Annotated in this window: 45 protein-coding genes and 11 pseudogenes (1 of these 56 cut by a window edge); 29 read left to right on the top strand and 27 right to left on the bottom strand. The window is 67.2% G+C overall.

Annotation, left to right across the window (positions count from 1 at the left end):
- Nucleotides 1-286: pseudogene (locus BMG07_RS10220) on the bottom strand (AAA family ATPase); it reaches 727 nt to the left of the window's first position.
- Between the two features lie 22 nt (nt 287-308).
- Nucleotides 309-1,315 (bottom strand): annotated as a pseudogene (locus BMG07_RS10215) (S1C family serine protease).
- A gap of 89 nt (nt 1,316-1,404) precedes the next feature.
- Between BMG07_RS10215 and BMG07_RS10210 the strand changes: the two are divergent.
- Nucleotides 1,405-2,264: pseudogene (locus tag BMG07_RS10210) on the top strand (TatD family hydrolase).
- Between the two features lie 128 nt (nt 2,265-2,392).
- On the opposite strand, the gene BMG07_RS10205 reads toward BMG07_RS10210, so the two are convergent.
- Both BMG07_RS10205 and BMG07_RS10200 read right to left on the bottom strand, forming a co-directional pair.
- On the bottom strand, nt 2,393-2,554 hold the full coding sequence (locus tag BMG07_RS10205) for a hypothetical protein (RefSeq protein ID WP_198084468.1): 162 nt from the start codon (nt 2,552-2,554) through the stop codon (nt 2,393-2,395).
- A gap of 6 nt (nt 2,555-2,560) precedes the next feature.
- A complete protein-coding gene (locus tag BMG07_RS10200; RefSeq protein WP_198084467.1) occupies nt 2,561-2,737 on the bottom strand; it encodes a hypothetical protein in 177 nt (58 codons plus the stop codon).
- A gap of 227 nt (nt 2,738-2,964) precedes the next feature.
- On the opposite strand from BMG07_RS10200, the gene BMG07_RS10195 reads away from it, so the two are divergent.
- From BMG07_RS10195 to BMG07_RS10170, 6 genes and pseudogenes are all read left to right on the top strand, one after another.
- The gene (locus BMG07_RS10195; RefSeq protein WP_198084466.1) at nt 2,965-3,780 is read left to right on the top strand and encodes a methyltransferase, TIGR04325 family; all 816 of its coding nucleotides are present in this window, start codon (nt 2,965-2,967) and stop codon (nt 3,778-3,780) included.
- A gap of 50 nt (nt 3,781-3,830) precedes the next feature.
- Nucleotides 3,831-4,364, top strand: a complete 534-nt coding sequence (locus tag BMG07_RS10190) for a DNA-deoxyinosine glycosylase (RefSeq protein ID WP_198084465.1) — start codon at nt 3,831-3,833, stop codon at nt 4,362-4,364.
- The gene (locus tag BMG07_RS10185) at nt 4,364-5,134 is read left to right on the top strand and encodes a spermidine synthase (protein ID WP_198084464.1); all 771 of its coding nucleotides are present in this window, start codon (nt 4,364-4,366) and stop codon (nt 5,132-5,134) included. Before BMG07_RS10190 ends, BMG07_RS10185 begins: the two co-directional genes overlap by 1 nt.
- An 8-nt stretch (nt 5,135-5,142) precedes the next feature.
- Nucleotides 5,143-6,939: a GspE/PulE family protein gene (locus BMG07_RS10180; RefSeq protein ID WP_198084463.1), complete on the top strand. Its 1,797-nt coding sequence runs from the start codon at nt 5,143-5,145 to the stop codon at nt 6,937-6,939.
- Nucleotides 6,940-7,063: 124 nt separating this feature from the next.
- Nucleotides 7,064-7,551: pseudogene (locus tag BMG07_RS10175) on the top strand (tripartite tricarboxylate transporter TctB family protein).
- Between the two features lie 19 nt (nt 7,552-7,570).
- On the top strand, nt 7,571-9,082 hold the full coding sequence (locus BMG07_RS10170) for a tripartite tricarboxylate transporter permease (RefSeq protein WP_198084462.1): 1,512 nt from the start codon (nt 7,571-7,573) through the stop codon (nt 9,080-9,082).
- Between the two features lie 57 nt (nt 9,083-9,139).
- Here the strand turns inward: BMG07_RS10170 and BMG07_RS10165 are convergent, their stop codons facing one another.
- Nucleotides 9,140-10,075, bottom strand: coding sequence for a LysR family transcriptional regulator (locus BMG07_RS10165; RefSeq protein ID WP_198084461.1), 936 nt, complete (start codon nt 10,073-10,075; stop codon nt 9,140-9,142).
- A 96-nt stretch (nt 10,076-10,171) separates the two neighbouring features.
- Between BMG07_RS10165 and BMG07_RS10160 the strand changes: the two genes are divergently transcribed.
- From BMG07_RS10160 to BMG07_RS10145, 4 genes are read left to right on the top strand one after another with little or no spacing between them, the layout of a single operon-like run.
- The gene (locus BMG07_RS10160) at nt 10,172-11,146 is read left to right on the top strand and encodes a tripartite tricarboxylate transporter substrate binding protein (protein WP_198084460.1); all 975 of its coding nucleotides are present in this window, start codon (nt 10,172-10,174) and stop codon (nt 11,144-11,146) included.
- A 16-nt stretch (nt 11,147-11,162) separates the two neighbouring features.
- A complete protein-coding gene (locus tag BMG07_RS10155) occupies nt 11,163-12,776 on the top strand; it encodes a gamma-glutamyltransferase family protein (protein WP_198084459.1) in 1,614 nt (537 codons plus the stop codon).
- Between the two features lie 38 nt (nt 12,777-12,814).
- The gene (locus BMG07_RS10150) at nt 12,815-13,774 is read left to right on the top strand and encodes a DMT family transporter (protein WP_198084458.1); all 960 of its coding nucleotides are present in this window, start codon (nt 12,815-12,817) and stop codon (nt 13,772-13,774) included.
- A 43-nt stretch (nt 13,775-13,817) separates the two neighbouring features.
- A complete protein-coding gene (locus BMG07_RS10145) occupies nt 13,818-14,609 on the top strand; it encodes an SDR family oxidoreductase (RefSeq protein WP_198084457.1) in 792 nt (263 codons plus the stop codon).
- A gap of 19 nt (nt 14,610-14,628) precedes the next feature.
- Here the strand turns inward: BMG07_RS10145 and BMG07_RS10140 are convergent, their stop codons facing one another.
- Complete coding sequence (locus BMG07_RS10140; protein ID WP_198084456.1) at nt 14,629-15,534, bottom strand: DMT family transporter; 906 nt, start codon at nt 15,532-15,534, stop codon at nt 14,629-14,631.
- Nucleotides 15,535-15,636: 102 nt separating this feature from the next.
- Between BMG07_RS10140 and BMG07_RS10135 the strand changes: the two genes are divergently transcribed.
- A complete protein-coding gene (locus tag BMG07_RS10135) occupies nt 15,637-16,623 on the top strand; it encodes a quinone oxidoreductase (RefSeq protein ID WP_198084455.1) in 987 nt (328 codons plus the stop codon).
- Nucleotides 16,624-16,733: 110 nt separating this feature from the next.
- A complete protein-coding gene (locus BMG07_RS10130) occupies nt 16,734-17,159 on the top strand; it encodes a response regulator (protein WP_198084454.1) in 426 nt (141 codons plus the stop codon).
- Here BMG07_RS10130 and BMG07_RS10125 read toward each other — a convergent pair.
- A complete protein-coding gene (locus BMG07_RS10125; protein ID WP_198084453.1) occupies nt 17,113-18,042 on the bottom strand; it encodes a LysR family transcriptional regulator in 930 nt (309 codons plus the stop codon). The two genes, BMG07_RS10130 and BMG07_RS10125, sit on opposite strands and share 47 nt — an antisense overlap.
- 70 nt (nt 18,043-18,112) lie before the next feature.
- Between BMG07_RS10125 and BMG07_RS10120 the strand changes: the two genes are divergently transcribed.
- Nucleotides 18,113-19,117, top strand: coding sequence for a bile acid:sodium symporter family protein (locus BMG07_RS10120; protein WP_198084452.1), 1,005 nt, complete (start codon nt 18,113-18,115; stop codon nt 19,115-19,117).
- 16 nt (nt 19,118-19,133) lie between these two features.
- Here the strand turns inward: BMG07_RS10120 and BMG07_RS10115 are convergent, their stop codons facing one another.
- From BMG07_RS10115 to BMG07_RS10070, 10 genes and pseudogenes are all read right to left on the bottom strand, one after another.
- Nucleotides 19,134-20,795, bottom strand: coding sequence for a Na/Pi cotransporter family protein (locus BMG07_RS10115; RefSeq protein WP_198084451.1), 1,662 nt, complete (start codon nt 20,793-20,795; stop codon nt 19,134-19,136).
- A 64-nt stretch (nt 20,796-20,859) separates the two neighbouring features.
- Nucleotides 20,860-21,720 (bottom strand): phosphodiesterase, encoded by an 861-nt coding sequence (locus BMG07_RS10110; RefSeq protein ID WP_198084450.1) that lies wholly within the window; start codon nt 21,718-21,720, stop codon nt 20,860-20,862.
- Nucleotides 21,717-22,778, bottom strand: coding sequence for an ABC transporter ATP-binding protein (locus BMG07_RS10105; RefSeq protein WP_198084449.1), 1,062 nt, complete (start codon nt 22,776-22,778; stop codon nt 21,717-21,719). The genes BMG07_RS10110 and BMG07_RS10105 overlap by 4 nt, the downstream gene beginning before the upstream one ends.
- The gene (locus BMG07_RS10100; RefSeq protein WP_198084448.1) at nt 22,768-23,568 is read right to left on the bottom strand and encodes an ABC transporter permease; all 801 of its coding nucleotides are present in this window, start codon (nt 23,566-23,568) and stop codon (nt 22,768-22,770) included. The genes BMG07_RS10105 and BMG07_RS10100 overlap by 11 nt, the downstream gene beginning before the upstream one ends.
- A 14-nt stretch (nt 23,569-23,582) precedes the next feature.
- Nucleotides 23,583-24,403: pseudogene (locus BMG07_RS10095) on the bottom strand (ABC transporter permease).
- A 314-nt stretch (nt 24,404-24,717) separates the two neighbouring features.
- Complete coding sequence (locus tag BMG07_RS10090) at nt 24,718-25,728, bottom strand: ABC transporter substrate-binding protein (RefSeq protein ID WP_198084447.1); 1,011 nt, start codon at nt 25,726-25,728, stop codon at nt 24,718-24,720.
- Nucleotides 25,729-25,759: 31 nt separating this feature from the next.
- Nucleotides 25,760-26,779 carry a LacI family DNA-binding transcriptional regulator gene (locus tag BMG07_RS10085; protein ID WP_198084446.1) on the bottom strand — a complete coding sequence of 340 codons (1,020 nt, stop codon included), beginning with the start codon at nt 26,777-26,779 and terminating at the stop codon, nt 25,760-25,762.
- Nucleotides 26,780-26,924: 145 nt separating this feature from the next.
- Complete coding sequence (gene lspA / locus BMG07_RS10080; protein WP_198084445.1) at nt 26,925-27,437, bottom strand: signal peptidase II; 513 nt, start codon at nt 27,435-27,437, stop codon at nt 26,925-26,927.
- A pseudogene (gene ileS / locus BMG07_RS10075) lies at nt 27,437-30,300 on the bottom strand (isoleucine--tRNA ligase). The gene lspA and the pseudogene ileS overlap by 1 nt, the downstream one beginning before the upstream one ends.
- Before the next feature lie 131 nt (nt 30,301-30,431).
- Nucleotides 30,432-31,469: a bifunctional riboflavin kinase/FAD synthetase gene (locus BMG07_RS10070; RefSeq protein ID WP_198084444.1), complete on the bottom strand. Its 1,038-nt coding sequence runs from the start codon at nt 31,467-31,469 to the stop codon at nt 30,432-30,434.
- Nucleotides 31,470-31,635: 166 nt separating this feature from the next.
- Here BMG07_RS10070 and BMG07_RS10065 point away from each other — a divergent pair, with 166 nt between their 5' ends.
- The gene (locus BMG07_RS10065; RefSeq protein ID WP_198084443.1) at nt 31,636-32,196 is read left to right on the top strand and encodes an HNH endonuclease; all 561 of its coding nucleotides are present in this window, start codon (nt 31,636-31,638) and stop codon (nt 32,194-32,196) included.
- A gap of 21 nt (nt 32,197-32,217) precedes the next feature.
- Here BMG07_RS10065 and BMG07_RS10060 read toward each other — a convergent pair whose 3' ends face one another.
- From BMG07_RS10060 to BMG07_RS10045, 4 genes and pseudogenes are all read right to left on the bottom strand, one after another.
- A complete protein-coding gene (locus BMG07_RS10060; RefSeq protein WP_198084442.1) occupies nt 32,218-33,006 on the bottom strand; it encodes an enoyl-CoA hydratase in 789 nt (262 codons plus the stop codon).
- Nucleotides 33,007-33,014: 8 nt separating this feature from the next.
- On the bottom strand, nt 33,015-34,382 hold the full coding sequence (locus BMG07_RS10055; protein ID WP_198084441.1) for an alpha/beta fold hydrolase: 1,368 nt from the start codon (nt 34,380-34,382) through the stop codon (nt 33,015-33,017).
- An 86-nt stretch (nt 34,383-34,468) separates the two neighbouring features.
- Nucleotides 34,469-35,583 (bottom strand): annotated as a pseudogene (locus BMG07_RS10050) (acyl-CoA dehydrogenase family protein).
- Between the two features lie 11 nt (nt 35,584-35,594).
- Nucleotides 35,595-36,775, bottom strand: a pseudogene (locus tag BMG07_RS10045) (acyl-CoA dehydrogenase family protein).
- Between the two features lie 134 nt (nt 36,776-36,909).
- On the opposite strand from BMG07_RS10045, the gene purN reads away from it, so the two are divergent.
- Both purN and BMG07_RS10035 read left to right on the top strand, forming a co-directional pair.
- On the top strand, nt 36,910-37,506 hold the full coding sequence (gene purN, locus BMG07_RS10040; protein WP_198084440.1) for a phosphoribosylglycinamide formyltransferase: 597 nt from the start codon (nt 36,910-36,912) through the stop codon (nt 37,504-37,506).
- 34 nt (nt 37,507-37,540) lie between these two features.
- Nucleotides 37,541-37,879: an I78 family peptidase inhibitor gene (locus BMG07_RS10035; RefSeq protein ID WP_198084439.1), complete on the top strand. Its 339-nt coding sequence runs from the start codon at nt 37,541-37,543 to the stop codon at nt 37,877-37,879.
- Between the two features lie 6 nt (nt 37,880-37,885).
- Here BMG07_RS10035 and BMG07_RS10030 read toward each other — a convergent pair whose 3' ends face one another.
- Nucleotides 37,886-38,158 carry a DUF1653 domain-containing protein gene (locus BMG07_RS10030; RefSeq protein WP_198084438.1) on the bottom strand — a complete coding sequence of 91 codons (273 nt, stop codon included), beginning with the start codon at nt 38,156-38,158 and terminating at the stop codon, nt 37,886-37,888.
- A 50-nt stretch (nt 38,159-38,208) separates the two neighbouring features.
- Between BMG07_RS10030 and BMG07_RS10025 the strand changes: the two genes are divergently transcribed.
- From BMG07_RS10025 to BMG07_RS10015, 3 genes are all read left to right on the top strand, one after another.
- Entirely contained in the window at nt 38,209-40,062 is a 1,854-nt protein-coding gene (locus BMG07_RS10025) for a M48 family metallopeptidase (RefSeq protein ID WP_198084437.1), read from the top strand.
- A 41-nt stretch (nt 40,063-40,103) separates the two neighbouring features.
- Nucleotides 40,104-41,375 (top strand): RsmB/NOP family class I SAM-dependent RNA methyltransferase, encoded by a 1,272-nt coding sequence (locus tag BMG07_RS10020; protein WP_198084436.1) that lies wholly within the window; start codon nt 40,104-40,106, stop codon nt 41,373-41,375.
- 132 nt (nt 41,376-41,507) lie between these two features.
- Nucleotides 41,508-42,722, top strand: a complete 1,215-nt coding sequence (locus BMG07_RS10015; protein WP_198084435.1) for a fatty acid desaturase — start codon at nt 41,508-41,510, stop codon at nt 42,720-42,722.
- 163 nt (nt 42,723-42,885) lie between these two features.
- Here BMG07_RS10015 and rpmG read toward each other — a convergent pair whose 3' ends face one another.
- The 3 genes from rpmG to trxB all read right to left on the bottom strand — a co-directional run bounded on the left by rpmG (nt 42,886) and on the right by trxB (nt 44,437).
- Nucleotides 42,886-43,059, bottom strand: a complete 174-nt coding sequence (gene rpmG, locus BMG07_RS10010) for a 50S ribosomal protein L33 (RefSeq protein ID WP_007830291.1) — start codon at nt 43,057-43,059, stop codon at nt 42,886-42,888.
- An 11-nt stretch (nt 43,060-43,070) separates the two neighbouring features.
- Nucleotides 43,071-43,304 (bottom strand): 50S ribosomal protein L28, encoded by a 234-nt coding sequence (gene rpmB, locus BMG07_RS10005; RefSeq protein ID WP_007830293.1) that lies wholly within the window; start codon nt 43,302-43,304, stop codon nt 43,071-43,073.
- A gap of 173 nt (nt 43,305-43,477) precedes the next feature.
- A complete protein-coding gene (gene trxB, locus BMG07_RS10000; protein ID WP_198084434.1) occupies nt 43,478-44,437 on the bottom strand; it encodes a thioredoxin-disulfide reductase in 960 nt (319 codons plus the stop codon).
- A gap of 180 nt (nt 44,438-44,617) precedes the next feature.
- On the opposite strand from trxB, the gene BMG07_RS09995 reads away from it, so the two are divergent.
- The 8 genes and pseudogenes from BMG07_RS09995 (at nt 44,618) to BMG07_RS09960 (ending at nt 53,905) form a co-directional block, all read left to right on the top strand.
- Entirely contained in the window at nt 44,618-45,292 is a 675-nt protein-coding gene (locus BMG07_RS09995) for a Crp/Fnr family transcriptional regulator (RefSeq protein WP_126023131.1), read from the top strand.
- Between the two features lie 97 nt (nt 45,293-45,389).
- Nucleotides 45,390-47,825, top strand: coding sequence for a DNA translocase FtsK (locus BMG07_RS09990; RefSeq protein WP_198084481.1), 2,436 nt, complete (start codon nt 45,390-45,392; stop codon nt 47,823-47,825).
- 166 nt (nt 47,826-47,991) lie between these two features.
- Nucleotides 47,992-48,623 (top strand): annotated as a pseudogene (gene lolA / locus BMG07_RS09985) (outer membrane lipoprotein chaperone LolA).
- 24 nt (nt 48,624-48,647) lie between these two features.
- The gene (locus BMG07_RS09980) at nt 48,648-49,940 is read left to right on the top strand and encodes a replication-associated recombination protein A (protein ID WP_198084433.1); all 1,293 of its coding nucleotides are present in this window, start codon (nt 48,648-48,650) and stop codon (nt 49,938-49,940) included.
- A 240-nt stretch (nt 49,941-50,180) separates the two neighbouring features.
- Nucleotides 50,181-51,109: pseudogene (locus BMG07_RS09975) on the top strand (branched-chain amino acid ABC transporter permease).
- Nucleotides 51,110-51,122: 13 nt separating this feature from the next.
- A pseudogene (locus BMG07_RS09970) lies at nt 51,123-52,329 on the top strand (branched-chain amino acid ABC transporter permease).
- Nucleotides 52,330-52,350: 21 nt separating this feature from the next.
- Nucleotides 52,351-53,127 (top strand): ABC transporter ATP-binding protein, encoded by a 777-nt coding sequence (locus tag BMG07_RS09965; RefSeq protein WP_198084432.1) that lies wholly within the window; start codon nt 52,351-52,353, stop codon nt 53,125-53,127.
- A gap of 16 nt (nt 53,128-53,143) precedes the next feature.
- Nucleotides 53,144-53,905, top strand: a complete 762-nt coding sequence (locus BMG07_RS09960) for an ABC transporter ATP-binding protein (RefSeq protein WP_198084431.1) — start codon at nt 53,144-53,146, stop codon at nt 53,903-53,905.
- On the opposite strand, the gene BMG07_RS09955 is transcribed toward BMG07_RS09960, so the two are convergent.
- A complete protein-coding gene (locus BMG07_RS09955; RefSeq protein ID WP_198084430.1) occupies nt 53,906-54,883 on the bottom strand; it encodes a tripartite tricarboxylate transporter substrate binding protein in 978 nt (325 codons plus the stop codon). It abuts the gene before it with no gap.
- Between the two features lie 17 nt (nt 54,884-54,900).
- A complete protein-coding gene (locus BMG07_RS09950) occupies nt 54,901-55,965 on the bottom strand; it encodes a CDP-6-deoxy-delta-3,4-glucoseen reductase (protein WP_198084429.1) in 1,065 nt (354 codons plus the stop codon).
- Between the two features lie 75 nt (nt 55,966-56,040).
- Here BMG07_RS09950 and BMG07_RS09945 point away from each other — a divergent pair.
- Nucleotides 56,041-56,251, top strand: a 211-nt coding sequence (locus BMG07_RS09945) for an NAD-binding protein (RefSeq protein WP_198084428.1), incomplete at its 3' end; no start/stop codon positions are given.

The following is a 56,251-nucleotide window of genomic DNA, read 5'->3' as shown; positions in this document are numbered from 1 at the left end:
TCTGGTTGTAGATGCGCGTGCCCACCAGGTCGGCCGGCACCAGGTCGGGCGTGAACTGGATGCGCTTGAACTGGCCGCGCACGGTGTCGGCCAGCGTCTTGATGGTGAGCGTCTTCGCCAGCCCCGGCACGCCTTCGACCAGCAGGTGCCCGCCCGCGAGCATGGCGACCATCACGCGCTCCAGGAAGCGGTCTTGCCCGACGACCACGCGCTTGACCTCGTAGAGGATCTGCTCCATCAGTTCGGCGGTGCCGGCGGGCGTGGGGACTGCGGTCTCTGTGCTCATGCGAAGGGCTTTCGAAGAAGGATCAGAACGGGGGCGAACCGGCGGCCGACGCGGCGTTCTCGATGGGCACCGCGAAGCCGATGCCGATGAAGGTGCGCTGCTGCGTCGGGTTGAGGATGGCGGTGACGATGCCCAGCACCTCGCCGTCCATGTTGATGAGCGGGCCGCCCGAGTTGCCGGGGTTGGCGGCGGCGTCGAACTGGATCAGGTTGCCCAGCTCCTGTTTGCCCTCGGGCGAGCGGAACGAGCGCTTCAGGCCCGACACCACGCCCGCCGACACCGACGGCCCGATGCCGAACGGAAAGCCCACGGCCGCCACCTGGTCGCCCGAGCGCAGGTCGGCGGTGGAGCGCATGGTGGCGGGAATCAGGTCATCGGGCACCTTCTGGGCCTGCAGCACGGCAAGGTCGTTCTCGGGCTGCACGCCGGTGACGGTGGCCACGGCCTCCAGGCCGTCGAAGAAGGTGACCTTGATCTTGTCGCGCCCGCGACCACGTGCAGGTTGGTGAGGATCACGCCCTTGTCGACGATCACCACGCCGGTGCCCACGCCGCGTTCGACCTCGCCGGCGGGGCCGCCGTCGTTCGGTGCTTCGGGCGGCTTGCCCTTGGCCATGTTGCGGCCGCGCTTCTGGGTCTTGGCCTCGGGGGTGTTCTTCTCTTCGCCGTAGCTCACCACGCGCACCACCGAGGGCCGGATGATGTCGGCCGCCTTGGCCGCGGGCGAGGGCAGGGTGTTGGTCTGCAGCGTGCGCAGCACGGCCGCGTCGATGTCTTTCTGGGTGAGGGCCTTGCCGCCCGGGCGGGGGGCCCACAGGGCGGTGCCGGTGACCAGCGCGGCGCACAGCACGACAAGGCTTGCGAAGCTGCCGCGACCGGGTTGCCAGCGGGCCTTGGCGGGAGGGGGCGTTGCGACGCGGCCTTCGCCGGCTGCTTCGGGCGATGCGGGCGCGTCCGCCTGATCGGCCGCATCGTCTGCGGCCGGTGGCAGCGTGCGGGGCGAATGGCTGTAGACACCTGGCCTGCGCATCGGAGCACCTCCGGCAAAGAATATCGCGTGAAGGAGTTCACAGTAGCACGCTTTCCGCGCCTGTGCATCCCTTCGGGCATCATCGTGCGATGGCTACCTTCGTCGATACCCACTGCCACCTGGACGCGTCCGAATTCGGCGCCGAAATGCCCGCCATCCGCGCCCGCGCGGCCGAACGCGGCGTGGCGATGTGCGTGATCCCGGCGGTGGCGGCCTTCAATTTCCAGGCCGTGCGCGAACTGGCCCATGCGCAAGGCGACGCGTACGCGCTGGGCATTCATCCGCTGTGCACCGGCCAGGCCACCGACGCGACCTGGCCACGCTCGACGCCGAACTGAGCGCGCGGCGCGACGACCCGCGGCTGGTGGCGGTCGGCGAGATCGGGCTCGACTACTTCGTCGAAGGGCTGGACGGCGAGAAGCAGGAGCGGTTTTTTCACACTCAGTTGCAACTGGCACGCAAGCACGGGTTACCCATCCTCATCCATGTGCGGCGCTCGGTCGACAAGGTGCTCAAGCATCTGCGGCAGACGGCGGGCGGCAAGCCGTGGCAAGGCATCGCGCATGCCTTCAACGGCAGCGAGCAGCAGGCGCATGCCTGCATCGACATCGGGCTGCGGCTGGGCTTCGGCGGCGCGGTGACCTTCGAGCGCGCCCTGCAACTGCGGCGGCTGGCAACGACGCTGCCGATCGACGCGATCGTGATGGAGACCGACGCGCCCGACATCCAGCCGCACTGGCTCTACCGCACGCAGGCCCAGCGCGACGCCGGCCAGGCGCAGGGCCGCAACGAGCCCGGCGAGCTGCCGCGCATCGCCGAAGTGGTGGCCGGGCTGCGGGGCATCGGCATCGACGAGCTGGCCGCGGCCACCACGCGCAACGCGCTCCAGACGCTGCCGCGGCTCCAAAGTCTGATGGCCTTGTCGGAACGCGCGCCGCACCCCGCGTAGGCCAAAGCCCCGACCTGCGTTCGTGTGTGCGGAGGTTGCAAATTTGCTGTCATCCTTGAGGTTCACAAGTTCGTTGCTAGACCAGTGGCAAGTCAGTCACTTCCAAAACTTCATCCAACAAGGAGTCTTTACATGACCACGTCTTTCATCCGCACCATGCCCGTCGTCCTCGCGCTGGCGCTCGCCTCCATCGGCGTGTCGGCCGTGGCGCAGACCCCGGCACCCGCACCCGCCGCAGCGCCGGCAGCCGCCGAGCCCAGCACCACCGAGAAGGTGAAGGAAGCCGGCAAGGACGCCTACGATGCCACCAAGCGCACGACCAAGAAGGCCGTGAACGCCACCGAAAAGGGCACCAAGAAGGCATGGAACGCCACCAAGCGCACCACCAAGAAGGCCACCACCGCCACCAAGAACGCCGCCGCCAAGACCGGCGAAGCCGTTGAAAACGCCGGCCACAAGACGGCCGACGGCATGCGCTCCACCGGCAAGGCATCGGCGAGAAGATTCCCGGCACCGCGAGAACGAAGCCGCCAAGAAGTAAGGCAGCAAGCCGGCCCGGACCTGTTCCGGCCTTCACGAAAGAACCCGCTTCGGCGGGTTTTTTCATGCCTGTTCGCCGGCCGGGCGATGGTGGGCTTGCAGTCAGGTGATCGCGCTATGTTGAGTGGGTCCGCTTCCAGTCGAAAGGATGGAAAAGGAAATGACCTACGCCAGCGCCTCGCAAGTCGTACGGCAAATTCTCGAGGGGCCGATCACCCGGCCGGCGTTGCTGCGATGGCGTCGCCAGCAGTTCTTTTCCGAGGCTGGTTTCGGCAGCTACTTCGGGTTGTTCGAAAGCTTCGCGCAGGCGCGGGAACAACTGCCAGCCAGCCCGGAGTTCGACCACGCGGCCCTGGCGGCCGAATACGTGGACGTCCGCACGAAGAAGGTCTTTGCCTACGACTACCCCGTGATGTGGTGGCTCGAGCGCGCGTTCGGGGACGGCTCCACCCGGGTGCTCGACATCGGCGGCTCGGTGGGCGTGCACTTCCATGCCTATCGCCGCTATTTCCAGATGCCCGCGGGCTTGTCCTGGCACGTTGTCGAGGTGCCGGCCATTGCCTCGATCGGGCGGGAGGTGGCCGCGCACGCCGAGGCCGTCGGACTGAGCTTTTCGGAAGACCTGGCGCAGGCACTGGGTGGCGGCGAAGACATCTGGATCGCCGCCGGCTCCCTGCATTACTTCGAGGATGCGCGACCCGGTGACCTGCTTCGCCACTGCGCGGTTCGTCCGCGGCATGTGCTGCTGAACAAGCTCCCGCTCCATGACGGCGAGGACTACATCACCGCGCAGAACATCGGTGCCGGCTGCTTCGCGCCGATGCACGTCTACAACCGCCGGCGCTTCATCGAGGAGATCGAGGCGCGCGGCTACGTCCTGCGCGACCAGTGGCAGGTGCTGGAGCGCTCGCTCTACCTGCCGGGCTTTCCCGAGCGCAGCGTGCCGGCGTTCAGCGGGCTCTACTTCTCGCGCTGATCGGCACGGGCGCGCGCGGGGTCATTCGGGGCGGTGGCACGATACCGCCCATGAAGACTCACGCCGCATCCGATGCCGCCCCCGGCGCCGTGCTCACGGGCCTGGCGCCCCTGGTCTCGCCGGCCACCGCCGTGCTCGTCCTCGGCAGCTTTCCCGGGGTCAAGTCGCTTGAGCGGCAGCAGTACTATGCACACCCCCAAAACCAGTTCTGGAAGATCCTGCAAGCCGTGTGGCCCGACATTCCCCTTCCCTCGGGCCCCGACAGCTATGGCCCGCGTTGCCAGTGGCTGCTCGCGCGCGGCCTGGGCGTGTGGGACGTGTACGGCGCCTGCGAGCGCGAGGGCAGCCTCGACTCGGCCATTCGCGCGCCCGTGGCGAACGACATCGCCGGCCTGCATCTGCCCAGGCTCGCGGCCATTGCCCACAACGGCGGCGAGAGCTTCAAGCACGCGCGCCACACGCGCACCCTGGGCGTGCCGGTCTATTCGCTGCCTTCCACCAGCCCCGCCAATGCGTCGTGGAGCTTCGAGCGCAAGCTCGCGGCCTGGCGCGAGGTTCTTGTCGCCCACCATTTAGTCTCCTGATGGCATCGAGCAAAACTCCCGTTCTTCTTCCCGAAGTCAATTTTTCCGACTGGGGCGATATCCGCTATCTGCACCTGGGCACCGAGTGGGTCCAGGGCTCGATGAAGATCGACGCGCCCTTCGAGATCGAGCTCGAATATGTGCAGCGCATGATGGCCTGGCTGCTGTTCGCCGACGGCAAGACCGTGGCCAGCCGGCACGCGATGCAACTGGGCCTGGGCGCGGCCACGCTCACCAAGTTCAGCCGCAAGATCCTGCGCATGCGCACCACCGCGATCGAGCTCAATCCGCAGGTGGTGTCGGCCTGCCGCGGCTGGTTCAAGCTGCCGCCCGACGACCCGAAGCTGCGCGTGGTCATCGCCGATGCCGCGGCCGAAATCCGCAAGCCCGAATGGCACGGCACCGTCGATGCGCTGCAGGTCGACCTGTACGACCACGAGGCCGCCGCGCCCGTGCTCGACAGCGAAGACTTCTATGCCGACTGCCGCGCGCTGCTCACTGATGACGGTTGCATGACCGTCAACCTTTTCGGCCGCTCGTCGAGCTACGAGCGCAGCCTCGAAAAAATCGCCGGCGCATTCGGCGCGAACGCGGTGTGGGCCTTCAAGCCGACGCGCGAAGGCAACACGGTGGTGCTCGCGCAGCGCACGCCGAGCCGTCCCAAGCGCGAGGCGCTTGCCGAGCGCGCGCAAACGATCCAGACTCGCTGGGGCCTGCCCGCGCCCAAGTGGCTGCGGGTGTTCAAACCTTTGACTACTTCTCTCACCTGAACCGGTTCATGAGCGCTGTTCCTGCTGCTTCCGCTCCCGCACTTTCGGCCACCCGCCACGAAGGCCCGCTCGACCTGCGGCGCCTGATCGAATGGCTGGCTGCCGACGGCGTGATCTCCCCGGTCGAGGCCAAGCGCACCATCGCGCGCTGCGCGCAGGCCGAGAGCCGCCAGGCACCGCTGGTGCGCCTGGCCAACGTCGCCATGACGCGCGAGAGCGACAACAAGCCGCTCGACCTGGAGATGCTCACGCAATGGCTCGCGGGCCGCGCCGGGCTCACGTACCTGCGCATCGATCCGCTCAAGGTCGACGTGGGCAAGGTCGCCGACACCATGAGCGCGGCCTACGCCGAGCGCCACAAGGTGCTGCCGGTGCAGGTGCTGCCCACCGAGGTGGTGGTGGCCACGGCCGAGCCTTTTCTTACCGACTGGATCTCCGAGGTCGAGCGCCAGTCGCGCCGCACGGTGCGCCGCGTGGTGGCCAACCCGGCCGACATCCAGCGCTACACGGCCGAGTTCTTCGCGCTCGCGAAGTCGGTGCGCGCCGCGCAGAAGGCCGGCGGCAACACCGGCGGCGCGAGCTTCGAGCAGCTGGTCGAGCTGGGCAAGAGCAACAAGCAGCTCGACGCCAACGACCAGAGCGTGGTGCAGGTGGTCGACTGGCTGTGGCAGTACGCTTTCGACCAGCGCGCGAGCGACATCCACCTGGAGCCGCGCCGCGAGCAGGGCGTGATCCGCTTTCGCATCGACGGCATCCTGCATCCGGCCTACCAGATGCCGATGGGCGTGATGAACGCGATGGTCGCGCGCATCAAGCTGCTCGGCCGCATGGACGTGGTCGAAAAGCGCCGTCCGCTCGACGGCCGCATCAAGACCCGCAACATGCGCGGCGACGAAGTCGAAATGCGCCTGTCGACCTTGCCGACCGCCTTCGGCGAGAAGATGGTCATGCGGATCTTCGACCCCGACACGGCGGTGAAAGACCTCGACGCGCTCGGCTTCGCTCAGCACGACGCGCAGCGCTGGGAGCAGCTGGTCACGCGGCCCAACGGCATCATCCTGGTGACCGGGCCCACGGGCTCGGGCAAGACCACCACGCTGTACTCCACGCTCAAGCGCGTGGCGACCGAAGAGGTCAACGTGAGCACGGTCGAGGACCCGATCGAAATGATCGAGTCCTCGTTCAACCAGACGCAGGTGCAGCCGCAGCTGGACTTCGGTTTCACCGAGGGCCTGCGCGCGCTGATGCGGCAGGACCCGGACATCATCATGGTGGGCGAAATCCGCGACCTCGCCACCGCCGAGATGGCGGTGCAGGCCGCGCTCACCGGCCACCTGGTGTTCAGCACGCTGCACACCAACGACGCACCCAGCGCCATCACGCGGCTGATGGAGCTGGGCGTGCCTTCGTACCTCATCAATGCGGTGATGCTGGGCGTGCTCGCGCAGCGGCTGGTGCGCACGCTGTGCCCGCACTGCAAGCAGCCCGACGACACCGTCACGCGCGAGAGCCTGGAGACCATCGTCAAGCCGTGGCAGATCACGGGCTCGGTGCGCGCCTACAAGCCGGTCGGTTGCGTCGATTGCCGCATGACCGGCTACATGGGGCGCATGGGTCTGTACGAGCTGCTCAGCATCAGCGAGCCGTTCAAGACGCAGGTCACGAAGGAGCCCAACCTCTCGGGCCTGCGCCGCCAGGCCGTGATCGACGGCATGCGGCCGCTGCGCCTGGCCGGCGCGCTGCGCGTGGCCGAGGGCGTGACCACCATCGAGGAAGTGCTGAGCGCCACGCCGCCGCTCGAATAGCCACGAAAAGGGCCATGTGGCCTTTCGGGTTATCCCTAGGCCTTTGGTTAGTGGAACCCACATCGGGCTGACCGGAAGCTGACTTCACAATCGCCTCCATCGAAAATGTTCGAGGAGACTGTTCGTGAAAATCAAAAGTCAGAAAGACTTTTTCTCGGGGTTGATGTTCACTGTCGTGGGCGTGGCGTTCGCATGGGGCGCCACCACCTACAGCGTGGGCAACGGCGCTCGCATGGGCCCGGGTTACTTCCCGTTGATGCTCGGCATCCTGATGGCCTTGATCGGCCTGGGGATCATGTTCAGCGCCTGACCGTTGAAACCAACGACGGCGAAAAGATCGGCCGATGGGCCTGGAAGCAGGTGGTGTTCATCCTGGGCGCCAACCTCGCGTTCGGCGTTCTGCTCGGCGGCCTGCCGAGCATGGGCGTGCCGGCCATGGGCATGATCATCGCGATCTACGCGCTGGTCATCATCTCGAGCCTCGCAGGCAGCGAGTTCGATCTCAAGAAGGTGCTGATTCTCTCGACCGTCCTGGCCGTGGGCAGCTACGTTGCATTCATCTGGGCGCTGAAGCTCCAGATCCAGGTCTGGCCGACCTTCATCACCGGTTGAGAAGAAAGCTGCTCACATCATGGAATTGTTTGAACACCTTTCAATGGGTTTTGGCGTTGCCTTTACCTTCACCAACCTGCTGTACTGCCTGGTCGGCTGCATTCTGGGCACGCTGATCGGCGTGCTCCCGGGCATCGGCCCGGTCGCGACCATCGCGATGCTGCTGCCCGCCACGTATGCACTGCCGCCCGTGTCGGCGCTGATCATGCTGGCCGGCATTTACTACGGCGCGCAGTACGGCGGCTCCACCACCGCGATTCTGGTGAACCTGCCGGGCGAGTCGTCCTCGGTGGTCACCGTGATCGACGGCTACCAGATGGCGCGCAAGGGCCGTGCAGGCCCGGCGCTCGCCGCCGCCGGCCTGGGCTCGTTCTTCGCGGGCTGCGTGGGCACGCTGATCCTGGCCGCGTTCGCGCCGCCGCTGACCGAGCTGGCCTTCAAGTTCGGCCCAGCCGAATACTTCTCGCTGATGATCCTGGGCCTGATCGGCGCCGTGGTTCTGGCTTCGGGCTCGCTGCTCAAGGCCATCGCGATGATCGTGCTGGGTCTCCTGCTCGGCCTGGTCGGCACCGACGTGAACTCGGGCGTGGCGCGCTACAGCTTCGACATTCCCGAGCTGACCGACGGCATCGGCTTCGTGGCCATCGCCATGGGCGTGTTCGGCTACGGCGAAATCATTGCCAACCTCTCGCGCCCCGACGACGAACGCGAAGTGTTCACCGCCAAGGTCTCGGGCCTGTTCCCGACCAAGGAAGACTTCAAGCGCATGATCCCCGCGGTGCTTCGCGGCACGGCGCTGGGTTCGGCCCTGGGCATCCTGCCCGGCGGCGGTGCGCTGCTGGCGGCTTTCGCGGCCTACACGATCGAGAAGAAGACCAAGCTGAAGCCGGGCGAAGTGCCCTTCGGCAAGGGCAACATCCGCGGCGTGGCGGCTCCCGAGTCGGCCAACAACGCCGGTGCGCAGACCTCCTTCATCCCGCTGCTGACGCTGGGCATTCCGCCCAACGCGGTGATGGCGCTGATGGTGGGTGCCATGACCATCCACAACATCCAGCCGGGCCCGCAGGTGATGACCAGCAACCCCGAGCTGTTCTGGGGCCTGATCGCCTCGATGTGGATCGGCAACGCGATGCTGATCATCCTGAACCTGCCGCTGATCGGCATGTGGATCAAGCTGCTGTCGGTGCCCTACAAGTACCTGTTCCCGGCGATCGTGCTGTTCTGCGCCATCGGCGTGTACTCGACCAACAACAACACCTTCGACATCTGGATGGTGGGCATCTTCGGTCTGGTGGGCTACACCTTCTTCAAGCTGGGTTGCGAGCCTGCGCCGTTGCTGCTGGGCTTCATCCTGGGGCCGATGATGGAAGAGAACCTGCGCCGTTCGCTGCTGCTGTCGCGTGGCGACTGGAGCGTGTTCGTGACGCGTCCCATCTCCGCCAGCCTGCTGGCCGCCGCGGCGCTGCTGCTGGTGATCGTGCTGCTGCCGGCGGTCAAGTCCAAGCGCGAAGAAGCCTTCGTGGAAGAGTGACCTGTGTGACCCGGTCCTTCCGGATCTCTTGAGAGCGGCGCCTTCGGGCGCCGTTTTTCATGGCGCGCCCGGTTTGCCGGCCCGGGGCGGCTTCATGTGCTGCCGGGCCATGGCCAGGAACGCCATCGCGGCCGGGCTCAGGGGATGCTTGGCCAGCCGGACGGCAACCACCGGGTATTCGAGCGTGGGCCGCGTCACGTTCACGGCGCGCAGGTTGCCCGGCATCAGCACTTCCACGTAGCGCGGCGCCAGCGCGACGCCCGCGCCCGCCTGGATCAGGCCGAAGGCGGTCGACAGCATCGACACGTGGTGCACCACGCGCGGGTACACGTTGGCCACGCTCGAGAGCTGGCGGCTCACCGCGCGCCACACGTTGGCGTCGGGGTTCACGTGGATGAAGGGCAGGTCGCCCAGGTGCCTGGCCTCGACCATCGTGTGCTGCGCCAGCGGATGGTCGTCGCGCACGAACAGCGCCATGCGCTCCGTGAACAGGGGCTCGGTCGCGAGTTCGGAATGCTTCTGGCCGATGTCGGAGCCGAAGCCCAGGTCGGCCTCCTGCGACAGGATGCGCGAGATCATCTGCTCGGCCGTGCTGTCGAGCAGCGTGGTCGCCAGCGTCGGGTGCTTCTGCGAGAAGCGGCCCAGCAGCGGCGGCAGCAGGGCGCCGGCCGTGAGGTGGCCCACCGCCAGCACGATGCGGCCTTCGCGCAGTTGCGACTGCGAGCGACAGGCGTCGACCGACTCATCGATCAGCCGCAGCGCGCGCACGGCGGTGTCGACCATCATCTGGCCCGCGCCGGTCATGCGGATGCGGCGCCCGCGCACCACCAGCGGCTGCGCCAGCTCTTCTTCCAGCCGCTTGATCAGGTGGCTGATGGCCGGCTGCGTGAGCTGCAGCGCCTCGGCCGCGAGGGTGAAGCTGCCGGTTTCGGCCACCGCCGTCAGCGCCCGCAACTGCTGCAGGGAAATTTCTTCCGCCGCGCCTCTTGTCATAAGCGTTACTCATAGTTGAATAAGCGAAATTATCTGGCTTGATGCGCCGCCGGTGCATAGCATCCTTTTTTCGTCCACAGGCACAGAAATCCGCACATGAAACGCCACCAGTTCCTCCAGGTGCTCGCCGTTGCCGCGCTCGGCATGGCCGCCTCGACCGCCAGCCTGGCGCAGGGCTACCCGAACAAGCCGATCCGCCTGATCGTGCCGTTCCCGGCGGCCGGCGCCACCGACCTGTTCGCGCGCACGCTGGGCCAGAAGATGAGCGAGAAGCTCGGCACCACGCTGGTGGTCGACAACAAGCCCGGCGCCGGCGGCGCCATCGGCTCCGACCAGGCCGCCAAGGCCGCGCCCGACGGCTACACCATCCTGCTGGCCACCACCAGCACGCACTCGATCGGCCCGGCCATCAGCAAGCTGCCCTACGACACGGTGCGCGACTTCACGCCCATCGCCCACGTGGGCGACGCGGCCAGCATCATGCTGGTGCCCGTGAACTCGCCCGCCAAGACCGTGCGCGAGTGGATCGACTATGCCAAGAAGAACCCCGGCAAGCTCAACTACGCATCGAGCGGCCCCGGCACCATCGTGCAGCTCACGGCCGAGCTGTTCAAGGCGCAGGCCGGCGTGTTCGTCACGCACATTCCCTACAAGGGCACGGCGCTGGCCATTCCCGACCTGATCAGCGGCAAGGTCGACGTGCTGTTCGACTCGCTGCCCACCGGCATGCCGCACGTGCGCGACGGCCGCCTGCGCGCGCTGGGCGTGACCTCGCTCAAGCGCAGCCCGCTGGCGCCCGAGCTGCCGGCCATTGCCGACACGCTGCCCGGCTATGAATCGAACACGTGGTTCGGCTTCTACGGTCCGAAGGGCCTGCCGGCGGACATCGTCGCCAAGGTCAACAAGGCCGCGAACGATTCGCTGGCCGACCCCGAGGTGAAGGAAAAGCTCGCGCGCCTGGGCATCGAGCCCGCGACGCCGGGCACGCCAGATCAATTCGCCAAGATGGTGGCGGTCGACGCCGCCAAATGGAAAAAGATTGTTGTCGACCGCAAGATCACCAACGAATAAAGAAGAGCCCATCGAAATGAACTTCGACTTCAACAACCCCTATCTCTCGACCCGCATCCCCATCTTCGCGCGCAACGTGGTGTCGACCTCGCACCCGCTGGCTTCGCAGGCCGGGCTGCGCATCCTGCAGCAGGGCGGCAACGCGGTCGACGCGGCCATTGCCACCGCGGCCGTCATGACGCTGGTCGAGCCCGTGAGCAACGGCCTGGGCAGCGACGCCTTCTGCATCCTGTGGGACGGCAAGGAACTGCACGGCCTGAACGCCTCGGGCCCGGCGCCCAAGGCCTGGACGCCCGAATACTTCAAGGCCAAGTACGGCGCCGACGCGGCCACGCCGCCGATGCGCGGCATCGACTCGGTCACGGTGCCGGGCGCGGTGCGCGGCTGGGTGGCCATGAGCGACCGCTTCGGCAAGCTGCCGTTCGCCGACCTGCTGGCGCCGGCCATCGACATCGCCGAGCGCGGCTATCTCGTGCCGCCGGTGGTGCAGGGCAAGTGGGCCGCGGCCACGCCGCTGCTGGGCTCGCAGCCGGGCTTCGCGCAGAACTTCCTGCCGTGGGGCCGCGCGCCCGAGGTGGGCGACCTGTTCCGCTTCACGGCGGCCGCGCGCGCGCTCAAGGCCATTGCACGCACCAAGGGCGAGGCCTACTACAACGGCGAGATCGCCGAGGCGCTGGCCAGGTTCTCGGCCGAGCACGGCGGCGCGCTCACGGTGGCCGACCTCGCGGCCTACCAGCCCGAGTGGGTCAAGCCCATCTCGCGCGACTACCGCGGCCACACGCTGCACGAGATCCCGCCGAACGGCCAGGGGATTGCCGCGCTCATCGCGCTGGGCATTCTCGAGAAGTTCGACATCGCCTCGCTGCCGGTCGACTCGGTGCAGTCGCAGCACTTGCAGATCGAGGCCATGAAGCTGGCCTTCGCCGACGTGTACCGCTACGTGTCCGAGCGCAAGACGATGGAAGTGACGACCGAGCAGATGCTCGACGACGCCTACCTCGCTTCGCGCGCGCGCCTCATCGACGTGAAGAAGGCGCAGGACTTCAAGGCCGGCAATCCCGTGAAGGGCGGCACCATCTACCTCACGGCGGCCGACGAGAGCGGCATGATGGTGAGCTTCATCCAGAGCAACTACATGGGATTCGGCTCGGGCTGCGTGGAGCCCGAATACGGCATCAGCCTGCAGAACCGCGGCCACGGCTTCAGCCTGAAGGCCGAGAGCCCGAACGTGGTGGCGCCGGGCAAGCGCCCGTTCCACACGATCATTCCGGCCTTCCTCACGAAGGACGGCCAGCCGGTCATGAGCTTCGGCGTGATGGGCGGCAACATGCAGCCGCAGGGCCACATGCAGACGCTGGTGCGCATGCTCGACTACAAGCAGAACCCGCAGGCCGCCTGCGACGCGCCGCGCTGGCGCTTCAACGCGGGCCTGGAGATCAACGTCGAGGCCGCGATGAACGCCAGCACCGTGCAGGGCCTGCGCGACCGGGGCCACCACCTGGAAGTGATCAACGACTCCTACCAGGACTTCGGCGCCGGCCAGTTCATCTGGCGCGCGGGCGAGCCCTCGGTCGAAGGCTACGTGGCCGCGAGCGATCCGCGCCGCGACGGCGTGGCCGCGGGGTACTGAGCAAGCAAAGGTTTTGCGCTTGCCGCGATGATCGGGGGATGAACAAGACAGCCGCGACGGCCGGCATCCCCCCGCAAGCTGCTTCGCACGACGCCGCGAAGAAGGGCATCGCCACCGGCCTCGTCCTTGCCACGCTGGGCGCCATCGCGTTCAGCGGCAAGGCCATCATCGTCAAGCTCGCGTACCGCCACGGCGTGGACGCGGTGACGCTCATCATGCTGCGCATGCTGTTCGCGCTGCCGCTGTTCGCGGTCATGGCGTGGTGGGCCGGGCGCGGCAAGCCGCGGCTCACGGCGCGCGACTGGCTCGGCATCGTCGGGCTCGGTTTCTCGGGCTACTACCTCGCGAGCTTTCTGGACTTCGCGGGGCTGGCGTACATCTCGGCCAGCTTCGAGCGGCTCATTCTTTATCTCAACCCGACGCTGGTGCTGTTCTTCGGCTGGCTGATGTACCGGCGCCACCCGACGCGCCCGCAGGTGCTGGGCATGGTCGTGAGCTACGCCGGCGTGCTGCTGGTGTTCGGCCACGAGCTGTGGACCGGCGGCGGCGGCAAGGGCGGCGGCGCGGCGGCGTGGGGCGCGTTCCTGGTGTTCCTGAGCGCGGTGAGCTATGCGGGCTACCTCGTCTACAGCGGTGAGTTCGTCAAGCGCCTGGGCTCGCTGCGGCTTGTGGGGCTGGCGACCACGGTGGCCTGCGTGCTGTGCATCCTGCAGTTCGTGCTGACGCGGCCGATGAGTGTGGCCATGCAGGTGGCGCCGGAAGTGATCTGGCTGTCGGTGCTCAACGCCACGCTGTGTACGGCCGTGCCCGTCCTCATGGTGATGATGGCCATCGAGCGCATCGGCCCCGCCATTGCCGCGCAAACCGGCATGATCGGGCCCCTGTCGACCATCCTCATGGGGGTGGTGATCCTCGGCGAACCGTTCACGCCATGGATCGCGGCCGGCACCGTGCTCGTCATCGCGGGCATTTTCGTTTTCACACGCAAGGGGCGCTGAAGAAGCCGCTTGCGACAGCTACAAGACTGACTGGAGAAACAACATGGATCTGGGTATTGCAGGCAAGACCGCGCTGGTGTGCGGCGCGAGCAAGGGGCTGGGCTACGGCTGCGCCGAGGCGCTGGTGCGCGAGGGCGTGAACGTGGTGATCGTGGCGCGCGGCGCCGAGGCGCTCGAAGCGGCCGCCAAGACGCTGACCGCCGCGGCCGGCAATGCCGGCCCGTTCGTCAAGCACGTGGCCGCCGACATCACCACCGAAGCCGGTCGCGCGGCCGTGTTCGCGCTGGGCCACGACTTCGACATCGTCGTCACCAACGCCGGCGGCCCGCCGCCCGGCGACTTCCGCAACTGGGACCGCGAGGCGTGGATCAAGGCGGTCGACGCGAACATGCTCACGCCCATCGAGCTGATCAAGGCCACGGTCGACGGCATGGCCAAGCGCGGCTTCGGCCGCATCGTGAACATCACGTCGAGCTCGGTGAAGTCGCCGATCGACATCCTGGGCCTGTCGAACGGCGCGCGCAGCGGCCTGACCGGCTTCGTGGCCGGCGTGGCGCGCACGCCCATCGCGGCGCAGGGCGTGACCATCAACAACCTGCTGCCGGGCTCGTTCGACACCGACCGCCTGAAGGGCACGATGGCCGGCGCGGCGCAGAAGACGGGGCAAGACTTCGACACCGTATGGGAAGCGCGCAAGAAGAACATTCCGGCCAGGCGCTTCGGCACGCCGGCGGAGTTCGGCGCGATCTGCGCTTTCCTGTGCAGCATGCAGGCCGGCTACATGACCGGGCAAAACGTCTTGGCCGACGGCGGCGCCTACCCCGGCACGTACTGACCGGCAGCGTGCGGCGCGCTCAGCGCCGTGACGACACCACGATCCCGCCGACGATCAGCAGGAACGCCGCGCCGTGGTACCAGTGCGGCGCCTCGCGCAGGAACGCGGCCGACAGCACGGCCGCGAACAGCGGCGTGAGGTTCATGAAGAGGCTCGCCGCCTGCGGGCCCGCGCGCTGCACGCCGGTGCCCCAGCAGCGGTAGGCCACCACCGCGGGGCCGATGCCGATGAACAGCAGGGCCGCGACCAGCGGCCAGCCGATGTCGAAGTGCGCGTCGGTCAGCGTCCATTCGCCGGCGGCCAGCGCGCCCGACCACGCAATGCCGAACACCAGCTGCGCCATCAGGAACGCGGCCCAGTCCTGCCGCACGCTTCGCGGCTCGTCGGTGCGCGCGAGCATCCAGCTGTAGAAGGCCCAGGCGATGGAGCCCAGCAGCATGTACAGGTCGCCCGGCACCAGCCGCAGCGCGAGCAGCAACTGCCAGTCGCCGCGGCTCAGGACCAGCAGCACGCCCACCATCGACAGCAGTGCGCCGCCGATCTCGCGCGGGGTGATGCGCGCGCCGAAGAAGAGGGCGCCCGTCGCCAGGATCCACAGCGGCACGCTCGAACCCACCAGCGTGACGTTGATCGGCGTGGAGGTCTGCAGCGCCAGGTACTGGAACGCGTTGTACAGCCCGATGCCGAACAGGCCCAGCAGCGCATAGCGCTTCCAGTGCGCCCACAGCGGGCTGCGCCGGCGCAGCACCGGCGCGGCCAGCGGCAGCAGCAGTGCGAACGCGATGAGCCAGCGCACGAAGTTCAGCGTGAGCGGCGACACCAGCTCGCGCACGAGGCGCCCGACCACGGCATTGCCGGCCCAGAGCAGCGGCGGCACGATGAGCAGGAAAACGGTAAGAGGCGTGAGGCGCGGCTGTGTCTGCATGGGCGCCGACTCTACCGGGCGGCAATGTCCCGTGCCGTCGCGGGAAACCCAAACATGGCAGGATGCGCATCTTCTTTTTCCTGCGCGTGGAGACAGCACATCATGAAGAGCAAAGCCGTTCGTATCGACCGCCCCGGCGGTCCCGAAGAACTGAAGATCGTCGAAGTCGAAGTCGGCGAACCCGGCCCCGGCGAGATCCGCATCCGCCACAAGGCGGTGGGCCTGAACTTCATCGACACCTACCAGCGCAGCGGGCTGTATCCGTTCCAGATGCCGCTGCAGCTGGGCATGGAAGCCTCGGGCATCGTCGAGGCGGTGGGCGAAGGCGTCACGCACCTGAAGGCCGGCGACCGCGCTGCCTATGCGAGCCCGCCGCCCGGCGCGTACTGCGAGTTGCGCGTGATGCCCGCCAAGTGCGTGTGCAAGCTGCCCGACGACATCTCGTTCGAGACCGGCGCGGCCATGATGCTCAAGGGCCTGACCACGCAGTACCTGCTGAAGAAGACGCTGCCGGCCGAAGGCCTGCAGGCCGGCGACTTCATCCTGTTCCACGCGGCCGCGGGCGGCGTGGGCCTCATCGCGTGCCAGTGGGCCAAGGCGCTCGGCCTGCAGCTCATCGGCACGGCCGGCAGCGACGCCAAGTGCAAGCTCGCGCTCGAACACGGCGCGGCGCACGCCATCAACTACAGCACCGAGAACTTCGCGGCGCGGGTGAAGGAAATCACCGGCGGCAAGGGCGTGAAGGTGGCGTACGACTCGGTGGGCAAGGACACCTACGAAGGCTCGATCGATTGCCTGCGCCCCTTCGGCCTGCTGGCGGTGTTCGGCAACGGCTCGGGCCCGGTGCCGCCGATCAGCCTGGGCACGCTCGCGTCCAAGGGCTCGCTGTACGTGACGCGGCCCACGCTCTTCACGCACATGGCCACGCGCGAGAGCACGCAGGCCATGGCCGACGACCTGTTCGCGGTGGTGCAAAGCGGCGCGGTGAAGATCCCGATCGACCAGCGCTACGCCCTGGACGACGTGCAGCAGGCGCACCGCGATCTCGAGGCGCGCAAGACCACGGGCTGCACGATCCTCACGCTCTGACGGGCCGCGCGGGCGGGCAGTCCTTGTCCTACCCGCGCTGGGGTGTCATGCCTTCGACTTGTGACAGGCGCACTTTGTAGCTTGGCTCAAAGCTCAGAGGCAAAGCCGTCATGCACACCGTTCGCACCTACATCGTCGAAGACAACCCCACCATCCGCGAGAACCTGGTGGGCACCCTGCGCGAAGTGGCGCGGGTCGACCCGATCGGGCAGGCCGAGTCGGAGGCCGAAGGCACGCGCTGGCTCACGCGCAACCTGTCGCAGTGGGACCTGGCCATCGTCGACCTGTTCCTGAAGGACGGCACCGGCTTTCGCGTGCTCGAGGCCTGCCGCGAGCGCGACCCGATGCAGAAGGTGGTGGTGCTCAGCAACTACGCCACGCCCGAGATGCGCCGCAAGTGCGCATTGCTGGGCGCCGACGCGGTGTTCGACAAGGCCACCGAGGTGGACGACCTGATCGACTTCTGCGTGCGCCAGCGGCAGGCGAAGTTCAGCCAGCCGTCTTCGTCGAACCGGGGGCTGCAACTGCCGCACTGAGCGCGGCGGTCTCGCGCACGATGCCCCACACGCGTTCGGCGAGCGGCGACAGCGCGCGGTTGCGCCGGCGGATCAGCATGATCGCGCGCTGAACGCGCGGCACCAACGGCCGCACCACCAGTTGCGGCAGCCCCTCCGGCGGCAACGAAAGCTCCGGCATCACGCTGATGCCGATGCCCGCTTCGACCATGCGGAACACCGTGGTCGGGTGGCCGAGCTGCTGCTTCACTTCGCAGTGCGCGCCGTGGCGCTCCAGCGCCTGGTCGATCAGCCGGCGGCTGCCCGAGGCGTGGTCGAGCAGCACCAGCGATTCGCCGTCGAGCGCGGTCCAGCGCACCGACGCCTTTTGCGCGAGCCGGTGCGCGGGCGGCATCACCAGCACGAACGGGTCGTCGAGGATCGCTTCGCAATGCAGGTCGTCGGCCTCCGACGGCTCGATCACCACGCCGAAATCGACCTCGCCGCTGCGCACGCTGTCCAGCACGTCCTGCTGGATGCGGTCGAGCAGCAGGAACTGGATGCCCGGCGCCTGCACCGCGCAGGCCGCGATGCAGCCGGGCATGAGGTTGGCCGACAGCGTGGGGCTGCTGGCCACCCGCACCTTGCCGCCGCGCGCGCTGGCCAGGCCGGCCACGTCCTGCAGGGTCTGGTCGAGGTCGTCGAGCACGCGGTCGAGCCGGGCTGCAAGCGACTGGCCCGCCTCGGTCAGCACCACCTCGCGCGTGGTGCGGTCGAGCAGCTTCAAGCCCAGTTGCGATTCAAGTTCCAGGATCGAGCGGCTCACGGCCGGCTGGCTCAGGCCGACCTGGTCACCGGCACGGCTGAAATTGCGGCCCTCGGCCACCGAGCGGAAGACGCGGAGCTGGCGCAGCGTGACATTCATGCATTGGAATCATATATCCATCCGATAAATCCATTTCTCTTTTGAATGGCATGCGGGTCCAATCCCGTCCATGGCCCGTTCACGCTTTCTCCCCGACAACTTCACGCTCGCGCTCGTCACGGTCGTGACCATCGCCAGCCTGCTGCCCGCCAGCGGGCGCACCGCCCACTTCTTCGAAGGCCTGACCACGGTCGCCATCGGACTGCTGTTCTTCCTGCACGGCGCCAAGCTGTCGCGCGAGGCGATCATGGCGGGCATCACGCACTGGCGGCTGCATTTGCTGGTGTTCGCGAGCACCTTCATCCTGTTCCCGGCGCTGGGGCTGGCGCTCAAGCCGGTGCTGTCGCCGCTGGTCACGCCCGAGCTGTACACGGGCGTGCTGTTCCTCTGCGTGCTGCCGGCCACCGTGCAGTCAGCCATCGCCTTCACCGCCATGGCCCGGGGCAACATGCCGGCGGCCATCTGCAGCGCCTCGGCGTCCACCTTGCTGGGCGTGTTCATCACGCCCGTGCTGGTGAACCTGGTGGTGCTGCCGCACAACGGCAACGCCACCTCGTCCTTCGATTCGATCGGCCGCATCCTGCTGCAGCTGATGGTGCCGTTCCTGGCCGGCCACCTGCTGCGCCCGATCATCGGCAAGTGGGTGCAAAAGCGCGCGGCCGTGCTCAAGTTCGTCGACCAGGGCTCGATCCTGCTGGTGGTCTACACCGCGTTCAGCGCGGCGGTGATCGAGGGGCTGTGGAAGCAGATTCCGATGAGCGCGCTGCTCGGCCTGCTGCTGGTGTGCGCCGTGCTGCTGGCGCTGGCCTTGACGCTCACGACCTTCACCGCGCGCAAGCTGGGCTTCGACACGGCCGATGAAATCACCATCGTCTTCTGCGGCTCCAAGAAGAGCCTGGCCAGCGGCATCCCGATGGCGAAGGTGCTGTTCGCCTCGCACGCGGTCGGCGCCATCGTGCTGCCGCTGATGCTGTTCCACCAGATGCAGCTGATGGTGTGCGCGGTGCTGGCGCAGCGCTATGCGCGGCGCGGGCAGGAAGCCGCGCCGGCCTTGAAGCCGGCCGCGCAGAAGTAACGCGCCGAGCCGGGGCTCAGCCCTCGGCCTGCCCCAGCCGCGATTCCTTCAACCGGCTCGGCGCCAGGGCCCCGGCCGATTCCAGGATCGGGTACGCGATCGAGCAGATGTGCGAGTTGATGCGCTTCAGGTCGCTGATCAGGTCGATGTGCAGCGAGCTGGTCTCGATGCTCAGCGTGGTGCGGTCCGACAGCCGGTCGAGGTGGGTGGTGGCATAGGCCCGTTCGAGGTCGCGAAAGCGCACCTTCTCTTCGAGCAGCTTCTGCGCGTCGCGCACGTTGCCGTTCAGGAACACGCTCATGCTCAGGCGCAGGTTGGCGATCAGCCGCCCGTGCAGCTCGACGATTTCCGCCATGCCCGCTTCCGAGAAGTTGCGCTGCGGCTTGATCTTCTTGTCCTCGATGTCGATGATCACGCGCTCGATGATGTCGCCGATCTGCTCCATGTTGATGGTGAAGCTGATGATGTCGGTCCAGCGCCGGCTTTCTTCCTCGCCCAGCGCCTCGCGCGAGATGCGCGTCATGTAGTACTTGATGGCCGAGTACAGCTCGTCCACCGTGTCGTCGAGTTGGCGCAGCTCCTGCGCCAGCCGCAGGTCGTTGTGGCGGATCACGTCGAGCGTGCCGATCAGCATGGTCTCCACGATGTCGGCCTGGTGCAGCGCCTCGCGCGCCGCGTTCGAAATGGCCAGCGAAGGCGTCGACAGCGCCGAGGGGTCGAGGTGGTGCGGCCGCGAGGTGCCGGTCGGCTGCTGCGGCACCGGCAGCATTCGCGTCACCAGCTTGGCCACCCACTGCGTGAGCCCGATGAAGCCCACGCTGATGACGACGTTGAAGGCCAGGTGGAACAGCACCACGCCGTGCGTCTGGTTCGGCAGCTCCGGCTGCACGTAGCGGATCCACAGCCCGATGAAGGGCGCCACGATGGCCACGCCCAGCGCCTTGAACAGCAGGTTGCCCACCGTCACCTGGCGCACCGACACCGCCGACTTGGCCGTGGTCAGCACCGCCAGCAGGCCGCTGCCCAGGTTGGCGCCGAGCACCAGCCCCAGCGCCACGTCGAGCGGCACCACGTTCGAGGTGGCCATGGCCGCCACCAGCAGCACCACCGCCAGGCTCGAATAAGCCACGATGGCCAGCACCGAGCCGATGGTGATTTCGAGCAGCACGTCGCTGTTGAGCGAGGCCAGCAGCGCGCGCACGGCCGGCGACGAGAACAGCGGCTCGGTGGCTTCCACCACCAGCTGCAGCGCCAGCAGCATGAGCCCCAGGCCGATCAGCACCCGCCCCACGCGCCCCGCCACCGAGGCCGAGCGCGTGATGAACAGCACCACGCCCACGAAGATGAACATCGGCGACAGCCACGACAGGTCGGCCGAGAAAAGCACCGAGATCAGCGCCGTTCCCACGTCGGCCCCCCGCATCACCGCCAGCGCCGCCGGCAGCGTGACCAGCCCTTGCCCGACAAAGGACGAGGTCATGAGGGAGGTGGCCGTGCTCGACTGCACCAGCGCCGTCACGCCGATGCCCGAGAGGGCGGCCGTGAAGCGGTTGCGCATGCTCTGCACGAGGATCTTGCGCAGGTTGGCGCCAAAGACCCGCAGCACGCCGGTACGGACAAGGTGCGTACCCCACACCAGCAATGCGACTGCCGCCAGCAGATTCAGAAGGTGCTTCATGGGTGTCGGGTTCTATCCTTTTCGTTTTGGTTCGTTTTGACCCCATTTTCCACAAGAAAACGAGTTAGTCGATAAGCGCTCCGTTGTCGTGGAAAGGATAAGGCCCTTCGAAGCGCCCGGCGGCGGCCAGATGCGTCACCAGCCGCCCCCCGCGCGGCGACCACGCGTGGACCCGGAAAGCCGGCGGTTCCAGCGTCCAGGCCGAGGGCGCGTCGGGCGCGAGGTCGAGGCAGACCTGGTGGGCCTGCGCCGGCGAGGTCGAGGCAATGGTGCCGCCGAAACGCACGTCGATGGCGCGATGCAGGTGGCCGCAGATCACGCGCTCGACGTTCGTGTAGCGCAAGAGCAGGGCCTCGAGCGCGTCGGCGCCCTGCAGCAGGCCGATGTCGTCCATGTGGCCGATCAGCGTTTCGAAGGGCGGGTGGTGCATGGCGACCACCACGGGCTCGTCGCGGCAGGCGTCGAGTTGGGCTTCGAGCCAGGCCAGGCGTTTCTCGCACAGCGAGCCGTGGCTGGCGCCGGGCACGCAGGTGTCGAGCGTGAGCAGGCGCAGCGGACCGACGCGCACCGAATACTGGATGAAGCCGTGCGTGTCGGCGCCCGTGCCCAGGTACGCGTGGCCGGGAAAGCTGCGGCGCAGTTGGTCGCGGTCGTCGTGGTTGCCGGGCATCAGGTAGACCGGCATCGTGAGCGGGGCCAGCAGGCGCGCCAGGTGCTCGTACTCGGCGGCGCGGCCGAAGTCGGTCAGGTCGCCGGTGACGACCACCGCGTCCGGCGCCTGGCGCAGCGCGAGCACCGACTGCACGGCGCGCTCCAGGTACGGCGCGGTGTCGATGCGGCCATAGGCCAGCCGGCCCGGCTCGCGGATGTGCAGGTCGGTCAGCTGGACCAGGAAGGTGTTGTTGCTGTTGTTGTTCGTTGTCATGCGCTGGTCTCCTGCGACGTCATCAGGCGCTCGGGGTCGACGCGAAGGCCCACCGCGTCGCCCGGCCCGAAGGGATTGTCGCGACCCACATCGGCCACCAGCACGGGCTGGCCCTGCACGCGCAGGTGCAACTGCACGCGGTCGCCGAGGAAGGTGCGGCGCTCGACCGTGGCGGCGCCCCAATCGGGCCGGGGCGCGCCGACCTCGATGTCTTCAGGCCGCACCAGCAGGCTCGCATGGGCCTGCCATGCAACGGGGCAGGGCAGGGTTGACCCTCCGAGTCGGACAACGCCCTGGGCCACGGCGTCGGCGTCGCGCGCCAGCCGGTTGACCCGGCCCAGGAACTCGGCCACGAAGGGGTGCGCGGGCGCGCGGTAGAGGTCTTCGCCGCGCCCGACCTGCACGATGCGCCCGGCGCGCATCACCGCCAGCCGGTCGGCAATGGCCAGCGCCTCCTGCTGGTCGTGCGTGACGTGGATGGCCGTGATGTGCAGGCGGCGCAGCAACTCGGCCAGTTCGTCGCGCAGCGACTCCTTGAGCTTGGCATCGAGCGCGGCCAGCGGCTCGTCGAGCAGCAGCACGCGCGGGCGCACGGCCACGGCGCGCGCCAGGGCTACGCGCTGGCGCTGGCCGCCCGACAGCTCGGCGGGGCGCTTGTTCTCCAGCCCGCCCAGGCGCACGAGGTCGACCAGTTCGCCCACGCTGCGCTTTTCTTCGTCGGGCGACACACCGCGGATGCGCAGGCCATAGCCGATGTTGGCCGCCACCGTCATCTGCGGAAAGAGCGCGTAGCTCTGGAACACCATGCCCACGCCGCGCTGCTCGACCGGGCGCTGCGTGACGTCCTGTTCGCCGAACACGATGCGCGTGCCGGCGTCGGGCGACTCCAGCCCGGCGATCAGCCGCAGCAGCGTGGTCTTGCCGCAGCCCGAGGGGCCGAGCAGCGCCAGCACTTCGCCGGCCTCCACGCGCAGGTCGGTGGGTTGCAGGCCGCGCGTGCCGTCGGCGTACGTCTTCGCGCAGTTCGTGATGTCGACGGGAATGCGTTCAAGTTCCATGGCGTTTCTGCATGAGGTTGGCAAGGTACTGCAGGCCCCACAGCACCGGAAGAATGACGGCGAAGAACACCAGCGTGTAGGCCGAACCCACCTCGATGCGCATCGAGGCGTAGCTGTCGGCCAGCCCCACGGGCAGCGTGCGCGTGAGCGGCGTGTGCAGCATCCACGTCAGGTTGAATTCGCCGACCGAGAGGGTGAACACCATCAGGCTGCCGGCCACGATGGCCGGAAACACGGCCGGCACCAGGATGCCCATGAAGCGCTGGCGAAAGTTCGCGCCCAGCGAGCGCGCCGCCTCCTCGAGCGCGAGCAGGTCGTCGCGCGCGAAGGCCGAACTCACGGTGCGCACCATGAACGGCAGCGTGAACACGATATGGCCCACGAGGATGAAGGCAAAGCTCTGGCGAAAGGCCGTGAGCTGCCCGTAGGCGAGGATCAGCGCGAGCGCCGTGGCCAGCCCCGGCACCGCGACCGGCAGGGTCAGCAGCTCTTCGAAGATGCGCGCGGCGCGCGAGCGGCTGCGGGCCAGCGCGTAGGCGCAGGGCACGCCCAGCAGCACGGTGCCGACGACGCAGGCCACGGCCAGCGCGATCGACCAGCCGACGGTGCCGCCGTAGTTCTCCCACACCTCGCCGAGCCAGCGCAGCGTGAGGCCGCTCTTCAGGCCTGCGCTGTAGTTGTTGACGAGCCCCGCCATGACCGACAGCAGCATCGGCGCGATCATGAAGAGGCTCACGATGACCGTGACGGCGAGCAGGAAAGGCGCCTTGGCCTGGGTGTTGGTTCGCATGTGAATCGACCCTTTCAGCGTGCGACGGGGCTCGCGCCGAAGCGGCGCGCAACGAACAACACCAGCCAGGTCACGATGCCCAGCGAGATCGACAGCGACGCCGCGAGCGCGAAGTTGGCGTAGTTGGTGAACTCGTTGTAGATGGTGATGGGGATCACCTCGAACTTGCTGGCCAGCGTGAAGGCCGTGCCGAACGCGCCCATGGAGGTGGCGAACAGGATGGCGCCGCAAGCCAGCGTGGTGGGCGCGAGCTCGGGCATCCACACATCGCGCGCCACGCGAAGGCGCGAGGCGCCGAGCGAACGCGCGGCTTCCTCGAGCTGCGTGTTCATCGATCGGCGGCCGCCGTGTAGGTGGCGATGGCGCGCGGCAGCGAGAAATACAGGTACGCCAGGAACAGCCCGACGAGGCCGTAGGCGAAGGTGATGCGTTGGCCGAACAGGCTGTCGCTCAGGTCGGCGACCACGCCTTGCCGCCCGCCCAGGAGAATCACGAAGAAGCCGATGATCACGCCCGGAAACGACAGCGGCAGCGTGAGCAGCGACAGCAGCATGCGCTTGCCGACGAAGGCGTGGCGCGCAAGGTAGATGCCCACCGCCGCGCCCAGCACCAGCGTGGCGAGCGTCACCGCGACCGAGAGCACGACGGTGTTGGCCATGCTCTGGAGGTAGCGTGCGTCGGTCAGCACGGCGAAGTAGGTGGCCCAGCCTTTGTCGGCGGGCAGCGTGAGCAATCGCACCACCGGCAGCAGCCAGAAGGCAGCGAAGAAGGCGGCCGCGGGGGCGACGCAGGCCAGCAGGCGCCAGCGTGGGTTCCAGGCGTTGTGTTGCTTCATCTCGTGTCGTGACCTTCGTTTGTGGATTCGGGTTTGCCGTTTTCGGGGCGCGTGCACAGGACACCGGGTACTCCCCTCCGCGAATGTCCCCCGCCCTTCGGGCTCCTCCTTTATTTCGCTGCGGGGAGCACCCGATGCCCTGTGCACCTGGGCACGCGGCTGGGGAATCGCTGATCAACCCGTGCTCTGAAAACGCTCACGCTGATGGGGTGCCTTGCGCAGCGAAATAAAGGAGGAGGGGCGCAGCCCCGGGGGACATTCGCGGAGCAAGGCGCCCCGTCGGCGTGGGCGCGCCCTGAACAAGCAACCGCGAGTTAGCGCACTTCCTTCAGATACTCATCAGAGAAAGCCTTCTGAGCCGCAGCCATCCGCCCATAGTCCACGCTCTTCGCACGGGCGTATTCGCTGGCCGGCAGAAACTGCGCCTCGATGTCCTTGGGCATCGCATTGGCGCGCACCGGCCGCAGGTAAGCCTTCGCCCAGATCGCCTGCCCCTCGTCGGACAGCGTGAAGTCGAGCACCTTCTTCGCGTCGGCCGCGTGCGGGGCCTTGGCGACCAGGCTCATCACGTAGGGCACGGCCAGCGTGCCTTCGCTCGGGATCACGAACGCCACGTTGGCCTTGTCCTTGTACTTGGCGCGGTAGGCGTTGAAGTCGTAGTCGAGCAGGATCGCGATCTCGCCCGACAGCACGCGCGCATAAGACGTCTGCTTCGGCACGATGGGCTCGTTCTTCTGCAGCGCCTTGAAGTAGTCGATGGCCGGCTTGAAGTTGTCGAGCGTGCCGCCGCGTGCTTCGTTCACCGCCACCGCGCCCACGTAACCGACGAAGGCCGAGGCCGGGTCGAGGTAGCCGATCAGGCCCTTGTATTCGGGCTTGAGCAGGTCGGCCCACGACTTGGGCACTGGCTTGCCCTTGAGCGCATCGACATTCACCATGAAGCCGAGCGTGCCCGAATGGATGGTGAACCAGTTGCCGGCCGGGTCCTTCAGGCCGTCGGGAATGTCTTTCCACGCGGCCGGCTTGTAGGGCTCCACGAGGCCGTCCTTCGCGGCCTGCACGGCGAAGGTCACGCCCAGGTAGGTGACGTCGGCCACGGGGCTCGCCTTCTCGGCGGCCAGCTGTGCGAGCGACTGGCCCGAGTTCTTGTTGTCGGGCGGCACGGTCACGCCGGTCCTGGCCTTGATGGCCTTGAGCTGCGTGCCCCAGTCGGCCCATTCGGTCGGGCAGTTGTAGCAAATGGCGGTCTGCGCCATGGCGCTGCCGGCGACGAGCGTGGCGGCGAGCAGGCCCAGGCGGGCCATGCGGTGGAAGCGGGAAGACATGTGGGAACTCCTTGTGGAAGAAGAGGTGAAGTCAGGAACTGGCGGCGTTGTTGTCCTCGCGCGCACAAGCGCACGACTCGCCGTCTCGGAAGGCATGGGGGAGCAGCAGGCTCGCGTCGGCTTGCAGCGTGGCGCCGCCGGCAATGGCCTGGATCAGCAACTCGACGCCGTGGCGGCCGATGTCGCTGTTGGGCTGCGCAATGGTGGTGAGCGCGGGCGTGAGGTCTTCGCCGAGCGCGATGCCGTCGAAGCCGATCACGCTGAGGTCGTCGGGCACCGCCAGGCCGCTCAGGTGCGCGGCGCGGATGCTGCGGATGGCCAGCAGGTCGTTCGAGCAGATCAGCGCGGTGGGGCGGCGGCGCGCCTGCAGTTGCGCGGACAGCGCATCGACGGCGGTCTCGACGAAGGGCACTTCGATGAGCGGCGGCGCGTCGAGCCCGGCGTCGGCCATGCCCTTGAGGTAGCCGCGAAAGCGCTGCTGCGCGCGGTCGGACGCGGCCAGCGTGCCGCTGACCATGGCAATGCGGCGGTGGCCCAGCAGCACCAGCCGCGTGACCGCATCGGCCACCGCGCCTTCGCTGTCGACCGACACGCAGGGGTGGTCGGCATGGCGGTTGTAGGCCAGCACGTAGGGCACGCCGGCGGCTTGCAAGCGGGGCAGCGCGGCCGAGGTCGACGGGTTCGACACCACGAGGATCAGTCCGTCGACATTGCCCGCCAGCAGCAGGTGCACGGCGCGCTCTTCCTCGTCGAGCCGGTAGCCCGTGGTGACGGGAATGATCGCGTAGCCGCCCGCGATGGCGGCGCGCGCAATGCCCTGCAGGCACTCGGCAAAGGTCGGGTTCAGCAGCGTGGGCAGCACCACGCCCAGCACGCGGCTGCGCTGGGTGCGCAGCGTGCGCGCGCTGGCGTTGGGCAGGTAGTTGAGTTCGCGCGCCACGCGCTCCACCAGTTCGCGGGTGGCGGGCGTCACCTTGTCCGGAAAGTTGAAGGCGCGCGACACCGTGGCCACGGAGACCCCGGCTTTGGCTGCAACGGCTTGAATGCTCATCGTGCGGTGTTCATGTAATCGATTACATTGAACCGCCGCAGTATGTCTTTGTTATGACATGGCAAGAAAGCGGGGAAAAACCCTCGGGCTTTGGCGAAGGTGGCCGGCCCCAATGAGAAGGAGCCCCGCGGGCCCCTGAAAAAAGCTACTTGCCTCGGCGTACCCGCCGGATCTCATCCACGATCAGGCAGATCGCGCCCAGCGTGATGGCGCTGTCGGCCGCGTTGAAGGCCGGGAAGTACCAGTTCCCCGCGTGGAAGCTCAAAAAGTCGACCACGTAGCCGTGCATCATGCGGTCGACCACGTTGCCCACGGCCCCGCCCAGGATGCAGGCCATCGAAAACGAGAACAGCTTCTGCCCCGCGTGCGAACGCAGCATCCACACGATGAACACCGCCGCGCCCACGCCGATGGCCGTGAACAGCCAGCGCTGCCAGCCCGAGTGGTCGGCCAGGAACGAGAAGGCCGCGCCCGTGTTGTGCGCGCGCACGACGTTGAAGAAGCCGGTCACGTAGGTCGCGTCGCCGAGCTTGTAGTAGCCCAGGATCAGCGTCTTGGTGAACTGGTCGATGATCACGATGATCAACGCCAGCGCCAGCCAGGGCCAGATGCTGCCGCCGCGCGAACGCGACGCCGACATGGAACGGGCGGCGGCCATCAGGCAAAGCTCCGCGATTCGCCGGCGCCGAACAGGTTGCTCGTGCAGCGCCCGCAGATCGTCGGGTGGGCCGCGTCGTGGCCCACGTCGTCGCGGTAGTGCCAGCAGCGCTCGCACTTCTGCGCGGTGCTCGGCGTGACCACGGTCGCCAGCGCCTCGCCGGCCGCCAGCGCGATGGCCGAGGTGATGAAGACGAACTTCAGGTCCTCGCCCAGCGTGCCCAGCAGCGCGAAGTCGTCGGCCGGGGCCGTCACCTGCAGGTTGGCCTGCAGCGACGAGCCGACCTTGCCTTCGGCGCGCACGGCCTCGATGTCCTTGTTCACCGCGTCGCGGATCTCGCGGATGCGGCTCCACTTGGCGAGCAGGGCCTCGTCGGGCGCGGCGAACTGGCTGTAGGTCTGCGTGAAGATCGACTCGCCCGGCTTGCCGGTGCCCACGATCTTCCAGGCCTCTTCGGCCGTGAAGCTCAGGAACGGCGCCATCCAGCGCAGCATGGCTTGCGAGATGTGCCACAGCGCCGTCTGCGCGCTGCGGCGCGCCAGCGAGCCCGGGGCCGTCGTGTAGAGGCGGTCCTTCAGGATGTCCAGGTAGAAGCCGCCCAGGTCTTCGGAGCAGTAGATCTGCAGCTTGGCCACCACCGGGTGGAACTCGTACACCTGGTAGTGCGCCAGGATCTCGGCCTGGAACTGCGCGGCGCGGGCCAGCGCGTAGCGGTCGATCTCGAACAGCTGGTCGAGCGGCACCGCGTCCTTCGCGATGTCGAAGTCGCTGGTGTTGGCCAGCAGGAAGCGCAGCGTGTTGCGGATGCGGCGGTACGCATCGACCACGCGGGCCAGGATCTTGTCGTCGCCCGCGATGTCGCCCGAGTAGTCGCTCGCGGCCACCCACAGGCGGATGATTTCCGAGCCCAGCTTGTTGCTGATCTCTTGCGGGTCGATGCCGTTCTTGAGCGACTTGCTCATCTTGATGCCCTTGGCATCCACCGTGAAGCCGTGCGTCAGCAGGCCCTTGTAGGGCGCGCGGTCTTCCAGCATGCAGGCGATGAGCAGCGACGAGTGGAACCAGCCGCGATGCTGGTCGTGGCCTTCCAGGTACAGGTCGGCCTCGGGGCCGACGTCGTGGTGCACCGTGGGGTGCGTGCCGCGCAGCACGTGATAGAAGGTCGAGCCCGAGTCGAACCACACCTCCAGGATGTCGGTGCTCTTGGTGTAGTGCGGCGCGTCCTGGGCGCCGAGGATGTCCTCGACCGTCACGCGGCTCCAGGCCTCGATGCCGCCCTTCTCGACGATGTCGGCGGCCTGGTCGAGGATTTCCATGGTGCGCGGATGCAGCTCGCCCGAATCCTTGTGCAGGAAGAACGGGATCGGCACGCCCCAGCTGCGCTGGCGGCTGATGCACCAGTCGGGGCGCCCGGCGATCATGTCGTGCAGGCGCGCCTTGCCGTTCTCGGGGTAGAAGCTGGTCTGCTCGATGGCGTCGAGCGCGGTCTGGCGCAGCGTCTTGGGCGCCTTGTCCTTGGTGAACACGCCTTCGCCTTCGTCCATGCGAACGAACCACTGCGCCGCGGCGCGGTAGATCACCGGCGTCTTGTGGCGCCAGCAGTGCGGGTAGCTGTGCGTGATGGTCTCGGTGGTCAGCAGGCGGTTGGCGTCGCGCAGCGTGGCGATGATCACCGGCACGGCCTTCCAGATGTTCTGGCCGCCGAACAGCGGGAAGTCGGGCGCGTAGCTGCCGTTGCCCTGCACCGGGTTCAGGATGTCGTCGTACGCCACGCCGTGGGCGATGCAGGAGTTGAAGTCGTCCACGCCGTAGGCGGGCGAGGAATGGACCAGGCCGGTGCCGTCGGTGGCGGTGGCGTAGTCGGCCAGGTAGATGGGCGACAGGCGCTGGTAGCCGTGTATTCCGTTCTCATCCTTGACGTCGTACAGCGGATGCTCGAATTCGAGCCCGCCCAGGGCCTCGCCCTTCACGGTGGCCAGCACCTTGCCGTCGAGCGCATAGCGCGTCATGCACATCTCGACCAGCGAGTTGGCCAGGATCAGCAGGCCGCGCTCGGTGTCGACCAGCGAGTACTCCAGCTCGGGGTTCAGGTTGATCGCCTGGTTGGCCGGGATGGTCCACGCGGTGGTGGTCCAGATCACGGCGAAGATGTCGCCCAGGATCGTGTGGTCGGTGCCGAAGGCCTTGAGCACCTTCTCACGCTCGTGCGCCTTGAAGGCCACGTCGATGGTCTGGCTCTTCTTGTCGGCGTATTCGATCTCGAACTCGGCCAGCGAGGAGCCGCAGTCGAAGCACCAGTACACGGGCTTCAGGCCCCGGTACACGAAGCCGCGCTCGATCACGCGCTTGAACGCGCGCAGCTCGCCGGCCTCGTTGGCGAAGTCCATGGTCTTGTACGGATGGTCCCACTCGCCCAGCACGCCCAGGCGCTGGAAGTCGACCATCTGCTGGGCGATCTGCTCGGTGGCGTAGGCGCGGCTCTTGGCCTGCATCTCGTCGCGGCTCAGGTTGCGCCCGAACTGCTTTTCGATGGCGTTCTCGATCGGCAGCCGTGGCAGTCCCAGCCGGGCACGTACAGCGCGTCGAAGCCTTCGAGCTGGCGCGCCTTGGTGATCATGTCCTTGAGGATCTTGTTCACCGCGTGGCCCATGTGGATCTGGCCGTTGGCGTACGGGGGGCCGTCGTGCAGGATGAACTTGGGCGCGCCGTGGCGGGCGTCGCGCAGGCGGTGGTAGCGGCCTTCGTCGTTCCATTCCTTCACCCAGCCCGGCTCGCGCTTGGGCAGGTCGCCGCGCATCGGGAAGGGGGTGTCGGGCAGGTTCAGCGTGGAACGGTAGTCGGTGGGGGTGGCGGCGTCAGACATGTTGGGGTGCGAAACAGGGGGCTTCGACAGGCTCGGCCCGAACTGCCCGGAAAAAAAGGAGCGCGTCGGTGCGGAAGATATAGCCGTTCGCCCTGAGCTTGTCGAAGGGCGGCAGCACGGTGCGTGCAGGGCTAAATTCGATCGCGCGTGGTCTGGCGGTGGGTTTCGGCGTGGGTGGAGGCAAAGAACGCACGCGCGTCGCGGCCATCCTTCGCGATGCCCGCTGTGAGGGCCTCGAGGCTGGTGTAGCGCAATTCGTCGTGCAGTTTGTGCAGGAGTTCCACGCGCACGATTTTACCGTAGGCCCCTTCGGTCCCGAGATGGGAGGGCCACTCCAGGCAATGGGTTTCGAGCAGAACCCGTCCGCCGTTGACGTCGTTGGCGTCCAGCGAGGGGCGCACGCCCAGGTTCGCCACCCCCGGCAGCGGCTGGTCGGCCAGGCCGTGGACCAGCACCGCGAAGATGCCGTTGGCGGCCGGTTTCCAGTGCTTGAAGCGCAGGTTGAGGGTGCGAAAGCCGTCGTCCTTGCCCGGCGCCGAGGCGCCCAGCGCGCGGCCCAGCTTGCGGCCGTGGACCACGTGGCCCGAAATTGTGTAGGGCCGGCCCAGCAGGGTCTGGGCATCGGCCATGCGGCCTTCGGCCAGCGCCTCGCGCACGGCCGAACTGGAAACCCGCAGGCCGTGCACCTCGTAGCTGTTCATGCGCGCCACGTCGAAGCCGCGGGCGTCGCCGGCGGCGTCGAGCATGGCGTAGTCGCCGGCCCGCTTGGCGCCGAAGCGGAAGTCGTCGCCCACCAGCACGTAGCGCGCGCCCAGGCCGTCGATCAGCACGTTCTGGATGAACTCCTCGGGCGACTGCGAGGCCAGCCGGCCGTCGAACGGCAGCACGATGGTCTGCGCCACGCCGCAGGCCGCCAGCTCGCTGAGCTTGTCGCGCAGGGTGCCGATGCGCGCCGGCGCCAGGTCGGGTTTCTTGGTGAGCGCCGCGAAATAGTCGCGCGGGTGGGGCTCGAAAGTGAGCACGCAGCTGGGCAGCCCGCGCTGGCGGGCCTCGGTCTGCAAAAGCGCGAGCATGGCCTGGTGGCCACGGTGCACGCCGTCGAAATTGCCTATGGTGAGGGCGCAGGCAGGGGCCACGCCCGGGTGCCGGAAGCCGCGAAAAACCTGCATCGGTGAGTATCTTTTTGATAGCGCCTTTCGCCCGTCAAATGGGCGAATCAGGCCGATTTGTCACAAAGCCGGTATATTGTGACGCAGTGCGTTGATTGGCGTGGGTTTACAACGCGCTCCGTGTCCCTGGTCTTTCCGTGTTCTCTCCCTTTTCGAGGAGGCGTGTGTGAAGGTCTTGAAGCTGTCGGCCCAAGGGCTGCCCCAGTCATGGATTTCGCTGGAACAGGCGGTGATCCACTATGCGGCGGACGAAGTTCGCTGGGAGGTGGGCGCGCAGGTGGCTGTGTTCCGTGGCGGCCACAACGCCATCACGGGCGAGCAGTCGCAGATTGCGATCAACAGCATCATCGGCACCAAGGGCGTGCCGCGCATCAACCCCTTCACGCAGCGGCCGGGGCTGACCAACAGCAAGCTGTTCTCGCGCGACCGCAACGTGTGCGCCTACTGCGGCGGCCATTTCCACGAAGACGAGCTCACGCGCGAGCACATCATTCCCTTTGCGCAGAAGGGCATCGACACCTGGATGAACGTGGTCACGGCCTGCAAGCCGTGCAACCATCGCAAGAGCAGCCGCACGCCCGAGCAGGCGAACATGCCGCTGCTGTATGCGCCCTACGTGCCCAGCCTGTGGGAGGACTTCATCCTGCGCAACAGGCGCATCTTGGCCGACCAGATGGAGTTCCTGATGGCGCACCTGCCGCAAAGCTCGCGGCTGCACGACATCTAGCCTCAGCGCTTTCTCAGCGCTTCAGCACTTCCACGAAGGCGGGCGCTTCTCGATGAAGGCCTGCACGCCTTCGAGCGCGCTCTCGTCCATCATGTTGCAAGCCATGGTCTGGCTGGCGTCGGCCAGCGCGGCCTCGATGCCGGTTTCGAGCTGGCGGTAGAACAGGGCCTTGCCCAGCGCCAGTGCCTTGCGGGGCTTGGCGACGATGCTGGCCACCAGCGACTCGACGGCGGCATCGAGTTCGGCAGGCGGCGCCACCCGGTTGACCAGACCCTTCTCACGCGCTTCCTCCGCGCCGATGAATTCCCCGGTCACGAGCATCTCGAAGGCTTCCTTGCGCCCGAGGTTGCGCGACAGCGTGACGCTGGGCGTGGCGCAGAACAGCCCCACGTTCACGCCGCTGACCGCGAAGCGCGCCTCGCTCGAGGCCACCGCCAGGTCGCACACCGCCACCAGCTGGCAACCCGCCGCGGTGGCGATGCCGTGCACCCGGGCAATCACCGGCACCGGCAGCCGCTGGATCGACAGCATCATCGCGCCGCACCGCTCGAACAGCTGCTCGTAGTAGCCGAGCGAGGGCTCGGCGCGCATTTCCTTCAGGTCGTGGCCCGCGCAGAAGGCCTTGCCCGCCGCCGCGATGACGACGGCGCGCACGCCCTCGTCGGCCGCGATCTCGCCGAGCGCCTGCTCCAGTGCGCCGAGCATGCCTTCCGACAGCGCATTGAACGAAGACGACCGGTTCAGCGTCAGCGTGACCACGCCGCGCTCGTCGCGTGTTTGCAGCACGAAGGGAGCGCTCGTGTCGTTCATGGGGCGCCTCAGTAGGTCAGCTCGAGCACGGTCGTGTGTTCGCTCGCGGCAGGCCACGTCAGGCCGGTGATGCGCTCGCCGTTGAATTCGCCGGTCACCGCGCGCGGGGCGCCGCCGCCTTCGAGGCGCAGCCTGGAGGTCGACACGCCGGCACCCTTGGGCGGCACGCCCGCCGGCGGGCTCTTGCCGTCGAAGCGCATGGTGTCGCGCTGGGCGTCGAAATACCCGCGCGGACGCGTGAAGACGACCACCGAACTCGCGCCGTTGTCGGCCGGCGTGATGCGTTCGGGCCGCAGCTGCACGACGTTGCTGCCGCGCGGAAACGGGCTGCGGTAGATGTGCGTGATGCCGTAGCCGGGCGCGCTCAGCACGAATTCATACGCCGTGTCGCCGCGCGCGGTGAACGGGCCCCAGCGGCCGTCGGCGCCGATGGACTTGGTGTGCACCGCGTCGCCGCGCCGTGCGCCCGTGGCCGGGTCTACCGCAAAGACCGTCACCTGCCCGCCGTTCAGCGAGAGGTTTTCGGCGCCGATCGCGCGGCCGTCGAGCACGACCTTTGCATCGGGCGTGATGGCCGTGCCGCGCGGCGCCTGGCCCGTCAGGAACTGCCAGGTCGCGGCAAACGCGGCCGGCGAGAACGAGGTTTCGCGGTGGTCCACGCGCGGCAGCACGACGTTGGTCGCGCCCCTCAGGGCCGGCCCGTCGAAGCCGATGTGGGTCGGCTTGCCGGGCGCGCCGATCCACACGCCGTCGGGCTGCGCGTACTTGTCGTTGTTGTCGGAGCGCAGCGTGAGCCACTTCACGCCGGGCGTGACCTCTTCGCCGTTCGGCCCCTTGGGCGCATTGAGCTGCTGCATGAAGCCCGACAGCCCCGAGAACTCGTTGTTCTCGCGGAAGGCCTTCACCGCCCAGATGCCGTGCGCCGGGTTGCCGCCCAGCACCACGTGGCTCACCACGGCCGCGCCGCCGCCGTTCTGCACGTAGTTGCGGATGGTGTTGCCGCCGCGCGAATTGCCGATCAGCACCACCTTGCTGGCGCCCGTGGCCTTGAGCACCTTGTCGACCTGGGCCTTGAGGAACACCGCCGACTCGGTGGTCGAGCTGCGTCCGGGCTGGGCCACGGCATCGTCGTCGCGCGCCAGCGGGTTGGGCTGGTCGAAGGCGAACAGCCGGTCGGCCGGCCAGCCGTTGGACTCGAAGCGCCAGATCGTCGTTTGCCACAGCGCGGCCGAATCGCCGTTGCCGTGCACGAACACGATGGGCGGGCGTTCGGCATACGAAGGCGACGGGCTGGGGGAGGTGGCGCAGGCGGTCAGCATGGCGGTGGCGGCTGTCCCGATGACGGCCATGGCAAGAAGGGTGCGGCGGGATTGCATGTTTCGTTCCTGGGAGCGGGTTTCCAAGTGAAAACGCCCGCCGGCGCAAAGGCGGGCGGGCGTTGGATGCTAGGGGAAAAAGGCCGTCAGGCGAAGACGCCGGCCGTGTCCTGCATGCGCGCGGACACTTCGCCCAGGTGGTGCAGCGTGTCGCCGAAGGTCATTTCCATCTGCGTGAGCTTGCGGAAGTAGTGGCTGCCGATGTATTCGTCGTCACCCCGATGCCGCCGTGCAGCTGCACCGAGTTGGCGGCCACGTAGCGCATCGACGTTCCCAGCTGGTACTTGGCGCGGGCCATCGCCTGGCGGCGTTCGCCCGCCGGGGCGTTGAGCTTGAGCGTGGCGTAGTAGCTCATCGAGCGTGCGAGCTCGAGCTGCATCTTCATGTCGGCGACGCGGTGGCGCAGCGCCTGGAAGGTCGAGATGGCCACGCCGAACTGCTTGCGCTGGTTCATGTAGTCGACCGTGAGCGCCACGGTCTTGTCCATCACGCCGACCGCTTCGGCGCAGGTGGCGGCAATGCCGACGTCCACCGCGTGCTCGAGCGCGGCCAGGCCGTCGAGCGTGACCAGCGTGGCGTCGGCCTTGTCGAACACCACCTCGGCCGCGCGGCCACCGTCCTGCGTGCCGTAGCCGCGGGCTTCGACACCGCTGGCGCTGCGCTCGACCAGGAAGAGGGCGATCTTGCCGTCGACCTTGGCGGGCACGAGGTACGCGTCGGCTTCGTCGCCCACGGGCACCACGCTCTTGGCGCCGTTCAGCGACCAGCCGTTGCCGCTCTTGGCGGCGTGGGCGTCGCACACGTCCAGGCGGTAGCGCGCCTTGCGCTCCTGGTACGCCAGCACCACGATGGCCTGGCCGCCGGCGATGCGCGGCAGCCAGCCTTCCTTGAGGTCGGCGCCCGCGTAGCCGCCGAGCACCGCGCCGGCGATCAGCGTCTGCGCGAAGGGCTCCAGCACGATGCCGCGGCCCAGCTCTTCCATCACGACCATGCCGGCGACGGGGCCCATGCCCAGGCCGCCGTCGTCTTCGCTGATGTACAGGCCGCCCAGGCCGAGCTCGGCCAGTTCGTCCCAGGCTTCGCGCGAGAAGCCGCCCTTGGCCTCGATGCCGCGGCGGCGCTCGAAGTCATAGCCCTTGTCGACCCACTTGCGAACGGCGTCGCGCAGTTGTTCCTGGTCGTCGGAAAAATTGAAATCCATTGCGTGTCTCCTCAGCCCAGAACCGTCTGCGCGACGATGTTGCGTTGCACTTCGTTCGAGCCACCGTAGATGGTGGTCTTGCGCATGTTGAAGAAGGTCGACGTCAGCGGCGCGAGCGCCGGGTTGCCGCCCGGGAAGTTGCCTTGCCAGCCGGCTTCCATCGCCTCGCGGATCAGCGGCAGCGAGTAGGCGCCGCCGGCCAGCATCATCAGTTCGCTGTAGCGCTGCTGGATCTCGCTGCCGCGGATCTGAGCAGGCCCGCCACGTCGAGCGAGTTCTTGCCCGAGGTGGCGGCCGACAGCACGCGCAGCACCATCATCTCGAGCGCGACGATGTCGACTTCGAGCTTGGCGATCTCGTCGCGGAAGCGCTGGTCTTCGTACACGCCTTCGCTCTTGGCGATGCGCTTCAGGCGCTCAAGTTCGCGCTTGGCGCGGTTCACGTCGGCGATGTTGGTGCGCTCGTGCGAGAGCAGGTGCTTGGCGTAGGTCCAGCCCTTGTTCTCTTCGCCGATGAGGTTCTCGGCCGGGACTTCGACGTTGTCGAAGAACACTTCGTTCACTTCATGGCCGCCGTCGAGCAGCTTGATCGGGCGCACCGTGACGCCGGGCGATTTCATGTCGAGCAGCAGGAAGCTGATGCCGGTCTGGGGCTTGCCTTCGTTGCTGGTGCGCACGAGGTTGAACATCCAGTCGCCGTATTGGCCGAGCGTGGTCCAGGTCTTCTGGCCGTTGACGATGTATTTGTCGCCCTTGCGCTCGGCCTTGGTCTTGACCGAGGCCAGGTCGGAACCCGAACCCGGCTCGCTGTAGCCCTGGCTCCACCAGACTTCGCCGCTGGCGATGCCGGGGAGAAAGCGCTTTTGCTGCTCGGCATTGCCGAAGGCCATGATCACCGGGGCCACCATGACGGGGCCGAACGGGACGATGCGCGGCGCGCCGGCCAGCGCGGTTTCTTCCTCGAACAGGTGGCGCTGGACGGCGGTCCAGCCCGGGCCGCCGAATTCCTTCGGCCAGCCGTAGCCCAGCCAGCCCTTCTTGCCGAGGATCTTGGCCCAGCCTTGCAAATCGTCGCGCGTCAGTTCGAGCGCGTTGTGCACCTTGTGCGAAATCTCTTGGGGAAGGTTTTCTTTGACCCAGGCGCGAACCTCTTCGCGGAACTTCTGTTCTTCGGGTGTGAAGCTCAAATCCATGCGTGCCTCGCTGTGTTGATCGGTTCACCGCAGACGCGGTTTGTCTCCGGAACTTCGAGTTTTAGCACGGTCGTGCTGTGAAACGGTGTCCGCGCGGCGACAAGCGGGGCGCGCCACGGATAATCCCGCCTCCCATGAAGAACATCGTGATCCTGATCTCCGGCGGCGGCTCCAACATGGCGGCCATCGTGCGCGCCGCCGAGCGCGACCGCTGGGCCGAGCGCTTCGGCGCCCGCATTGCCGCCGTCATCAGCAACAAGGCCGACGCCGGCGGGCTGGCCATTGCCAAGGCACACGGCATCGACACCGCCGTGGTGCCGCACAAGGACTTCGCGACCCGCGAGGCCTTCGACGAGGCGCTGGCGAAAGTGGTCGACACCCATTCACCGGGGCTGGTGGTGCTGGCCGGCTTCATGCGCATCCTGACGCCGGGCTTCGTGGGGCGCTACGCCGGGCGGCTGGTGAACATCCATCCCTCGCTGCTGCCGGCGTTTCCGGGGCTCCACACCCATCAGCGCGCCATCGAGGCGGGCTGCAAGGTGGCCGGCGTGACCGTGCACCAGGTGACGACCGAGCTCGATCACGGCCCGATCCTGGCGCAGGCCGTGGTGCCGGTGCTGCCCGACGACACGGCGGCCACCCTGGCCGGCCGGGTGCTGGCGCAGGAGCATCTGTTGTATCCACGTGCCATCGCCGGATGGTTGTTGGATACATTGAGTCACAAACCTTAGAATTGTTTATGTTCGCGCGTTTTTGGAGTCCGAAGTGAAGATCCAGTCGCTGTTGCTGTCCGTTGCCGGCATGGTCGTCGTGTTGGCGGGCTGCACCGCTCCGGCACCTGCGCCCGCACCCGCTCCGGCGCCCGTGGCCGCCGCGCCGGTGCCGCCGCCGGAACCGGTCCATCAATGCAACGCCGACGGCGCCCGTTTTGCCGTCGGCCAGCCGCTGACGCAGCAGCTCGAGTCGGCCGCCCGCGTGCGCGCCGGCGCCGGCACGTCGCGCGTGCTGAAGCCAGGCCAGGCGGCGACGATGGAATTCAACGGCGGACGGCTCAATCTCACCGTCGATGCGCGCAACCGGGTGACCGAAGCGCACTGCGGCTGACGCCGTTCAGCCGGGCAGCGCGGGGGAGGCCGGCCCGGCGGGCTGGATCGGTGTGAATCTCGGCTGCCGCTTGCCGTCGAACTCGATGGTTTCGCCGAACATGGCGGCGGGCCGGACCCAGAGCCCGTGGGCTCCGTACAAGGCGCGGTACAGCGTCATCGGTTCCAGGGTCTCGCTGTGGCGCACGGTGCCGAGCACCTCGTATTCACCGCCCTTGTAGTGGCGGTAGCGGCCCGGAGGTGTCTCGATCAGGGGCGGAAGGTCGTTGTCGTTGTTCAACGGGGTTTCTTTCTTCAGAAAACTGTCAGGCTTGATTGGACGGGAGTTGGATGGATCGCGCTGATTTTGTTCACCTGGTTCGACTGAGCGAGCATGCCAGTGCGGACGACAGTGCGCGCTATCGACGCAGCGTCGCGGCCTTTGCCGCGCTCGGCTACCTGTGGGTGCTCGGTTGCCTGGCGCTGGCGGTGGGCATCATTGTCTGGGTGCTGGCATCGCTCGGGCACGCCCGCTTCAATCTCACGCGCGGCTGGCTGCTGCTGTTCGCGGCGGGGCTGCTGTGGGCCACGCTGCGCGCGCTCTGGGTGCGCTTCGACGAGCCCGAGGGGCTGGAGTTGTCGCGCGAGGACGCGCCGGCGCTGTTCGAGGCGCTCGACCGCATTCGCGGCAAGATCAAGGGGCCGCCCGTCCACCATGTCTACCTCGACGACGAATTCAACGCCAGCATCCGCCAGGTGCCGCGCTTCGGGCTGTTCGGCGGCGCCGTCAATTCGCTGAACATCGGCCTGCCGCTGCTGATGATGCTGGACCGCCGGCGGCTGCTGTCGGTGCTGGCGCACGAGTACGGCCACCTGCGCGGCAACCACGGCAGGCTGAGCGCCTGGATCTACCGCACGCGGCTGTCGTGGCTCAAGCTGGACGCCAGCCTGCAAAGCGACGAAGGCGTGATGGCGCTGTTCTCGCAGGCCTTTTTTCGCTGGTACTTTCCGCGCTTCGCGGCCAAGACCTTTGCGCTGGCCCGGCAGGACGAGTACGAGGCCGACCGCATTTCGGGCCGCTTGCTGGGCACCTCGGTCGCCGCCGCGGCGCTGACCGAGATCGCCATCAAGGGCAACTGGTACGCCAACGAGTTCTGGCCCTGGCACTGGGCGCGCGCCGAGCACGAACCGCAGCCGCCGGGCCCGTTCGCCGCGCTGCGCAAGCGCGTGCGCACGCCGCCGGCCGATGCGTTCGCGCGCCAGGCGCTGCGTGACGCGATGCGCCGCGTCAGCGACTTGGAAGACACGCACCCGGTGCTGCGCGACCGGCTGGAGGCGCTGAATCAGAAGGCGGCGCTGCCCGAGTGGTCGGCCCGCTCGGCCCTGGACCTCCTGGTCGACCGCAAGAAGTGGATCGAGCATTTCGACAACCGCTGGCGCCGCGCCCACGCCGCCGACTGGAAGCAGCACCACGCGCACCGGTCGCGCATTCGCGAGCGCATCGAGGTGCTGGCCGCGCGCGGCGAGCGCAACACGCCGGACGAAATGGTCGAGTGGGCCGACTCCGAGCGTCGGCTCGACCCGTCGGCGGCGGTGCGAACCCGTTACGAGAGCGCATTGCGCATTGCACCGGAACACCCGGGCGCGCTGCGGGGACTGGTCCAGATGCTGCCCGCGAGCGATCGCGGGGCGCGGCTGGCCGTGCTCGAGCGCCTGCATGGCTCCGGTGCCGCCAGCCGCTGGTGGGCGTCGCGCAGCGCCGTCGCCTCGCTCGAAGACCCTGACGCGGGGCCGCACGACGAAGAGGCGCTCAAGCTGTGGCGCGGCCGGCTCAAGGAGGCGGAGGAGGCCGAGGCGCGCGCCTGGGAAGAGATCACGGGCACGCCGTTCTTCAGCCAGATCTCGCGCCACGACCTGAACGACTACGAGCTGGGCGAGCTGCGCGCCGACCTCGTGCGCTGCCTTCCCGCCTCGCGGGCCTGGCTGGTGCGCAAGAACCTGCGTGAATTTCCGTGGCGCCGCGCCTACGTCGTGTTCATCGAGCTGCCCGGCCTGGACGACGAAGACCGCTGGCACATGTGCCGCCAGCTGGAGCAGACGCTCACGCTGCCGGGCGCCGCGCTGGTGCTGTGGGTCGGCCATTCGCCGACGCTGGAGGACATCGAGCGCGAAGCTTTCGGGACAGTCTGGACGCGCAGCGCATAGCCCTTCGGACCGCCGACCCGGCTGGCTGAGACAATCGGGGGATGCATCCCAAAGCCCTGTTGGAGGCCACCGCCGATCTGGTCGGCCTTGTCCTGAAATTCGATCACCCGGCCGACCAGGTCGTTTCGCGGTTTTTCCGCGACCACCGCGAGTTCGGCCCGCGCGAACGCGCGACGCTCGCCGAGACCGTCTACACCGTGCTTCGCAAGAAGCTGCTGTTCGACCACCTCTCGCCCTCGGGCTCCGGCTCCAAGGAGCGCCGCATGGCGATCCTGGGCTTTCACGGCCCGCGCGATTTCCTGAAGAGCGCGCTGAACGACACCGAAAAGCGCTGGCTCGACAACTGCGACGCCGTGAAGCCCGACGACCTGCTCGAGCGCCATCGCCACAACCTGCCCGAGTGGCTGGTCGCGCCGCTCAAGGCCCAGCTGGGCGACGGCTTCTGGCCGCTGGTCGAGAGCCTGCAGCAGCCGGCGCCGCTCGATCTGCGCGTCAATGCGCTGACCGACAAGCGCGCGGACGTGAAGGCGGAGCTTGCCAAGGCTGCTATCAAATCTGAAGCAACGCCGTTCTCGCCCTGGGGCCTGCGCATCGACGGCAAGCCGGCGCTGACCAAGCTGGACGCCTTTGCCCGCGGCGCCGTCGAGGTGCAGGACGAAGGCTCGCAACTGCTGGCCCTGCTGCTGGACGCCAAGCGCGGCGAAATGGTGGTCGATTTCTGCGCCGGTGCCGGCGGCAAGACACTGGCCATCGGCGCGACGATGCGCAACACCGGTCGGCTCTACGCTTTCGACACCTCGGCGCACCGGCTCGACGCGCTCAAGCCGCGGCTGGCGCGCAGCAAGCTGTCGAACGTGCACCCGGCCGCCATCGCCCATGAGCGCGACGACCGCGTCAAGCGCCTGGCGGGCAAGATCGACCGCGTGCTGGTCGATGCGCCGTGCTCGGGGCTGGGCACGCTGCGCCGCAATCCGGACCTGAAATGGCGCCAGTCGCTCAAATCGGTCGAGGAGCTGACGGTCAAGCAGACGGCCATTCTGCAAAGCGCGGCCCGGCTCGTGAAATCGGGTGGCCGTCTGGTTTACGCCACGTGCAGCGTGTTGCCGGAAGAAAACGAGGCCATTGCCGAGGCTTTCAGCGCCGCCAACCCCGATTTCGAGCCCGTGGATGCCGCGGAACTGCTGCAAGGCCTGAAGGTCGAGGGTTTCGAGGCGCTATGCGCCGGCGGGGAGGGCGCTCGGCGCTACCTGCGGCTGTGGCCGCACCGCCATGCGACCGACGGTTTCTTTGCCGCCGTGTGGAACCGCAAATAGAGGCGGTACTCCAAACTAGGGTTAATCTGCGCTTTTCTTGAAGGTTTAAAGGCTTTGTTTTAGGCCCACCCCTTTAAAATCGCGGGTTATCTGAAGGCTGCACCTTCGTGTGGCCATGGAGTACCTGACTCAATGTTGCTTCCTGACTCCGCCGTTCTGAATGCGGCCATCCAATGGCTCGGACACGGCCTGTGGGACATCGCATGGTGGCAAGTCGTGCTGTATACGCTCGTCACCACGCACATCACGATTGCCGCGGTCACGATCTTCCTGCACCGCACGCAGACCCATCGCGCCATGGACCTGGGCCCGATTCCGTCGCACTTCTTCCGCTTCTGGCTGTGGCTGGGCACCGGCATGGTGACCAAGGAATGGGTTGCCATTCACCGCAAGCACCACGCCAAGTGCGAAACCGTGGACGACCCGCACAGCCCGCAGGTCAAGGGCATCGACGAAGTGCTCTGGCGCGGTGCCGAGCTCTACCGTGCCGAGTCCAAGAACAAGGAAACGATGGAGCGCTACGGTCACGGCACCCCCGATGACTGGATCGAGCGCAACCTGTACACCCGCTACAGCTGGCAGGGCGTGGGCCTGATGCTGATCATCAACCTGGCGCTGTTCGGCACGCTCGGCATGGCCGTGTGGGCGGTCCAGATGCTGTGGATCCCCATCACCGCCGCCGGCATCATCAACGGCATCGGCCACTACTGGGGCTACCGCAACTTCGAGGCGCCCGACGCCAGCCGCAACATCATGCCCTGGGGCCTGATCATCGGCGGCGAAGAGCTGCACAACAACCACCACACCTACCCGACCTCGGCCAAGTTCTCGGTCAAGAAGTACGAGTTCGACATCGGCTGGATCTACATCCAGATGATGCAGAAGATCGGCTGGGCCAAGGTCAAGAAGGTGCCGCCGAAGATGCTGATGGGCGACATCCAGCCCGTGGCCAACGAGAAAACGCTCGAGGCCGTCATTGCCAACCGCTACGAAGTCATGGCCGGCTACGCGCGCGAAATGCGCCGCGCCACCAGCCAGGAACTGGACGCGCTGAAGACCAAGGGTGCCGACCTGTCGGTGCTCAAGGCCGCCAAGCGCTGGCTGCACCGCGACGACGACAAGGTGCCTGCTTCGGCCCGCACGCACGTCTCGCAGGCCCGCGCCGCCCACCCGGTGCTCGACAAGATGGTCACCATGCGCGAAGAGCTGCGCCAGCTCTGGCTGAACACCTCGCAATCGCGCGAGCAACTGGCGGCCGACCTGGCGGCCTGGTGCCACCGCGCCGAGGCCAGCGGCATTGCCGGCCTGCGTGACTTCTCCACGCGCCTGCGCGCGGCACGTGCCTGAGACCGAGCGATCGCTTTCACGCTTCAATAAAAAGCCGACCCCAGGGTCGGCTTTTTTGTGTCCGCCTTTTTGTGTATTGCATGCATGGCATTGCAAATCGACGGGCAACAAAAAACCCGCTGGGTGAGCAGCGGGTTTCTTGTTTGGGAAAACCAGGGCTGAATTACTTCAGCTTGATTTCCTTGTATTCGACGTGCTTGCGTGCCTTCGGGTCGAACTTCATGATCGACATCTTTTCAGGCATCGTCTTCTTGTTCTTGCTGGTCGTGTAGAAGTGGCCGGTACCCGCGGTGGATTCCAGCTTGATCTTTTCGCGTCCGCCTTTGCTCGTTGCCATGATTCAGCTCCTTAAGCTTGGCCGCGTGCGCGCAGGTCTGCGAGCACGGCGTCGATACCGTTCTTGTCGATCAGGCGCAGTGCAGCGCTCGAAACGCGCAGGCGAACCCAGCGGTTTTCAGTCTCGACCCAGAAACGGCGATATTGCAGGTTCGGCAGGAACCGGCGCTTGGTTTTGTTGTTGGCGTGGGAAACGTTGTTTCCGACCATCGGGCCTTTGCCCGTTACGTCGCATACGCGTGCCATGTGGACACTCTTTCTTGAACAGCTGGCACCGGCGCAATCGTGGCGATTGCAGGGTGTTTTGCAGCTTGACCTCGCCAGAAACGGGTGGCGGTACCCCGACTTTGCCGGAACTCTCGAAAGAGCCGTATTTCGGCAAAGCCTAGGATTATAGCCCGTTTGGCCGCAGCCGGGCTTTACTGCGTTCCGTCCTGCTCCAGGAAGCGTTGCGCGTCGAGCGCGGCCATGCAGCCCGTGCCGGCGCTGGTGATGGCCTGGCGGTAGATGTTGTCCTGCACGTCGCCGGCGGCGAACACGCCCGGAATGCTGGTCATCGTGGCGAAGCCCTGCAGGCCCGAGCGGGTCAGGATGTAGTTGTCCTTCATCTCGACCTGGCCCTGGAAGATGTCGGTGTTGGGGTGGTGCCCGATGGCGATGAAGCAGCCCTTGAGGTCGATCTGCTCGGTGGCGCCGGTCTGCGTGTTCTTGATCCGGATGCCGGTCACGCCCGTGTCGTCGCCCAGCACCTGGTCGAGCTCGTTGTGCAGCTTCAGCACGATCTTGCCTTCGGCGACCTTCTCCATGACCTTGTCGATCAGGATGGGCTCGGCGCGGAACTTGTCTCGGCGATGCACCAGCGTGACCTTGTTCGCGATGTTCGAGAGGTAGAGCGCTTCTTCGACCGCGGTGTTGCCGCCGCCGATCACGCAGACCTCCTGCTCGCGGTAGAAGAAGCCGTCGCAGGTCGCGCAGGCCGAGACGCCGCGGCCCATGAACTTTTCTTCCGAGTCCAGGCCCAAGTACTTGGCCGAGGCGCCGGTCGCGATGATCAGCGAGTCGCAGGTGTAGGTGCCGCTATCGCCGGTGAGGGTGAAGGGGCGCTTGCTCAGGTCGACCTTGTTGATGTGGTCGAACACGATCTGCGTGTTGAAGCGCTCGGCATGCTCCAGAAAGCGCTGCATCAGCTCCGGGCCTTGCACGCCGTGCACGTCGGCCGGCCAGTTGTCGACCTCGGTGGTGGTCATCAGCTGGCCGCCCTGGGCGATGCCGGTGATGAGCAGGGGCTTGAGATTTGCGCGGGCTGCGTAGACGGCGGCGGTATAGCCGGCGGGGCCGGAGCCGAGAATCAAAACCTTGGCGTGTTGGGGAGCGGACATGAGTAGAAAACCTAGGATATACGCTGATTCAGCGTGTACATTTTCAGGGTGGTAGCGATATATATGGAGTATCACCGCCCGGTTCAACACCGGGTGAACGGTGTTTTCAATGCGCGCGATTGTAGTAATCCATTGGCTTGCCTTTTGGGCTGCGCCGCGCGCCGTAGCAGGGATTGATAAATGTCGATGCTGTCCAACCTCGAATTGCTTCGGCGCGTTCCATTGTTCGCGTCGCTGACGGCCACGCAGTCCGCCAGCATTGCGGACGCGATCATCAAGAAGCGCTTCAAGCGCGCGGAAGTCGTCGTGGAGCAGGGCAAGAAGTCCGATGCGCTCTACATCATCCTGACGGGGCGCGCCCGCGTCACCAGCGCGGACAGCCGCGGCCGCGAGGTCATCCTGGCCACGCTGCACCCCGGCGACTACCTGGGCGAGATGAGCCTGATCGACGACGAACCGCACTCGGCCACCGTGCGCACCGAAATCCAGTGCGACGTGCTCATGCTGGGCCGCGACGCCTTTGCGCGCTGCCTGCCCGAGAACTCCTCGATGGCCTACAACATCATGCGCGGCCTGGTGCAGCGCCTGCGCCACGCCGACCGCAAGATCGAGTCGCTGGCGCTGATGGACGTGTATGGCCGCGTCGCACGCTCGCTGCTCGAGTTCGCCATCGAGGACGGCGCGGGCAACCTCAAGGTGCGCGACAAGATCTCCCGCCAGGACCTGGCCAAGATGGTCGGCGCCTCGCGCGAAATGGTGAGCCGCGTCATGAAGGACCTCGAGGAGCGCGGCTTCGTGCAGACCCAGGACGACGGGTCGATGATCGTCAAGGAACGGCTCCTGTCCCTGGCTTGAGCCTCCGGGGCCGGGCCCGCCGCTGGCGGCCCCGGCCTTTTGTTGTAGTGTTCGTGCGTCCGGCCCCCGATTTTCTGGACCGGGCGCCGTGTTTTTCATGACCTATTCGCTCAATACGCTTCAATCTTCTTCCGCTGCCGATGGGCAACCCGTGCGCGTGCGCGCCATGCGCTTCGCCCACGAAATCACGCTGATCGCCGGCTTCGCGGCACTGTTGTTCTGGCTGCTCGCGATGCTGAGCTTCACGCCTTCCGACGCCGCCTGGTCGACCTCGGGCACCGGCGGCGAAATCAAGAACTGGGGCGGCCGCATCGGCGCCTGGCTGGCCGATGGCAGCTATTTCGCGGCGGGCTATTCCGTCTGGTGGTGCCTTGCCGCGGGCTTGCGCGCGTGGCTGTCGTCGCTGGCCAGCTGGCTGCGCGGCGGTGAATCCGCGTCGGCCGCCGAGCCGCAGCCCCCGCGCGGGCGCTTCAACCGCAGCCGCCTGGCTTTCTGGTTCGGCCTCGTGCTGCTGCTGTGCGCCAGCGCCATGCTCGAATGGTCGCGCCTGTACCGGCTCGAAGGCCATCTGCCGGGCCCCGGCGGCGGCGCGATCGGCGTGCTGGTGGGGCCCTTCAGCGTGCGCTGGCTGGGCTTCACCGGTTCGGCGCTGGTGGCCATTGCCGGCGGCGTGATCGGTTCGGCGCTGGTGTTCCGCTTCTCATGGAGCCTGATCGCCGAGCGCATCGGCGCGCGCGCCTATTCGCTCTTCGAATCGCGCCGCGAAAAGCGCGAAATGGCCGCCGACATCGCCATGGGCAAGCAGGCCGCCCGCGAGCGCGCCGAGGCCGACGAGCCCGTGTTCACGCGCGGCGGCGGCAAGAGCGAGCCGTCCATGGCCCCCGCGTCGCCCGACGCCTTCGCCGACGACGAAGACGAGATCCATATCGAGCCGCCCGCCAAGCGGCGCGCGCCGTCGCCACCGGTGCAGATCGAACCCGCGATGACCGAAGTGCCCAGGAGCGATCGCGTCGTCAAGGAGCGCCAGAAGCCGCTCTTCAAGGAGCTGCCCGACAGCAAGCTGCCGCAGGTCGACCTGCTCGACGCCGCGCAGGCGCGCCAGGAAACCGTTTCCGCCGACACGCTCGAGATGACCTCGCGCATGATCGAGAAGAAGCTGAAGGACTTCGGCGTCGAGGTGCGCGTGGTGCTCGCCTCGCCGGGCCCCGTCATCACGCGCTACGAAATCGAGCCCGCCACCGGCGTCAAGGGCTCGCAGATCCTCGGCCTGGCCAAGGACCTGGCGCGCTCGCTCTCGCTGGTGTCGATCCGCGTGGTCGAGACCATCCCGGGCAAGAACTACATGGCGCTCGAGTTGCCGAACGCCAAGCGCCAGTCGATCAAGCTCAGCGAAATCCTGGGCTCGCAGATCTACAACGAGGGCAAGTCGATGCTCACGATGGGCCTGGGCAAGGACATCATCGGCAACCCCGTGGTGGCCGACCTCGCGAAGATGCCCCACGTGCTGGTGGCCGGTACCACCGGCTCGGGCAAGTCGGTGGGTATCAACGCGATGATTCTTTCGCTGCTCTACAAGGCCGAGGCACGCGACGTCCGCCTGCTCATGATCGACCCGAAGATGCTCGAAATGTCGGTCTACGAAGGCATTCCGCACCTGCTGGCGCCCGTGGTCACCGACATGCGCCAGGCGGCCCACGGCCTGAACTGGTGCGTGGCCGAAATGGAGCGCCGCTACAAGCTCATGAGCAAGCTCGGCGTGCGCAACCTGGCTGGCTACAACACCAAGATCGACGAAGCCAAGGCGCGCGAGGAGTTCATCTACAACCCCTTCAGCCTCACGCCCGACGATCCGGAGCCGCTCAAGCGCGAACCGCACATCGTGGTGGTCATCGACGAGCTGGCCGACCTGATGATGGTGGTCGGCAAGAAGATCGAAGAGCTCATTGCCCGCCTCGCGCAGAAGGCGCGCGCCGCCGGCATCCACCTGATCCTGGCCACGCAGCGCCCCAGCGTCGACGTGATCACCGGCCTCATCAAGGCCAACATCCCGACCCGCATCGCGTTCCAGGTGTCGAGCAAGATCGACAGCCGCACCATCCTCGACCAGATGGGCGCCGAAGCCCTGCTGGGCATGGGCGACATGCTCTACATGCCCAGCGGCACCGGCCTGCCGGTGCGCGTGCACGGCGCCTTCGTGAGCGACGAGGAAGTGCACCGCGTGGTGGCCTACCTCAAGAGCCAGGGCGAGCCCGACTACATCGAGGGCGTGCTCGAAGGCGGCACGGTCGACGGCGACGGTGACGGCGACATGCTCGGCGGCGGCGATGCCGAAAAAGACCCGATGTACGACCAGGCGGTCGAGGTGGTGCTCAAGAACCGCAAGGCCAGCATCTCGCTGGTGCAGCGCCACCTGAAGATCGGCTACAACCGCGCCGCGCGCCTGGTCGAAGACATGGAAAAGGCCGGCCTCGTGAGCGCCATGAGCGGCAGCGGCCAGCGCGAAATTCTGGTGCCCGCGCGCGCGGCGGAATAATTCGCGAGGCGATCTCCGATATTTCCGATTCGGTTACGTGCTGAAAGGCAATTTGCAAATGCACGCATCCGGCATTGCAAATCTTCATCAAGACCTACACCTGCCGCAATTCGTGGCGGGTAGGGTGGAAGCCCGAAGCCACAGCTTTCCAAGCAAGGAATCCAAATTGAAATTGCGTCATTGGCTATTGATCGGCCTTCTGTGCTCCGCCAACGCGTGGGCCGGCGGGCTTGAAAGCCTCGAAACCTTCGTGAAGACCGTCAAGTCCGGCCGCGCCGATTTCACGCAGACCGTGACCGCGCCGTCGCGCGAAGGCCAGCCGGGCCGCACCAAGACCTCGACCGGCACCTTCGAATTCCAGCGCCCCGGCAAATTCAAGTTCGACTACCAGAAGCCCTTCGCGCAGAGCATCGTGGCCGACGGCAAGACGCTGTGGCTGTACGACGCGACCTGAACCAGGTCACGCAGCGCGCGCAGGCGCAGGCGCTGGGCTCCACGCCCGCCGCGCTGATTGCCGCCGCGCCCGACCTGAAGGCGCTGCAGGCCGACTTCACGCTCGAGGCCTCCCCCGAGCGCGACGGCCTGCAATGGGTCAAGGCCACGCCGAAGAACAAGGACGGCCAGTTGCAGAGCGTGCAGGTCGGCTTCCAGGGCGATGCGCTCGCGGCGCTCGAGATTCTCGACAGCTTCGGCCAGCGCTCGGTGCTCAAGTTCAGCAAGGTCGAAGTGAACCCGTCGCTGCCGGCCAGCGTGTTCGACTTCAAGGCGCCCGCCGGCGCCGATGTCGTCAAGCAATAAGCTCCGAAGAAGCGTAGAACCGGTTTGGCCACCAGCGCCCATCAACCCCTGGCCGAGCGCCTGCGGCCCCGCACGCTCGGCGAAGTGATCGGCCAGCAGCACCTGCTGGGGCCGGGCATGTCGCTGCGCATCGCCTTCGAGTCGGGGCAGCCGCATTCCTGCATCCTCTGGGGCCCGCCCGGCACCGGCAAGACCACCATCGCGCGGCTCATGGCCGATGCCTTCGACGCCCAGTTCCTCAGCATCAGCGCGGTGCTCGGCGGCGTGAAGGACATCCGCGAAGCGGTCGACCTCGCCACCGCCGCGCGCGACGGGCTCACGCAGCAGCGCACCATCGTCTTCGTCGACGAGGTGCACCGCTTCAACAAGAGCCAGCAGGACGCCTTCCTGCCGCACGTGGAGTCGGGCTTGTTCACCTTCATCGGTGCCACCACCGAGAACCCGTCGTTCGAGGTCAACTCCGCGTTGCTGTCGCGGGCCGCCGTGTACGTGCTGCAGTCGCTCAACGAAGACGACCTCAAGCAGATCGTGGCGCGCGCGCAAGACATCCAGGCCGTGCCCGCCATCGACACCACCGCGGTCGATCGTCTCGTCGCCTACGCCGATGGCGACGCGCGCCGGTTGCTCAACACGCTTGAGACGCTGGCCGTTGCCGCGCGCGCCGAGAAGCTCTCGAACATCACCGACGAATGGCTCCTGCGTGTGCTCGGCGAGCGCATGCGGCGCTACGACAAGGGCGGCGAACAGTTCTACGACACCATCAGCGCGCTGCACAAGTCGGTGCGCGGCAGCGACCCCGACGCCGCGCTCTACTGGTTCGTGCGCATGCTCGACGGCGGTGCCGACCCGCGCTACATGGCGCGCCGGCTGGTGCGCATGGCCAGCGAAGACATCGGCCTGGCCGATCCGCGTGCGTTGCGGCTCGCGCTCGACGCGGCCGAGGTCTATGAGCGGCTGGGTACCCCCGAGGGCGAACTGGCACTGGCCGAGTGCGTGGTCTACCTGGCCATCGCGCCCAAGTCGAACGCGGTCTACAAGGCCTACAACGCCGTGCGCGCCCTCGTGAAGAAGGACAGCATGCGCCCGGTGCCCATGCACCTGCGCAATGCGCCGACCAAGCTCATGAAGGAGCTCGACTACGGTAAGGGTTATCGCTATGCGCACGACGAGGAGGGCGGTTTCGCCGCCGGCGAGCGCTACCTTCCCGACGGCCTGGAAGGCCAGGTCTTCTACGAGCCCGTCGAGCGCGGCCTCGAAATCCGCATCGGCGAAAAGCTGCGCGAACTGCGCCGCCGCAACGTCGAAGGCAACGACTGATACTGTCTTGCAACATGCGCGCAAGCCGTGCATGACCCCACGCGCATACAGCATGAGGTGAGCGGGTAAACCCCGGTCAACACGCACCAAATCAGCGCTGGGGCGTGACTACAATCCCGCCCACAAATCCGCCGGCGACACATGTTGGCTGGTTTTTTGCTTGTCAAGCCGAGGGCGCCAAACCGGTGCTTCGGTGGGTGAATGGCACCCCGCAACGGTGCAACACATAGGGAACGCGTTATGGACATTTTGCTGCAGCAGATCATCAACGGTCTGGTACTGGGCAGCATGTATGCCTTGATAGCCTTGGGCTACACCATGGTGTACGGCATCATCAATCTGATCAACTTTGCACACGGAGAAGTGTTGATGGTGGGGGCTCTGACGAGCTGGACCATCATCGGTCTCATGAAGGACGGCATGCCCAACACACCGGGCTGGTTGATCCTCCTCATCGCGTTGATCATTGCCTGCGTCGTCGCGGCAACCCTGAACTTCGTGATCGAGAAAGTGGCCTACCGGCCGCTGCGCAACAGCCCCAAGCTCGCGCCGCTCATCACCGCCATCGGCATGTCGATCCTGCTGCAGACGCTGGCGATGATCATCTGGAAGCCGACCAACAAGGCGTATCCCAACCTGCTGCCCACCGACCCCATCCACGTGGGCGGCGCGGTGATCTCGCCCACGCAGGTCATGATCCTGAGCGTTACGGCGTTCTCGCTCGTGGTGCTCATGTGGCTGGTCAACTACACCAAGCTGGGCCGCGCGATGCGCGCCACGGCGGAGAACCCGCGGGTCGCCGCGCTGATGGGCATCCGCCCCGACATGGTCATCTCGGCCACCTTCATCATCGGCGCCGTGCTGGCGGCCATCGCCGGCGTCATGTACGCCTCGAACTACGGCATCGCGCAACACGCGATGGGCTTCCTGCCTGGCCTGAAGCCTTCACCGCGGCCGTGTTCGGCGGCATCGGCAACCTCGCGGGCGCGGTGGTCGGCGGCATCCTGCTGGGTCTCATCGAGGCCATCGGCTCGGGCTACATCGGCACCATCACCGGTGGTGTGCTGGGCAGCAACTACAGCGACATCTTCGCGTTCATCGTGCTGATCGTCATGCTCACGCTGCGTCCGTCGGGCCTGCTCGGCGAACGCGTGGCGGACCGCGCGTAAGGAGCAGCGAATCATGAAGAACAGCAAGAACCTGGCTCTCTACATCGTCGGCATCATCGCCGTGCTCGCGCTGCCCCTGCTGCTGCAGATGCAGGGCAACGCATGGGTGCGCATCGCCGATATCGCACTGCTCTATGTGCTGCTGGCCCTGGGCCTGAACATCGTGGTCGCTACGCCGGCCTGCTCGACCTGGGCTACGTCGCCTTCTTCGCGGTGGGGGCCTACCTCTTCGCGCTGATGGGTTCGTCGCACCTGACCGAGACCTTCCCGTGGTTCGCGCAGATGTTCCCGAACGGCATGCACACCTCGCTGCTGATCGTGATACCGCTGGCGCTGGTGGTGGCCGGTTGCCTGGGCGTGCTGCTGGGCGCGCCCACGCTCAAGCTGCGCGGCGACTACCTGGCCATCGTGACGCTGGGCTTCGGCGAAATCATCCGCGTGTTCCTGAACAACCTGGACCAGCCGGTGAACATCACCAACGGTCCGAAGGGCATCACGGCCATCGACTCCATCAAGTTCTGGGGCCTGGACCTGGGCAAGGCATGGAAGTTCGACGGCTTCACCATCTCGTCGGTGTCGCTGTACTACTACCTGTTCCTGGCGCTGGTGATCGCCACCGTGATCATCTCGCACCGCCTGCAGACCTCGCGCATCGGCCGCGCCTGGATGGCCATCCGCGAAGACGAGATCGCCGCCAAGGCCATGGGCATCAACACCCGCAACATGAAGCTGCTGCCTTCGGCATGGGCGCGAGCTTCGGCGGCGTGTCGGGTGCCATGTTCGCGGCCTTCCAGGGCTTCGTGTCGCCCGAGTCCTTCAGCCTGATGGAGTCGGTGATGATCGTGGCCATGGTCGTGCTCGGCGGCATCGGCCACCTGCCCGGCGTGATCCTGGGCGCCGTGCTGCTGGCCGCGCTGCCCGAAGTGCTGCGCTACGTGGCCGGCCCGCTGCAGTCGCTGACCGACGGCCGCCTGGACGCGTCCATCCTGCGCCAGCTGTTCATTGCGCTGGCCATGATCGTCATCATGCTGATGCGCCCGCGCGGCTTGTGGCCGTCGCCGGAGCATGGCAAGACGCTGACCAAAAAGGGCGGCGTGCCCGTCGACCCGACCCACGCGGCCGTGGCCCCGGGCTCGTTGCAGACCCATGCGCCGGGCATCGATTCGCCCGCCGACGAAATGCCGGGTGCGGCTTCGCGTCCCATGTCGATCAACCCCTGAACACAGAGAGGAAGAATCAACATGACGACAACGGACACCATCCTCGACGTTCGCGGCATCTCCAAGCGCTTCGGCGGGCTGCAGGCCCTCTCGGACGTGGGCATCACCATCAAGCGCGGCCAGGTCTACGGACTGATCGGCCCGAACGGCGCGGGTAAGACCACGTTCTTCAACGTGATCACCGGCCTGTACACGCCCGACAGCGGCACCTTCGAACTGGCCGGCAAGCCCTACCAGCCGACGGCCGTGCACGAAGTGGCCAAGGCCGGCATTGCGCGCACCTTCCAGAACATTCGCCTGTTCGCCGAAATGACGGCGCTGGAGAACGTGATGGTCGGGCGCCACATCCGCACCAACTCGGGCGTGTTCGGCGCCATGCTGCGCACCGGCAGCTTCAAGGCCGAAGAAAAAGCCATTGCCGACCGCGCGCACGAACTGCTCGACTACGTGGGCATCGGCAAGTTCGCCGACTACAAGGCGCGCACGCTGAGCTACGGCGACCAGCGCCGCCTCGAAATTGCGCGCGCGCTGGCGACCGACCCGCAGCTCATCGCGCTCGACGAGCCCGCCGCCGGAATGAACCTGACGGAGAAGGTCGCGCTGCGCGAGCTCATCGACCGCATCCGCCGCGACAACCGCACCATCCTGATCATCGAACACGACGTCAAGCTCATCATGGGCCTGTGCGACCGCGTCACCGTGCTGGACTACGGCAAGCAGATTGCCGAGGGAACGCCGGCGGACGTGCAGAAGAACGAGAAGGTGATCGAGGCCTACCTCGGCACCGGAGGCCACTGAAATGACGACAGCAACGATGAGCGAACAAGCAACCATGGACGGCGCGGCACAGGCCAAGGCGGCCGGCAAGACGCTGTTGAAGGTCAACGGCCTGAAGGTGGGCTACGGCGGCATCCAGGCCGTCAAGGGCGTGGACTTCGAGGTGCGCGAGGGCGAGCTGGTCTCGCTGATCGGCTCCAACGGCGCGGGCAAGACCACCACCATGAAGGCCATCACCGGCACGCTGCCGGCCGGGGCCGGGCACATCGAGTTCCTGGGCCGCAGCATCAAGGGCCGCGGCGCCTGGGACCTGGTGGAAGAGGGCCTGGTGATGGTGCCCGAAGGGCGCGGCGTGTTCACGCGCATGACCATCACCGAGAACCTGCAGATCGGCGCCTACATCCGCAAGGACAAGGCCGAGATCGCCAAGGACATGGAGCGCGTGTTCGTCACCTTCCCGCGCCTGCGCGAGCGCAAGGACCAACTGGCCGGCACCATGTCGGGCGGCGAGCAGCAGATGCTGGCCATGGGCCGCGCGCTGATGGCACGCCCCAAGGTGCTGCTGCTGGACGAGCCGACCATGGGCCTGTCGCCGATCATGTGCGACAAGATCTTCGAGGTGGTGCAGACCGTGGCCTCGCAGGGCGTGACCATCCTGCTGGTGGAGCAGAACGCCAACCGTGCGTTGCAGCTGGCCGATCGCGGCTACGTGATGGAGTCGGGGCTCATCACCATGAACGGTGATGCCAAGGAACTGCTGCGCGACCCGCGCGTGCGGGCCGCCTACTTGGGCGAATAGTTAGTCGACCTTGGCGCCAGTCGCCTTGACGACGGCTTCGTACTTGGAGAGTTCGCTCTTCATGAACGCGCCGAACTGCTCCGGCGAGCTGGCCACCGGCTCGGCCAGCAGTCCGGCGAAGCGCGTCTTCGTTTCGGGCGCATTCAGCGCGGCCACGAAGGCCTGATTCAGCTTCACGACCACGTCGTGCGGCGTGCCGGCCGGAGCGACCAGGCCCCACCAGGTGTCGATCGAGAAGCCCTTGAGCGTGTCGGCAATCGGCGGCACCTCGGGCAGCGCGCCGCTGCGCTGCAGCGTCGTCACCGCAATCGCCTTCAGCTTGCCCGAGCGGATGTTCGGCGCGGCGGTGGCCAGGTTGTCGAAGTTGAAGTCGACCTGCCCCGAGATCAGCGCCAGCTGCGCCGGGCTGCCGCCGTTGTACGGAATGTGCAGCGCGAAGATGCCCGCTTCCTTCTTGAACAGCTCGCCCGCCAGGTGCCCCGCGCTGCCGTTGCCGCCGCTGCCGTAGTTGAGCTTGGCGGGGTTGGCCTTGGCGTAGCGGATCAGGTCGGCCACGGTGTTGATGTTCAGGCGCCTGGCGGTGTCGGCGTTCATCACCAGCACGTTGGGCACGCGGACCATCTGCGTGATCGGCGCGAAGTCGGTCGCGGCGTTGAACGGGATCTTGCTGTAGAGCCACGGGTTCACCGCGTTCGTGGCCGTGGCCGCGATGCCGATGGTCAGGCCGTCGGCCGGCGCCTTCGCCACGATGTCGGCGCCGATGTTGCCGCCCGCGCCGGGCTTGTTGTCGATGATGACCGGGCCCAGCGTGTCCTTGACCCTCTCGGCCAGGATGCGCGCGGTGTTGTCGATCGGGCCGCCCGCCGCGTAGGGCACGACGAGGCGGATGGGGCGCTGCTGCTGTGCCATCGCCTGACCGGCGCTCAGCAGGGCCGTGGTGCTTGCGAGCAGGGTGAGCAGGAAGTGTCTCGTTTTCATTTTTCTGGGGTCTTGTCTCAGGGGATGGCCTTGTCGGCCTCGGTGGTGAACGCGTCTGCGAAAAACTCTTCTTCGGGCAGGCCCGCCAGCGCCACGTAGTCGCGCTTGGCCGAGTCGACCACGATGGGCGCACCGCAGGCATAGACCTGGTGGCCCGACAGGTCGGCGAAGTCTTCCAGCACGGCCTGGTGGACGAAGCCGGTGCGGCCGGTCCAGTTGTCGTCGGGCGTGGCGTTGGAGATCACGGGCACGTAGCGCAGGTTGGGCATTTGCGCCATCTGCTCGCGCACCCAGGCGTCCATGTACAGGTCTTCGGGCCGGCGGCCGCCCCAGTAGAGCGACACGGGCCGCGAGATGCCCTTGAACTGCATATGCTCCAGCAGCGCCTTGATGGGCGCGAAGCCCGTGCCCGAGGCCAGCAAAATCATCGGCCGCTCGGAGTCCTCACGCAGGAAGAAGCTGCCGAACGGGCCTTCGATGCGCAGGATTTCCTTTTCCTTCATCGTGCCGAACACGTGGTCGGTGAACTTGCCGCCGGGCATGTGCCGCAGGTGCAGCTCGATGCCCGTGCCCGGCACGCTCACGGTGTGCGGCGCATTGGCCATCGAGTAGCTGCGGCGCGCGCCGTCGCGCAGGATGAACTCCACGTACTGGCCCGCGTAGAACTGCAGCGGCTCGCCGGCCGGCAGTTGCAGGCGCACCATCATCACGTCGTGCGACTGGCGCGCCAGCGCCATCACGCGCACCGGCATCTTGCGGATCGGCAGCGCGCCGGCCTCGGTGACCTGGCGCGACTCGAGCACCACGTCGCTGGTGGCATGGGCGCAGCAGGTCAGCACGAAGCCGGCCAACTGCTCTTCGGCGCTCAGGGCCTTGCTCTGGTGCGGGCCGAGCGTGACCTCGCCCGAGAGCTTCTTGCACTTGCAGGAGCCGCAGGCGCCGTCCTTGCAGCCGTAGGGGAGGCCGATGCCTTGCCGGATGCCGGCTGCGAGGATGGTTTCGTCGCCTTGCGCCACGAAATGGCGGCCACTGGGCTCGACGGTGATGGAAAAGCCCGCTTCGTGCGGCGCTGTAGCAGTCATCGGTATTCTTCGAGGGGTAATCTCCCGGCACTGCGAACAGCCCGGGAGCAACTGAATTGGGACAGGAACAGGATTTTGCCTTCAATCAATAGCCCCTCCGGCGCCTTGCCGGCCCGCTTCCGGCGCGAGCGCCTCCTGATCGTCGGCTGCGGCGACGTCGGCCAGCGCGTTGCGCGCGACCTGCGGGGGCGCATGCAGCTGGTGGCGCTCACGTCTTCAGCCGACCGCGTGGCCGCCTTGCGAGCCGCCGGCGTGCGCCCGCTCGTGGGCAACCTGGACGACGCCG

Origin of the sequence: Variovorax sp. E3 (assembly GCF_016082275.1) — a bacterium.
GTDB lineage: Bacteria > Pseudomonadota > Gammaproteobacteria > Burkholderiales > Burkholderiaceae_C > Variovorax.
This window is presented reverse-complemented; position numbering and strand designations above follow the sequence as displayed.

Coding starts and splice junctions, on each gene's coding strand:
- BMG07_RS10135 (WP_198084455.1), top strand. CDS start 15,637: ATGAAGAGCAAAGCCGTTCGTATCGACCGCCCCGGCGGTCCCGAAGAA.
- rpmG (WP_007830291.1), bottom strand. CDS start 43,059: ATGGCAACGAGCAAAGGCGGACGCGAAAAGATCAAGCTGGAATCCACC.
- BMG07_RS10110 (WP_198084450.1), bottom strand. CDS start 21,720: ATGACAACGAACAACAACAGCAACAACACCTTCCTGGTCCAGCTGACC.
- BMG07_RS10015 (WP_198084435.1), top strand. CDS start 41,508: ATGTTGCTTCCTGACTCCGCCGTTCTGAATGCGGCCATCCAATGGCTC.
- BMG07_RS09950 (WP_198084429.1), bottom strand. CDS start 55,965: ATGACTGCTACAGCGCCGCACGAAGCGGGCTTTTCCATCACCGTCGAG.
- BMG07_RS10180 (WP_198084463.1), top strand. CDS start 5,143: ATGAGCGCTGTTCCTGCTGCTTCCGCTCCCGCACTTTCGGCCACCCGC.
- BMG07_RS10120 (WP_198084452.1), top strand. CDS start 18,113: ATGGCCCGTTCACGCTTTCTCCCCGACAACTTCACGCTCGCGCTCGTC.
- BMG07_RS10185 (WP_198084464.1), top strand. CDS start 4,364: ATGGCATCGAGCAAAACTCCCGTTCTTCTTCCCGAAGTCAATTTTTCC.
- BMG07_RS10165 (WP_198084461.1), bottom strand. CDS start 10,075: ATGACAAGAGGCGCGGCGGAAGAAATTTCCCTGCAGCAGTTGCGGGCG.
- BMG07_RS10105 (WP_198084449.1), bottom strand. CDS start 22,778: ATGGAACTTGAACGCATTCCCGTCGACATCACGAACTGCGCGAAGACG.
- BMG07_RS10190 (WP_198084465.1), top strand. CDS start 3,831: ATGAAGACTCACGCCGCATCCGATGCCGCCCCCGGCGCCGTGCTCACG.
- lspA (WP_198084445.1), bottom strand. CDS start 27,437: ATGGCCGCCGCCCGTTCCATGTCGGCGTCGCGTTCGCGCGGCGGCAGC.
- BMG07_RS09965 (WP_198084432.1), top strand. CDS start 52,351: ATGACGACAACGGACACCATCCTCGACGTTCGCGGCATCTCCAAGCGC.
- BMG07_RS10195 (WP_198084466.1), top strand. CDS start 2,965: ATGACCTACGCCAGCGCCTCGCAAGTCGTACGGCAAATTCTCGAGGGG.
- BMG07_RS10155 (WP_198084459.1), top strand. CDS start 11,163: ATGAACTTCGACTTCAACAACCCCTATCTCTCGACCCGCATCCCCATC.
- purN (WP_198084440.1), top strand. CDS start 36,910: ATGAAGAACATCGTGATCCTGATCTCCGGCGGCGGCTCCAACATGGCG.
- BMG07_RS10200 (WP_198084467.1), bottom strand. CDS start 2,737: ATGCCGTCGGCCGTCTTGTGGCCGGCGTTTTCAACGGCTTCGCCGGTC.
- BMG07_RS10130 (WP_198084454.1), top strand. CDS start 16,734: ATGCACACCGTTCGCACCTACATCGTCGAAGACAACCCCACCATCCGC.
- BMG07_RS10060 (WP_198084442.1), bottom strand. CDS start 33,006: ATGAACGACACGAGCGCTCCCTTCGTGCTGCAAACACGCGACGAGCGC.
- trxB (WP_198084434.1), bottom strand. CDS start 44,437: ATGTCCGCTCCCCAACACGCCAAGGTTTTGATTCTCGGCTCCGGCCCC.
- BMG07_RS10170 (WP_198084462.1), top strand. CDS start 7,571: ATGGAATTGTTTGAACACCTTTCAATGGGTTTTGGCGTTGCCTTTACC.
- BMG07_RS10070 (WP_198084444.1), bottom strand. CDS start 31,469: ATGCAGGTTTTTCGCGGCTTCCGGCACCCGGGCGTGGCCCCTGCCTGC.
- BMG07_RS10090 (WP_198084447.1), bottom strand. CDS start 25,728: ATGTCTTCCCGCTTCCACCGCATGGCCCGCCTGGGCCTGCTCGCCGCC.
- BMG07_RS09960 (WP_198084431.1), top strand. CDS start 53,144: ATGAGCGAACAAGCAACCATGGACGGCGCGGCACAGGCCAAGGCGGCC.
- BMG07_RS10020 (WP_198084436.1), top strand. CDS start 40,104: ATGCATCCCAAAGCCCTGTTGGAGGCCACCGCCGATCTGGTCGGCCTT.
- rpmB (WP_007830293.1), bottom strand. CDS start 43,304: ATGGCACGCGTATGCGACGTAACGGGCAAAGGCCCGATGGTCGGAAAC.
- BMG07_RS10140 (WP_198084456.1), bottom strand. CDS start 15,534: ATGCAGACACAGCCGCGCCTCACGCCTCTTACCGTTTTCCTGCTCATC.
- BMG07_RS10125 (WP_198084453.1), bottom strand. CDS start 18,042: ATGAATGTCACGCTGCGCCAGCTCCGCGTCTTCCGCTCGGTGGCCGAG.
- BMG07_RS09995 (WP_126023131.1), top strand. CDS start 44,618: ATGTCGATGCTGTCCAACCTCGAATTGCTTCGGCGCGTTCCATTGTTC.
- BMG07_RS09955 (WP_198084430.1), bottom strand. CDS start 54,883: ATGAAAACGAGACACTTCCTGCTCACCCTGCTCGCAAGCACCACGGCC.
- BMG07_RS10085 (WP_198084446.1), bottom strand. CDS start 26,779: ATGAGCATTCAAGCCGTTGCAGCCAAAGCCGGGGTCTCCGTGGCCACG.
- BMG07_RS10145 (WP_198084457.1), top strand. CDS start 13,818: ATGGATCTGGGTATTGCAGGCAAGACCGCGCTGGTGTGCGGCGCGAGC.
- BMG07_RS10100 (WP_198084448.1), bottom strand. CDS start 23,568: ATGCGAACCAACACCCAGGCCAAGGCGCCTTTCCTGCTCGCCGTCACG.
- BMG07_RS10115 (WP_198084451.1), bottom strand. CDS start 20,795: ATGAAGCACCTTCTGAATCTGCTGGCGGCAGTCGCATTGCTGGTGTGG.
- BMG07_RS09990 (WP_198084481.1), top strand. CDS start 45,390: ATGACCTATTCGCTCAATACGCTTCAATCTTCTTCCGCTGCCGATGGG.
- BMG07_RS10025 (WP_198084437.1), top strand. CDS start 38,209: ATGGATCGCGCTGATTTTGTTCACCTGGTTCGACTGAGCGAGCATGCC.
- BMG07_RS10055 (WP_198084441.1), bottom strand. CDS start 34,382: ATGCAATCCCGCCGCACCCTTCTTGCCATGGCCGTCATCGGGACAGCC.
- BMG07_RS10150 (WP_198084458.1), top strand. CDS start 12,815: ATGAACAAGACAGCCGCGACGGCCGGCATCCCCCCGCAAGCTGCTTCG.
- BMG07_RS10160 (WP_198084460.1), top strand. CDS start 10,172: ATGAAACGCCACCAGTTCCTCCAGGTGCTCGCCGTTGCCGCGCTCGGC.